This window comes from Acetobacter sp. P5B1 (genome assembly GCF_018811985.1).
GTDB lineage: Bacteria > Pseudomonadota > Alphaproteobacteria > Acetobacterales > Acetobacteraceae > Acetobacter > Acetobacter cerevisiae.
Genome location: NZ_JACRVS010000007.1, coordinates 114,665 through 171,229 on the forward strand (window position 1 = coordinate 114,665; position 56,565 = coordinate 171,229).

Sequence of the window (56,565 nt, forward strand, 5' to 3'; positions counted from 1 at the left end):
GACGATACCGCCACATTCCCCCGTCATCCTGCAAATTCTTCCCGCTCTGGAACAGGGCGGCGTCGAACGGGGCACGCTGGAAATGGCAGATGCCATCACGCAGGCAGGCGGCACTGCTCTGGTGATGAGCGCTGGCGGCAGGCTGGTCCCTTCGCTGGAACGGCTGGGGGCGCAACACCACACCCTGCCCCGCTGTGGGAGCAAAAACCCGCTCTCCATTCTGCGCAACGCCGGCACGCTGGCGCGCTTTATCCGGCAGAATAATGTGGCCCTCGTCCATGCCCGCTCGCGCGCCCCGGCATGGGTGGCACGTCTGGCCTGCAACCGCACCGGCACCCCTTTTGTCACCACATGGCATGGGGTACATGCCAACAATTTCCCCGGCAAAAAGCGCTATAACGCTGTTCTGGCATCTGGCGACCGGGTGATTGCCATCAGCCAGCATATCGGCCAGCGGCTGGCGCAGGAGTATCACGTCGGGCCGGACCGCCTGCGGGTCATTCCGCGTGGCGCTGACATCACTCAGTTCAGCCCGGATGCTGTCAGCGGGCAGCGCGTACACCGGCTGGCTGAAAGCTGGGACGTGCCCGCAGGCGTTCCGGTTATCCTCATGCCCGGCCGCCTGACAGAGTGGAAAGGCCAGCGTTTCCTGCTGGATGCTCTGGCACGCGTGAAGAAGACTGCCCCCATGACGCCCTGGGTCTGCGTGTTTGCGGGATCCTGTCCGCCCGGCCATGCCTATGGGGAAGCCCTTGTTGCCCATGCCCGCACGCTGGGCCTGACGGAACAGGTCCGGTTTGCCGGGCATTGTCAGGATATGCCGGCTGCCATGGCACTGGCCGCGCTGGTGATTATTCCTTCCCTCCGGCCAGAACCGTTTGGGCGCGTTGTGGTAGAAGCACAGGCCATGTCTCGCCCCGTAATCGTCACAGCCCATGGCGCGGCGCTGGAAACGGTCCAGCATGGCCTCACCGGCCTGAGCGTTCCCCCCGGTGATGTGCAGGCGCTAGCCGAGGCTATTGCCAGTATCCTGCACGCCCCGCCTGAGGCTCTCCACGCCATGGGAGAGGCCGCGCGCGCCACCGTGCTGGCTCACTACACGACCCACGCCATGCAGCAGGCAACCCTGAGCGTTTATGATGAGTTGCTGGGCACCAGCCTCCATAAAAATGAGGCCGCCCCCTTTCAGGACCAGTGCGTTGCAGGATAAGGGATGCGGCCTGCCCGCCCGCTTTTTCCGACACCGGCCCGCTATGGGGTGCCTGCCATGACCAGCTCTCCACTTCCCTCCGCCTCCCCGTCACCCGTGCTGACCAAAGTGCCGGAACGCATTGCCTTTATGGCCGCTCCGACCGAAGTCGCCAGACACGAGTTTGACCGCCTGACTCACCAGTATGGCAACTGCCATCCGGGAGAAGCTGATGTAGTTGTCTGCCTTGGAGGCGACGGCTTCATGCTGGAAACGCTGCGCGTGGTGCTGGAGCAAAATCTCACCGTGCCGGTTTACGGGATGAACTGCGGCTCCGTCGGGTTCCTGATGAACCCGATGCTGGAAGACAATCTGCCCAAACGCCTGACCACCACCCAGGCCGCCACCCTGCACCCGCTGCGCATGACGGCCCGCACCATGCGGGGGGACACGCATGAGGCTCTGGCCCTGAATGATGTCTTCCTGTTCCGCCAGACCCGTCAGGCCGCCAAAATCCGGGTGGATGTAGATGGGATGGTGCGCATGCCGGAGCTGATCTGCGATGGCGCATTGCTAGCCACCCCGGCAGGCTCTACCGCCTATAATCTGTCCGCCCATGGGCCAATTGTCCCGCTTTCGGGCAATCTGCTGCCGCTGACCCCCATCTGTCCGTTCCGCCCCCGGCGCTGGCGCGGCGCACTTCTGCCTTCTACGGCACAGGTGGGCTTTACCATTCTGGAAGCTGAAAAACGCCCGGTCGCGGCGGTGGCTGATTCGATTGAAATCCGCGATGTGGTCTCCGTGCATATTCATGAGGACCGCAATCTGGCCGTAACGGTGCTGTTTGACCCCGGCCAAACCCTGTCCGAACGCATTACCGCAGAGCAGTTTTCCGCCTGATGCCCTACATTCGCCCCGTTAGGCGCATAAAAGATCACTCTGAAGGGTGTTCTGCCATTTCACCCCGCCCCTCTTCTGGTTTAGTCTTGTCCGCAATGCACAACTCTCATCTCCGACCGCGCCGTCTGACAGGATTGTGCGCCCTCCTCCTGCTGCCGACCTCGCTCGCGCATGCGCAGGTTGTCACCAATACGCAGGCGCTGGATGAACTGGCGAGCAAGCACCCCGCCCCGGCTCATACCGCCCCGCATCCGGCTGCGCACAAGACAGCCCCCACACCCAAACGGGTTGCACCGAAGCCGGTCACACAACCACCGCTGACGCACCCCGTCACGCCCGCTCCCGCAACCTCAGGAACACCTGCGGCTGCCACGCAGAATGCGCCTGCCGCTACTACGGCTGCACCGCAAACCACACCAACTCCTGCTGCCAGCACCACAGCACCCGCAGGCAATGCCAAGCCGGCAACGCCCGCCCATCCACCTGTTCCGGCAACCATTCCGCTTGCACCGCCGCCGGTGCCCCAACTCACGCCGGCTCCGCCCGATGTGGAACTCCACCCGTTCCCCATGCCGGCACAGCCTGCCATTGACGAAAAAGCCATCGGCACTGTGTCCACCATTCCGGGAGGCGTTCAGGTTACCTTTGCCGCCGGGGCCGCTACGCTGAACCCCGAAACACATCAGGCTCTACTGGGTTTTGCGCAGTCGCTGGCTGACAAGCCGCATGTGCGCGCCCTGATTGATGCCTACAGCTCCGGCGCTGTGGATGATCCGTCCCTGCCCCGCCGCATGTCCCTCTCTCGCGGGCTGGCGGCACGCAGCGTGCTGATGAATAGCGGCATTCCCTCCACCCGCATTTATCTGCGCGTGATCGGCCTGCCCAAAACCCCCGCCGATCATGGTGGGCAGGATTATATCGATATTTACCAGTCAGACGCTGTACCCTGACGCCCTTCCTCTTCTAACCGGACCGGAACCAGATGACGCGCCCCACACAGTATCTTTTCAGAATGATCGGGTTTCTCGTGTGTGTGGCGCTCGTCGCTGCAACATTGTGGCGGCCACTGCGGGATGCCTTCTTCAGCAACCCGCTGCTTGATGGTCTGATTCTGGGGATTCTGGCCATCGGTATTCTGTGGAATGTCGTGATGGTCCGCCGCCTGTTGCCGGAAGTAGGCTGGGTGGACGCCATTCGTCAGTCCCGCACCGGTCTGGCTGCCCTGCCTCCGCCGCGTATGCTGGCCCCGCTGGCCACGGCCCTTGGCACCCGCCCGGACCAGCGCGGCAACCCTGCCGCCCTTTCCACCCCCGCCATGCAGGCCGTGCTGGATTCCATCTCCGGCCGACTGGATGAAGGGCGGGAAGTCTCCCGTTATCTTACGGGCCTGCTGATTTTTCTGGGTCTGCTGGGCACCTTCTACGGCCTGCTGCTGACTGTCGCCGCCATTGCGGACGTCATTGGCAACATGTCCGTCGGTGGTGGCGATCTGGACGCCATGTTCGGGCAGCTCAAAACCGGTCTGGCCAAGCCGCTGCATGGCATGAGCACGGCATTTTCCGGTTCTCTCTTCGGTCTGGCCAGTGCGCTGGTTCTGGGCTTTCTGGATCTGACCGCCGGACAGGCGCAAAACCGCTTCTTTAATGAGCTGGAAGAATGGCTGGCGGAACAGACCCGCTTTGGCGCGCCCTCCGGCTCTGGCGTGGAAAGCACAACCTCCGTCCCAGCCTATATTCAGGCCCTGCTGGAACAAACGGCGGAAAATCTGGAATCCCTGCAAAATCTGGTCCGCACCAGCGAGGCCCGGCGTGAGCGGGAAAGCGCTGTGCTGAGCAAGCTCTCCGACCGGCTGGAATCCACCGCAGGCCAGACAGAGGCTCTGCATAATATCGAACGCCTGCTGCAAACGCTGGTGCAGAACAATGAGGAAGGCCGCACCCGTATGACGACGGATCTGCGGAATGATCTGCGTCTGCTGGCCCGCACTATTGCTGCGACAGCCGAGACTGCGCCCTCCGACCGGAAAGCACCCTGAGCATGGCCCGCCGCCGCAGAAAGCTGCACGCCGGACTGGATGCGTGGCCCGGCTACGTGGATGCGCTTTCCACGTTGCTGATGGTCGTTATTTTTGTGCTGCTGGTGTTTGTCATGGGCCAGACCCTGCTCTCCGCAGCGCTAAACCGGCGTGAGCATGTGCTGGAAAAACTGGAAGGCCAGACGGCAGAACTCTCCCGCCAGCTTGATACGGAACACGCCCGCAACCATGCGCTGGAAGACAGCGTGACCGGCCTGCAAGCCCAGCATACCCATGATACGGAAGCCCTCTCGGCCCAGACCGCCGAGGCCGAAACCGCGCGCAATGCCGCACAGGCCGCCAGTGCCCTGAGCGTTGCCGACCAGACGCGGGTCACGCAGCTGAATGATGAACTGACAGACCTGAACGCCCGTCTGGCTGCTCTGGCGCAGGCGCTCGATGTCTCGCAGAAAACCGTGCAGAACAAGGACGCCACCATTGGCGATCTTTCTGCAAAACTGAATACCGCTCTGGCAGACAAAGTCGGCCAGCTCAGCCGCTACCGCTCCGAATTTTTTGGCCGCCTGCGGGACATCCTGCACAACCAGAAGGGCGTGCATGTGGTGGGCGACCGCTTTGTGTTCCAGAGCGAAGTGCTGTTCCCGGTGGGGAGTGCTGAGCTTTCTAAGGAAGGCCAGTCAGAAATCCATACGCTGGCCCAGACCCTTAAAAGCGTGACCAGCCATATCCCTGCCGATATTCCATGGATTTTGCGCGTGGATGGTCACGCAGACCGGCAGCCTATTCACACCGCCTTCCCCAGTAACTGGGAACTCTCCAGCGCCCGCGCCATTACGGTGGTTAAGCTGCTGGTCGCGGAAGGGATCAACCCGCACCATCTGGCCGCAACCGGCTTTGCCGACTATCAGCCGCTGGATACGGAAAGCAATGCTGCCGCCTACGCCCGCAACCGCCGGATTGAATTCCGTCTGACGGACCGCTGAGAACATTCCCTGCCGGGAGGCTTTGTGTCCCTTAACCCGGCAGTGTGAGGGTCTTGTCCCACACCAGCAGGATATGCCCATCCACTGGCTCAACCATGCGGGCCGAGCCGAAGCGTATCTGTGCCTGAGCAGCCTGCGCGGGGGTATCGCACAGAACAAAATTGCCGCCCTGCGTGTACCAGTCCCGTTTTGACAGGTAATGAAACGGCTTGATTTCGGCGCCAAATTCCACCGGCGCAATGCGCACCTGATTGGGTAGACTGTTACTCGCGGCACTCCAGTAGGACGCAAAACCCTGCGTCAGACCAAGACGGGCTAATTCCATATTGATGAGGAAGTTCCGATTTGTCTGCCAGATGTGCAAGGTTGGCGCAGGCACACTCAGCACCGCATAAACTGCCGCTCCTGCCAGCCCCATTGCCCGGCCAGCCGCAGGCAGAACCGTATGCCGTGCCAGCAGGAGCGCCATCATCACATATGGGAACACCAGATAGCGGGTGGAGGCATCATCAATCGCCAGCTGGCTGAACGTAAACGCCCCGACCATAATGCCGATGCACAGCAACGCGGCATAATCAAACAGATCCAGCTGCCGCGTTTTACTCCGCGCAACGCGCACAACACCCCACAGCGCCAGCAGCAACACGGTCAGATGGAGCAGTTCTTTCCCTGCGCCGTGCAGGGAAAACTCTTTTTCAAAAAAATACGCCCCGAAGAAGTGCAGAACCCCGGAAACCAGCACGGAGAGATTATACCAAACCCGCGCCTGCCCGGCGAAAGACATGGTCCACAATCCCGGCACATGAAAAGCGCCGTTATGTGCCAGCACGGCTTTCAGCACATGCGCCAGCCCCAGAGACGCCAGCATGCACAGCACCAGCCGCCCGTATTCCAGCCGGCGCTTTTGCACGCTCAGCAGAGCAGAAGCCCCCAGAACGGGGAGAACAAAGCAATATTTTACAATGTCATCACTGGCGAGGCACAGGACCAGTAGTGCGACAAAAAGCCCCCACACCGCCGGTTTCTCCTGCCTGATCTGCGCAAAAATCAGCAACCAGCAGACCAGAACCCCCACATAGGCACCCATATGGATGCAGGGGATCAGCATCACCTGCACACCAAAGGCCGTGGGGGCTGCAACCAGAGCCAGCCACCACCATGCCCCAGCCGGAGCCATGATCCGACAGAGCCGGAAAGCCAGCAGCACCATGGCGGCCAACAGCATGGCCGGCACCAGATAGTAAAAAGACAGATGCCAGCCTGCCAGACCCGCCAGTACAACGTATGGAAGCGTTTCTGTTGCATAGTAGGATTCAGCGGAAAGGTCCCAGCCATGCAGCAGACCATTCCCATGCAGAATGTCCTGCGCCTCCAGCACAGCGGAGGCACTGTCTGAATTAAGCGGCAGGGTGGCCGCCAGAGACATGTAAAAGCCGGACAGCACGACAAAAGCCTGCAGATAGCCAAGGCTCTTCTTGCTGATCTGTTTGAATAGTACAGACACTCTTGCTCTCTCAAACACTGGCTTTCCCCCAAACGCAGGGGCAATTTTTTCAAGCTTTAACCGCCAGCACTTTACCGCTGGAGGCGCTGCAATTTCTCATAGCGGGCAATCACACGCTTACGCCGCAAGCCGGACAACCGCTGGATCCAGAAAATCCCGTTCAGCTGATCAATCTCATGCTGGTGGCAGGCCGCCCGCAGGCCCTCCGCCTCCTCCACATGGGTCACGCCATCCAGATCCTGATACTGCACCCGCACTTTGGCGGCCCGCTCGATCAGATCCGTCACACCGGGCATGGAGACGCTGCCCTCTTCCTGCCGGACCGTTTCTTCCGACAGCCAGATGATGTCCGGGTTCACATAAATCTGGGGCTGCGGAGCATCGGGGAGTTCCAGCACCACCACACGCTGCGCCACGCCAATATGCGGGCCGGTCATGCCAATACCCGGTGCGGCCCGCATGCTGTCGAGAATATCCTGCGCCAGAGCGGACAGACCATCATCAAAAAGCGTCACAGGAGCGGCTACCTGCCGCAAACGCTGGTCCGGAAAGCGGACAATCGGGCAAATTGTCATAGCGAAGAGTTGTCAGACATGCGTCAGGAGATCAAGCAGTTGAGGAAACAGTTCGTGCCCCTCACGCCCCAGAAAATGCCCACCACCCGGCACTTCCAGCGTTGTGGTATGCAGAGACGCGGCAAGAGCCTGAGACAGGCGCGGGTCCACGATCTGATCATTGTCAGAAAAGACAGACGCCCGAAACGCACTCCGGCGCTGCAAGTCCTCATAATCCAGAGGGGTGTCCGTAAAGGCGTCCAGTTCTGGCAGCGTCTGAAGATGTTTGTCGAACCCGGAAACCAGAACATAACCTCCCACCGTCTCCCCTTTGGGGCGGGACATCAGATGACGCAGGAGGGTCACGCACCCAAGGCTGTGGCCAATCAAAACCGTCTGGTTGTTCAGGTGCGGCAGAAGCGTATGCAGAGCCTCGGCCCAGGCTTCAGGCTCCGGGGCCTGAGACGCTGGCAGAGCGGGCACAGAGACCGTAGCTCCGCGCTGTTCTAACTGCTTTTTAAGCCATGGGAACCAGTGCGCCTCAGGATTGGCCATATAGCCATGAACAATCACATACTGTCTTGAGGACAAATCAGGCATCTTCTGCTCCGGCCAGCGCGACGCTCAGCTCGCGGTTTTCATGGCCTCTTCGACGGTTTTCCGGGCTTCGGTAGCGAGTTCATCCACGCGCTCATTTTCCGGTACGCCGGAATGGCCCTTCACCCAATGCCATGAGACATCATGCTGTTTGGCCGCATCCAGCAAACGCCGCCACAAATCCATATTGGCAACCGGGTCACCCGAGGCATTCCGCCAGTTGCGCCGCACCCAGCCCGAATGCCAGCGCGTAATACCGTTGCGCACATATTCGCTGTCCGTATGCAGCCGCACTGTGCAAGGGCGCTTGAGGGCTTCCAGCGCTTCCGCCGCCGCCGTCAGTTCCATACGGTTATTGGTGGTGGCTTCTTCCCCACCGGAAAGCTCACGCTCTACACCTTTAAAGCGCAGCAGCACCCCCCAGCCACCGGGGCCGGGGTTGGGGCGGCATCCGCCATCTGTCCAGACTTCCACAACCTGCGGAGAAGGCTGCTCCGCCAACTGCTCGGCAGGGGCGCTCATTTCAGAATCCGTAGCCATCAACCGTCTCCGTTGCCAGATGGAAGCGCAGGCGCTTGAGGTAATCCAGCGGGTCTTTAGGGGTTACCAGCGCATCTGCCGGCGTGTTGATCCAGTCATACAGCCGCGTCAGCAGGAAGCGCATGGCCGCACCCCGGGCCAGAACCGGCAGCGCCTGCCGTTCTGCGGCACTCAGCGGGCGCACAGACTCATAGCCCTGCACCAACTGGCGGCCGAATGTGACGTTGAATGACCCATCGCCTTCAAAACACCAGGCATTGAGGCAGATGGCGATGTCATAGGCCAGAAAATCCGTGCAGGCGAAATAGAAATCAATCAGCCCGGAAACGGTTTTACGCAGGAAGAAAACATTATCGGGGAACAGATCCGCATGGATCTGCCCATGAGGGAGCGCAGGATTTGCACCCTGCCCCGGCCAGTACGGCAGAATATGCGTAAAGGCGGCGTCCAGTTCCGCCAGCAGACCCGGATGCACTGCCTCCGCTCCCGCCCGGCAAGAATCCAGCAGCGGCTGCCATGCATCCGGCCCCAGAGCGTTGGGGCGCACAGGTGTATAGCTCCGCCCGGCTTCATGCAGCTGAGCCAGCGCCTGCCCAAGCGGACGGCAATGCTCCTGCCGGATTTTACGCGGCCAGACACCGGGGAGAAACGTTGTAATGGCCGCAGGCCGCCCTGCGAGGGTGCCGAGCGTCTGCCCGGCTGTGCTGGCCACGGGCTGCGGGCAGGAGACACCCTGCCCCGCCAGATGCTGCATCAGACCCAGAAACCACGGGAGTTCCTGCGCATTCACCCGCTTTTCATACAGCGTGAGGATAAAATCCCCCTGCGTGGTGCGCAGCTGAAAATTGCTGTTTTCCACACCCTCGGCAATGCCGCGAAACGCCACCAGATTCCCAATGGCGTAATCGCTCAGAAAAGCCTCAAGGGCTTCATCGCTCACATCTGTATAAACGGCCATCCTTCTGCGCTGCCCTCAGCCCAGAGGAGCAGGCAGGCGGAAGATCACGCTTTCTTCCTTCACCGTGCGCTCATCAATGCACAGGGTGTAACGCTTGGCCATTTCGGCCACCATTTCCTGCACCAGTGCTTCCGGAGCAGAGGCACCCGCCGTAATGCCCAGCGTGTTCACGCCTTCCAGTACGGACCAGTCCAGCGCATCCAGACGCTGCACCAGCAGAGCGCGCGGTGCGCCGGAGCGCTCGGCCACTTCCCGCAGACGCTGGGAATTGGAGGAGTTGGGGGAGCCGATCACAATCACCAGATCGCATTCCGGCGCAATGGCCTTCACTGCTTCCTGACGGTTGGTAGTGGCGTAGCAAATATCCTCGCGCTTCGGCCCTTCAATCAACGGGAAGCGTTCGCGCAGGATGTCCACGATCTCAGCCGTATCATCTACGGAGAGCGTGGTCTGCGTGATAAAGGCCAGACGGGAGGGGTCAGCCGGCTGCACGGTACGGGCTTCTTCCGCATCGTTAATCAGCGTAACCGCACCGACGGGCAGCTGGCCCATGGTCCCCACCACTTCCGGATGCCCGGCATGGCCGATCATCAGGATATGGCGGCTTTCCGGCCCACCGCCGGCAAAATGACGCTCGGCCTCACGGTGCACTTTGGACACCAGCGGGCAGGTTGCATCCAGATACAGCAGGTTGCGGCGTTCCGCCTCAGCCGGGACCGTTTTGGGCACACCATGGGCAGAGAATACGACGTGGCCATCAGGCGGAACCTCATCCAGTTCCTCGACAAAAATGGCACCCTGCGCTTCCAGAGCTTCCACCACCGTACGGTTGTGGACAATTTCATGACGCACATAAACAGGTGCGCCGTAGCGACGGATGGCTTCTTCCACCACGCGGATTGCGCGGTCTACCCCGGCGCAGAACCCACGCGGACCAGCGAGAAGAACCTTAAGAGACTTGCCATGCGGGGCCTGTGCGGGCTCCTGTGTGGCGGCGGGAGTTTGATCGGGCATGGTGTTCCCCAAACTTGCGGCGGACGGTATAGAAAAAACAGCTATAAGAAGCATAAGTAAGGTAGGCTATGCCCGAAACCCTGAGCAGGTCGCGGTCACCGTGGCCATGGCCTACGCAAAGCGAGGTGGTGATGCAACCCGTTTTCCGGCATTGTGGCCAGCACAACCCTGCTTGATGTCTATGTTTTGCTCGTTTTTTATCTGTTCAACCCCCTCTAACCGATAATTCCGGATTTGCACATGTCCCAAGACCTTTCTCATCCACGCCGCCTGCTGCCCCGCTTTGCGGTGTCAGGTCTTGCGGCTCTTGGCCTGCTGACCACCCTTGGTGGCTGCGGGGATGAGGAAAATGCCTCCATTGCCTTTGCCCCCTCCTGCCCGCTCACACATATTCCGCCGGAAGCTGCGGATTACTATCTGTATGACGGTAAGACCGCGACCTTCCCGCATCTGATCACGCGGGCGAGCATCCTGAAATTACAGGGGGATTGTCTGGGCGCCGGGCCGAAGGATCTGAAAACCCGAATCGCTTTGCGTTTTGTAGTCAGCCACGGGCCGGCCGCCGCTGGCAGCACCGTCACGCTGCCCTGGTTTATTGCCGTGCTGCATGGGGACCGGATTGTGAACAAGCATGTGTTCAAACACACGTTCCAGTTCCCAGCCAACCTCTCCAGCATTACCAGCGACAGCAAGGTCGTGACGGTCGATCTGCCCATCCCGCCCAAGAACATAGACTCGGATTACCGGTTTGAAGTGGGCTTCCAGCTCACCAAAGAGCAGCTGGACTATAACGAAAAACATCTGAAAAAAGTTGACTATCAGGCTTACTAAAACCTGAGATAGCTGCCAGCCTGTCTAACACGTGCGCCGGTGCGGATGGCTGCCAGCCTGCCCTGCTGTCCCTCCAAGGGTAGACCGCAGAGCAGGCTTACAGGACTAACCCGAACAGAGCAGGTTAGCTGACAGGCGTTGCCGGGAAGCGCGCAGCCTCAACCGCTGCTTTCTGGCGAGCAGCCAAAGCGGCTTCATCAAAATCCTGCACGATCTCATGAAAGAGTTCGTACCAGTTCATCTTAACCTTCAGACGCATGAAGACAGAGCCCAGCCCCACGGCGGAACGGTCCACGAGCACAAATTCCCGCGGCAGGCGCACACCGCCCGTGCGTTGCAGGCCTTCATGCACTTTGGACAGGATTTCACGCCCCAGAGCGGGATTGTTGCCTTCCTGAATATACCGCACGCGGTTATCCATCAGCGGTTCATACAGGAACCCGGCCCACTCGTTCAGGACGTCGATCTTTTCCGGGGTCAGGTCCGTAAAGCCCCACGCGGCATAGGCTTGCGTGGCCAGTTCCTTATCCTTGGTCTGCAAGGCCCGGTAGAGGTCGATATTCCCCTTGATGAAGGACGGATTGAAAATCCGGATCGCCCCAAAGTCCAGCAGGTTCAGCCCGTAATCATCCCGCACAGTGAAATTCCCCATATGGGGGTCTCCATGCACCACGCCATACTGATACAGCGGCACATACCAGGCGCGGAACAGTGTGCGGGCAATCTTCTGCTTCTGCTCTTCCGTCAGGCCTGCCTGAATAACGGCGTTCAGGCCGCGCCCGTTGACCCATTCCATGGTCAGCAGGCGGCGCGTGCAGAGTTCATCAATCGGAGCCGGCACCGTCACTTCCGGACAGTCAGCCAGAGCAGTCCGATACAGCCGCATGTTGGCGGCTTCACGCAGATAATCGAGCTCTTCGCGCAGGCGCTCGGCAAGTTCTTCCACCACGTCATCCTGACGGATGGCGTTATCCAGCCGGTGGTAAACCCCAATGGCCATACGGAACTGGCGCAAATCGGCTTCCACCGCCGCATTCATGTCCGGATATTGCAGCTTGCACGCGACCTGCCGGCCATCAGCCAGCACGGCTTTATGCACCTGCCCGAGGCTTGCTGCTGCTGCGGCTTCCCGCCCGAAGGAGCGGAAATTCCGTTCCCAGCCAGCCCCCAGTTCCGCCGTCATGCGGCGGCGCACAAAATTCCAGCCCATAGGTGGGGCATTGGCCTGCAACTGGGCCAGCTCTTCCGCATATTCCTCCGGCAGCGCGCCGGGGATGGTGGAGAGGAGCTGAGCCGCCTTCATCAGCGGCCCTTTCAGACCACCGAGAATGGATTTCAGATCTTCCGCATGTGAGGCACCGCCTGAGCGAATCCCCATTTTGTGTCCGGCAAGGCGAGCAGCAATGCCACCCACGGTGCCGGTTGTCTGGACCATGCGGCGCAGCTCACCAAAAACGCCGCTATTGTCCAAGTCCCGTTCGGCCATGTTACGCCTGCTCCAGCTGATCGATAAAGCCGGAGATCACATCCAGCCCCTTGCGCCAGAAGCCCGGGTCGGACGCATCCAGCCCGAACGGTGCCAGCAGTTCCTTGTGGCGTTTGGTGCCACCGGCTTCCAGCATGGCAATATATTTATCCTGAAAGCCCGGTGCGCCCTCACTGAACACGCCATACAGCGCATTCACCAGACAATCGCCAAACGCGTAGGCGTAAACATAGAACGGCGAGTGAATGAAGTGCGGGATATACGCCCAGAAGACGTCATATTCGGGCGTGAAATTGAAGATCGGCCCGAGGCTTTCCGTCTGCACCTGCAACCAGATTTCGCCAATCCGCTCCGGCAGGAGCTCACCGGATTTACGTTCATCATGCACGCGGGTTTCAAACTCGTAGAACGCAATCTGGCGCACCACGGTATTGAGCATATCCTCTACCTTGCCAGCCAGCAGCGTACGCTTGCGGGCCGGATCGGTTTCTGCATCCAGCAAGGACTGGAAGGTCAACATTTCCCCAAACACGCTCGCCGTTTCCGCAAGCGTCAGTGGGGTATTGGACTGGAAATAGCCCTGCTTTGCCGCCAGAACCTGATGCACCCCATGGCCCAGCTCATGTGCCAGCGTCATCACGTCGCGCGTGCGGCCATGATAGTTCAGCAGGATAAACGGATGCGCAGACGGCACTGTGGGGTGCGCAAACGCGCCGGGAGACTTGCCAGGAGCAGGCGGCACATCAATCCACGGATGCGTCAGGAAGGTATTGATCACCTTACCCATACGCGGGTCAAAGCCATCATAGGCTTTCTGCACAATCTGTTTGGCTTCGTCCCACGGGATTTTGCGGTCTTCACAGCCGGGCAGTGGGGCGTTGCGGTCCCAATGCTCCAGCTTATCCAGCCCCATCCATTTCGCTTTGAGGGCGTAATAGCGATGCGCAAGGCGCGGATAATCTTCCCGCACGGCGGAGACCAGCGCATCCACCACTTCGTCCTCAACCATGTTGGACAGGTTGCGGGAGGATGTGGGGCGGGCGTAATGGCGCAGCCCGTCAGAAATCGCTTTATCTTTGGCCAGCGTGTTGGTGATGAGGGCGAACAGCCGCACATTCTCACCAAACACCTTACCAACGGCTTTCCCGGCCTTCTCACGCACAGAGCGATCCGAATCGGACAGGCGGTTCAGCGCATCACCAACCGGCATTTCCTTGCCATCCAGCGTGACGCGCAGGGCGGCAATCGTCTCATCAAACAGACGGCACCAGGACTGCGCACCCGTTACGGATTTTTCCAGCAGAACCTTCTCGACCTCATCAGAAAGCTGATGCGGGCGGAACAGGCGCGTATCATCCAGAAACGGCTTCCAGTGCGCCAGAGCCGGGTCCTGCATTTTCTGCGCCAGATCGGCATCATCCAGCCGGTTGAGTTCCAACGTAAAGAACAACAGATGCGTGGAAATATCCGTCAGTTTTTCACTAATAGACTGGCTGAAACGGCTAATTTCCGGATCGGACGAATTCGCGGCAAACAGCAGCGAGGCATAGGACCCGGCCTTGCCCAGTATCTCCTCAATCGCCTCACAGGTGCGGATGGCTTCCGCCACCTCAGCCCCGGACAGACCTGCCAGCTTGCCCTGATAACGGGAGGCAAACTCTTTGGCCTGCTGTTCAGCCTGAGCCAGATCCTGCTTAATCGCCGGATCTTCCATACTGTTATAGAGAGCCGAAAGGTCCCAGCGCGGAAGGGTGGAAGCCTCCTGCCCCGGCGCGGCACTGGTTGCGGCCACAGCCCCGGCTTCCGCAGCAAAGGCCGGAAGCTGAGACGAACGGTGAGAATGCGCTGTATGTTTCATAAGCGGCATCCTATCGCGCAATTTAGCATGAGGCGAGTACATGTGAACGCAATTGGGGTTCACATACGGCGCAGGTCAGGCTGCGCACTCAGCACGGCCCGAAAGACCTCCCTGCCTTACACGCTCATAAGGCAGAAACAGATCTTTCGGGACCATCCTCTTTGTCAGGCAAAAGCCTGATCAGGCAGATTTGGCCAGATCTTCTTCCGGCACACTAAAGCCGATGATACGGGCGTAGTCTTTCGGCACAATCTGCCAGAAGCGCGGCAGAACATCGTTCCATTTATGCAGCAGGTTTGTTGCATAAGGAGAACCGGTTTCTTCCACATGCCGCTCAACCAGACGCCGCAGTTCCTCCGCCCAGCGCTCATCCGTCACCCGTGTCCAGAACAGGGACTCCGGATTAACGCGCTTTTCAAAGGTGTTGGTATCATCCAGCACAAACGCCATGCCGCCGGTAAAGCCTGCACCGAAATTGTCGCCAATTTCGCCCAGCACAACCACGGTGCCGCCGGTCATATATTCACACGCGTTGGACCCGCAGCCTTCCACCACGGCCACAGCGCCGGAGTTACGCACCGCAAAGCGTTCACCCGCCTGCCCTGAGGCATAGAGTTCGCCCGCCGTCGCGCCATACAGCACCGTGTTGCCGATAATGGCGTTCTGGTTGCTGACAAGCCGGGAAGACGGAGAAGGCCGCACGGTGATGGTCGCGCCGGAAAGGCCTTTACCAACATAATCGTTGGCATCCCCCAGCACTTCCAGCTTCAGCCCCTGCACGGCAAACGCCCCCAGTGACTGCCCGGCAGACCCGCGCAGACGCACCGTGAGGTGGCCCGGTGCCAGCGTCGTCATGCCAAACTTCCGCACAATGAGAGAAGACATGCGGGTGCCAATGGCACGCTGCGTGTTCTGCACGTTGTAGTGCAGCTGCATTTTCTCACCGTGGTCGAACAGCGGTTTCGCATCGCTGATCATCTGCGCATCCAGCGTATCCGGCACCTCGTTCCGGCCTTCCAGCGTGCAATAGCGCGCAAACGGGCCGGGATCTGCCTGTGACAGCAGGGAGTTGAGGTCCAGATCATCCAGATAATCCGCGCCGCGAGACACCTGACGCAGCAGATCAGTCCGGCCGATCACTTCGTTCAGGCTGCGGAAGCCCAGAGACGCCAGAATATTACGCACATCTTCAGCAATGAAGGAGAACAGGTTGATGACTTTCTCCGGCGTGCCTTCAAATTTCTTGCGCATCGCCTCATCCTGCGAGCACACGCCCACCGGACAGGTGTTGGAGTGGCACTGGCGCACCATGATGCAGCCCATGGCCACAAGGCTGGCCGTGCCAATCCCGAATTCTTCCGCACCCAACATAGCGGCAATCACCACGTCACGTCCGGTTTTGATACCACCATCCGTGCGCAGCTTTACGCGATGCCGCAGGCGGTTGAGCATCAGCACCTGATGCGCTTCTGCCAAACCCAGTTCCCACGGCAGACCGGCATATTTCACGGAGGTCAGCGGACTGGCCCCTGTGCCACCGGAATGGCCGGAAATCAGAATGGCATCGGCTTTTGCCTTCGCCACACCCGCCGCGATGGTGCCAATGCCGGAACGGGCCACCAGCTTGACTGTCACCGTGGCATCCGGGTTGATCTGCTTCAGGTCATAAATCAGCTGAGCCAGATCTTCGATCGAGTAAATATCATGATGAGGCGGCGGAGAAATGAGAGTCACACCCGGCGTGGCATGACGCAGCTTAGCAATCAGCCCCGTGACCTTAAAGCCCGGTAGCTGCCCGCCTTCACCCGGCTTGGCACCCTGTGCGACCTTGATTTCCAGCTCACGGCAATCATTCAGATACTGTGCCGTAACACCAAAGCGACCAGACGCCACCTGCTTGATGGCGGAAGAGGCATTATCACCATTCGGACGCGGTTTTGCACGTTCCGGATCTTCCCCGCCCTCACCGGAATCAGATTTCGCCCCAATCCGGTTCATGGCGATGGAGAGCGTCTCATGCGCTTCCGGGCTGAGGGCCCCCAGAGAAATAGCCGGGGAGATCAGGCGTTTCCGCAACTGCGTAATGCTTTCCACTTCCTCTACCGGAATGGGCGTGCGCCCTTCCCGGAAGTCCAGAAGATCCCGCAGCGCCACCGGCGGCTGTGCCCGCACGGCGTCCGCATAACGCTTGTAGATGGTGAAGCTGTCACTCGCCACAGCGGTCTGGAGCATGTGGATCAGCGTGCCATCAAACGCATGCTGCTCGCCCTTGCGGCGCAGTTTGTAAAAACCGCCGACAGGGAGGGCAAGAGACGCAGAATCCCATGCTTCCTGATGGAAGGTCAGCACATTGCGGGCAATCCCGGGCAGACCAATACCGGAAATGCGGGACGGCATACCGGGGAAGAATTCCGCCGTCAGTGCGCGGGAGAGCCCCACCGCCTCAAAGTTACAACCACCACGGTAAGACGCCACGATCGAAATGCCCATTTTGGACATGATCTTGAGCAGGCCTTTATCCACGGCCTTCCGGTAACGCTCCATGCACTCACGCAGGGAGAGCTTACCAAACAGCCCGCGGCGATGCCGGTCCGCAATACATTCCTGCGCCAGATACGGGTTAACCGTGGTCGCACCGACCCCGATGGTCACTGCAATGGAATGCACATCCAGCGTGGTGGACGCCCGCACGTTCAGAGATGTGAAGGTGCGCAGGGAATTGCGGACAAGATGCGTATGAACTGCCGCTGTCGCCAGAATCATCGGGATATACGCCCGGTCCGGAGACTGGTTTTCATCCGTCAGGAACACATGCGTGCAACCACCACGCACGCTTTCCTCTGCCTCACGCCGGATGCGGGCAATGGCTTCACGCAGGCCAGCCTCGCCTTCCTTTGCGGGGAAGGAGCAGTCAATCAGGCAGCCGGAGGTGCCGCAGAAATTACGCAGCGCTTCATATTCACCCGATGTCAGAACCGGGCTGGGCAGTTGCAGCATTTCGCACTGCTCTGCGGACTGATCCAGAATATTCCCAAGATTTCCCAGACGTGTCGCAAGACTCATCACGCGGGATTCCCGCAGGGAATCAATTGGCGGGTTGGTCACCTGACTGAAGCCCTGCCGGAAATAATGTGACAGACCACGGAAACGCGGAGACAGCACCGCCAGAGGCGTATCATCACCCATGGAGCCAATGGCTTCTGTCCCGTTTTCCACCATCGGGTGCAGGATGGCTTCCAGCTCTTCCAGCGTGGTGCCCACAGCCAGCTGACGGCGACGCAGTTCATCACCCTGATAGAGAACCGGCTCTTTTACATCTGAGCGGACAATACAGCCAATTTTCTGAATACCACCGACCCATGAGGAGAAGTCCTGACGGGAGGCCAGCAGATCCAGCAGTTCTTCATTGCCGTAAAGACGTGCTTCCTGCAGATCGACACCGATCACATCGCCCGGGCCAAGCCGCCCGCGTTTGGCAACATTGCTTTCAGGCACACGTACCATGCCGGTTTCAGACCCGACAATCAGAAGATTATCGTCTGTTACCGTATAGCGCAGCGGGCGCAGGCCGGAGCGATCCAGACCGGCAATCACCCAGCGGCCATCCGTGGCACACAGGGCTGCCGGGCCGTCCCACGGTTCCATCACCGCATTGCAATAAGCAAACATATCGCGGTGAGACTGCTTCATCAGAGAATTCCCACCCACGCTGGCAGGAATCATCAGCGCCTTGGCCGCAGGCGCATCACGCCCGGCAAAGGTCAGCAGTTCAAATACGTTATCCAGCGTCGCTGTATCGGACCCACCAGCCTGTACCAGCGGTTTGATGTCCTGCATCCACGGGTCAAGATCCGGGTGAGACAGCCGCGTTTCGTGGCTTTTCATCCAGTTGATGTTGCCGGAAATGGTGTTGATTTCACCATTATGGGCCAGACGACGGAACGGCTGCGCCAGCTTCCATGTAGGGAAAGTGTTGGTGGAATAACGCTGATGATAAATGGCAAAGCGGCTGACAAAGCGCTCATCCAGCAGATCCGGATAGAACTCGGTCAGATGCTCGGCCAGGAACATGCCTTTGTAGATGATCGAGCGGCAGGACAGAGAGCAGATATACAGATCGACCTGCGCTGCAATTGCCGCTTTTTCAATCCGCCGACGGATAACGTACAGATCCCGCTCAAACGCCTCTTCTGCCGTACCCGGCAGGTTGCGGATCATGATCTGTTCAATTTCCGGGCGTGTCGCGTTGGCTTTTTCACCAATACAGGCCGTATCAATCGGCACCTGACGCCAGCCGTAAATGCCGTAGCCGAAGGCCAGAATTTCCGTCTCGATAATCTGGCGGCACTGTTCCTGCGCGACCAGATCCGTCTTGGGTAGAAACACCTGCCCGACGGCGATGATCGCACCCTCTACCGGCTGGTCACCCGTGCTGGTGATTGCATCCGCAAAGAAATTCTGCGGGATTTCCACATGGATACCGGCACCGTCACCCGTTTTTCCATCGGCATCCACCGCACCGCGATGCCAGATGGCTTTCAGGGCTGCAATACCGGCTTCCACCACGTCACGACGCTGCTTGCCGTCCAGGGCTGCAACCAGACCAACGCCACAGGAATCCCGTTCATCAGCCGGGTCATACAGGCCGTCCAGAGCGGCAACATTGTTGTCCCACGCTTCAAAAAACTCTTTGGCGCTTTCACCATGCGTGGTGTCAGGATGCTTCTGCATACCCATTATCCCTGCTCCGCTACGGCCTGCGCCGTTGCGTGTGTTTCAATCCATTGATGAATGCGTTCCGCCGCATCCCGACCATCGCGAATAGCCCACACCACCAGACTGGCCCCGCGCACAATATCACCTGCGGCAAACACACCCGGCAGAGTGGTCATGAAGCTATCATGCCCCACCTTGAGCGTGCCCCAGCGGGAAACAGCAAGGTCCGGCTGGCCCCACAGCTGCGGCAGCGGTTCCGGGTCAAATCCCAGAGCGGCAATCACCAGATCCGCGTCCAGCGTGAAGGAGCTGCCTTCCAGCGGTTCGACCGACTGGCGGCCCGTGGCGTCTGGGAGGCCCAGCTTCATGCGGGTGGCGCGTACGCCCGTCACATGGTCATCACCCAGAAACGCTTCCGGCGCGGACAGCCAGACAAATTCAACGCCTTCTTCTTCCGCGTTTTTCACTTCCCGCGCGGACCCCGGCATGTTGGCCTTGTCACGCCGATACAGACATTTAACGGATTTGGCCCCCTGACGAATGGCCGTGCGCACACAGTCCATCGCGGTATCGCCACCGCCCAGCACCACGACATTCTTGCCTTTGGCATCCAGTGCCTGCGCATCGTCCGGCAGTGTATCGCCCAGAGAACGACGGTTAGAGGCGGTCAGATAATCCAGAGCGCGTTCAATACCCGCCAGCCCGGCACCGGGGCCACCAATCTCACGGGATTTGTAAACGCCGGTGGCGATCAGAACGGCCTGATGGCGGCTGCGCAGTTCTGCAAAGGACAGATCACCCTCGCTGCTACCAACGCCCTGCCCCAGATGAAACGTCACGCCGCTTTCTTCCAGCAGAGCATGACGGCGCGCGACGATCTCTTTTTCCAGCTTAAAACCGGGGATACCGTAAACCATCAGGCCGCCCACGCGGTCATACCGGTCATACACATGCACCTGATAGCCTGAGGCCCGCAGGCGCTCAGCGGCAGCCAGCCCCGCAGGACCAGCGCCGACAATCCCGACGGATTCCGTCCGTTCCCGCACAGGGCGTGTGGGTTTGACCCAGTTATTCTCAAAGGCTGTGTCGGTAATATAGCGCTCGACCGCACCAATGGTAACGCTCTCAAACCCCGGCTCAATGACACAGTTGCCTTCACACAGACGGTCCTGCGGGCAGATGCGGCCACAAATTTCCGGGAATGTGTTGGTCGCGGAAGAGACCTCATAGGCTTCTTCCAGCCGCCCTTCCGCCGTCAGCATCAGCCAGTCGGGGATATTGTTTCCCAACGGGCAATGCACGGAACAGAACGGCACGCCACACTGAGAACACCGGCTGGCCTGCTCACCTGCCGCAGCGGGAGAGAACTCCTCATAAATCTCCGCAAAATCCGCCCGTCGCGCCTGCGCTGTGCGCTTATCAGGCTGCTTTTGAGCGACAGAGACAAATTTCAGCATGGGTGTGGTCATAAGGCGTTCCCCGGAGACGGGGCGCGCGTCAGACAGACCTCGCCCCAAACAAGCAGGACTGAGGTAGCGCCTTACGCGCCATTCTGAAAAGACAGCATTACTGCCCTTTCTTTATTTTTCCTGTTTTTGAAAGAGATTTAGCCTCAAAAACCATTTTATATAGGATTCATATCGGACCTTTTTGTCTCTAACACCTTATTCTACAAGGCGAACGCCTGAACGGCCACCACCCGCCCGATAACGGGTCAGATAAAACGGCACGATGGCCTCTATGCTCTGCGGAGTCAGCCCGAGCTTTTCAAAACCCGACTGACCGGGCGGCACAACATTGTCCTGAGAGAGCATCAGCAACTGGTCACGCGTCAGGATATGTCCCGGCAAACGCTCGAAAATCGCTGCCTGAATGCGCGCCAGAGCCGGCGGCACCACGTAAAGCGCACGAGAGCGCTGCGTGGTCCGCAAAACCCACTGATAAATCTGCTTCATGGTCAGGATATCCGGCCCGCCAAGTTCCCACACCTGCCCTGCCAGCGAGGGATCTTCCGCCAGTCGCGCCACAACCTGCGCCACATCCCCTACATACACAGGCTGAAGGCGCGCATTGGCACCATAAACAGGCAGAACCGGCAGATACCGCGCCAGCGTGGCGAACATATTAAAGAAGTGATCCTCCGGCCCGAAGATAACGGACGGCCTGACAATAGAAGCCTGCGGCATGGCGGCCCGGACAGCATCTTCCCCCGCAGCCCGACTCCGCCCGTAAGCAGACGGTGCTGAATGAGACGCCCCTAATGCGGACATCTGCACAAACGCTGGCACGCCAGCCTGTGCGGACAAACGCGCCACCCGGCCTGCTCCCTGAACATTCACGGCCTCAAGCCCCTGCCCGGATGCATCTCCCAGCACCGCGACCAGATTGATCACAACAGACGCGCCCTCGACCACACAGGATACTGAGGCATCATCCAACACCGAGGCATAGAAAGGCGCAATTTGCCCCAGCCTTCCCAAAACTCGCAGGGATGCGGCTTTATCCGGCCTGCGGCAGGCAATACGCACGGTGTATCCGGCTTCAGCCAGACGCTGGACAACATACCGCCCCACAAAGCCACCACCGCCAAACACTGTCGCAATCTTCTGCTCACTCATGGTGTTCTTTCCACTCCTGTCCGCTCTGGCCTGCCTTCTGGGATAGCCTGCGCATAGTCTACGCCTCTTTTTGGAACGTCCGGTGAGCACAAATAGTTCAGCATCCTCCCCGACCACCTGCCCCGCACCGAGAACACAGGCCACACACCATGAAAAACTGCTGTTTTTAGGGAATCTTGAGAGGCGACTGGACGCCAAATAACAAAAAGAAACAAATCCTGAGAAAAATGCATTTTTTCCGTTGACGAGGGTACGGGGCCAAGCTAAATACCCCTTCACCAGCCGGGGTAACCCGGTTGTCATCTGAGCCCAGATGGCGGAATTGGTAGACGCGCAGGTTTCAGGTATCTGTGGCCGCAAGGTCGTGGAAGTTCGAGTCTTCTTCTGGGCACCAAAAACCGTAGGAAACTGCGGCTAAGGGGGCGGTTTGGTGTAATATGGTGTAACAGCCTATTAGCCCCGCCCCCCTTAACTCCCCCTAAAAATAAACAGCATCATCTGTCTAGCACCTTAAATGCTTGTACCCCACCCCCAACCCGTACTATGCTCACGGGGCTGCGGCGGCGTGGATTGGACACGCGGGAGAGGGCTCTCCCTAAACGAGAACATGCGGCTCACCAGCCCAGAGCAAGCATGCTAGACGGATAAGGACCGGAAAGGCTCCGGGACGCCAAAGAGGTTATGCTCCGGTTCCGTCAGCGAAAGCCGGTATCAAGCCCGGCCTGCAGCGTATCTTGTAGGGTGTCGTCTAAATGCGAGGACATGCGGCTGGAGGCTGCAAAATGCCGGTTAAAATCCGGTCACACTACATGCCACACCGCTTTGCACTATGCATCGCGGAGACTGCGACAACTCAGGACGCAGGTAGACGGTGGAAGCCCGTCACTCTTTCTCTGTCGTCTAATCGGTAGGACAGCGGATTTTGATTCCGCCAATCTAGGTTCGAGCCCTAGCGGAGAAGCCAAGGCAGGCCTATTCTGCCATCGGCGCGATAACCAGCAACACTCAGTTATTGCGCCACTCGCGCCCTTTTCTCACACGCCAGCACCAGCGACCGACAAGCCGCATAAGGCCCCGCCAGCGTAGCACTCGGTCCGGTATATTCCACCTGAGCCACGCGCCCGGCCTGTAACCGCGCAACCATGTGGCACGTCCCGTGGCCGCCAATATCCAGCTCCAGAGACAACGGAGTCTTGATCGTCAGCGGCCCCTGCACCTGTTGATCCTGCCGCCATTCCAGCACCTCGCCATCCGGCAGGGCCTCCCGGTTGTCAGGCACCCCGGCGCAGGCGATCAGGTCCGCCCGGCCCATGCCGATCAGGTCATGTTTGGCACGGGTTGGGAGACTGGAGCAGGCGGAGAGCAGGATGGTGGCCAGAAGGCCGGCCTTACCCAAATGGGTCATTGCGCCGCCTCCCCTTATCAATCGCATACGCGAGGGCAAATGCCCCCGCGATGACGGCCAGCACTGCCGCCCCGATGTCGCCGTAGGCGGCCATCAGGAATCCTGAATGGCCTGATTGTCCGCGACGCATTTGGCATACATATCGGCAATCTGCTGGTCAGTGGGGCCATCAGAAGACAGGCTCGTCTCGACAGCCTGCTGGATCGTGGTCCATGCCTCGGCACCGTATTTTTCAACCAGGCCAATGACCATGGTTGAGGCGGAAACGATGGTGGAGATTTCTGTGGATGTCAGTGCCATGTCAGTTGGCTCCCGTGGTGGTGGTTGTGGTGGTGGTTGCACCGGTCTGGCCGGTAGCCAGCGCAGACTGAAGAGACGCCAGAGCACTTTCGGCTGTAGCGATTTCTGCATTGGTCAGGGTGTCGCCACTGGATACGGCGGTATCAAGCGCCGTCAGCGGGGCAAGCGCAGCATCTGATGCTGTCTTGATGTCGGCCTTGACCGTATCATTCGCCTTACCCGTGCTGAGGTATGCCTGGGCACCAGTGTCAGCCAGATGGTAGGCGCTCATGGTGTCGAGTGCGGCCTTGCGGAGCGTGACCTGATTGCCGCTGCACGCGGCCAGCAGAGGAAGCGCCGCGAGGGCAAGGATGGATTTCTTCATCATTTTTTGTCCTGAGAAATAATGGCAGTCTGGGCAACAGGCCCCTGAGACGCATTGACCCGCGCCCCGAGGTGGTTCACGGCCCAGCCGAAGTTAAGACCGATAGCGGAGACCAGTTTGTAAGGGAGCGTCCATTTGCTCCCGACCGGGGGCGCTGGAACCGCTGCGGCAATCCCGCCACAGACGATGATCACGCTGGCAACCACCGAACTCCACGGCTCCGGGATGGCAGAAAACAAAAGGGGCACCACCGCAGTGATGCCCCCGATCTTGGCCGCGTTGACCGCGACGGTCTTTTTGGTCTGTGGGTCAGCCACTGGCTGCTTCTCCTGTCGATGTGGCGGTGGCTGGCTGGCCATCCCAGACCAGCCATTCAGCATGCCGCCGCCGAGTCAGGCCCGGGGANGGAACCGCTGCGGCAATCCCGCCACAGACGATGATCACGCTGGCAACCACCGAACTCCACGGCTCCGGGATGGCAGAAAACAAAAGGGGCACCACCGCAGTGATGCCCCCGATCTTGGCCGCGTTGACCGCGACGGTCTTTTTGGTCTGTGGGTCAGCCACTGGCTGCTTCTCCTGTCGATGTGGCGGTGGCTGGCTGGCCATCCCAGACCAGCCATTCAGCATGCCGCCGCCGAGTCAGGCCCGGGGAGGTGATCATCTGGCCGTCTTTGTGCATGTGGTTCCACAGCAGGAGCTGGTTCCGGGCCATAGCCTCCTGACCTGCATTCAGCAGCCGCAACAGGGTGGACCCGGCCAGCGCCGACAACCCCAGATTAAAAGCAAAATCCAGCAGGGCCGCTTCCTGCCCGGTCGTCAGGCTAACATGCACACTCTTGCGGATCTCGGGCTGAAGCGCCCGGAGTGCCGCCAGCAGCAGGCTTTCTGCCTCTGCTGCCGTGATAGGCGCTGTGCGGCCACAGACGGCGGCCCCGTTGGCCAGCCACCGGCTGCCGTAGCCGATGGTCCAGTAACCGGCCGGGCACACGTAAGGCCGCAGGCACAGCCCCTCAAACCGACGAGCCAGACCAGCCGCGAGAACGATGGGGTCATTCATTCAGTTGTCCAGATACAAAAAAGGCCGCGTCTGGCGCGGGTCATGATTTTTCCGAGTTTCGAGGCGCAATCGCGTAGGCTGAGGCCTGCTGCTGTGTCGGCGGCNTGCGGCCACAGACGGCGGCCCCGTTGGCCAGCCACCGGCTGCCGTAGCCGATGGTCCAGTAACCGGCCGGGCACACGTAAGGCCGCAGGCACAGCCCCTCAAACCGACGAGCCAGACCAGCCGCGAGAACGATGGGGTCATTCATTCAGTTGTCCAGATACAAAAAAGGCCGCGTCTGGCGCGGGTCATGATTTTTCCGAGTTTCGAGGCGCAATCGCGTAGGCTGAGGCCTGCTGCTGTGTCGGCGGCAGTGGGGCGGGAGCGTGGCGGTGATGCAGGAAGCCGACATTCCCAAACAGGTAATCGTCCCATGTCTGGCTGGAGAGGATTGTGCCCCCCGCTGCGGCCGCAATCGTGCAGACAATCCCCGCAACCACTGACCGTGTGCGCCAGCGCCTCAGGTTTTCTTCGGCCAGCCGGTTCTGGTTTTCCTGCGCGCCCGTGAGCTTGGCTAGCTGGGTTACCAGATCAAAAACCCGCGTCTCCAGTCGGGCTATCCCCGCCGTGGTGGCTACAGTGCGGGCATTCTCCTCTGCCCGCATCGTCGCCAGATCTTTGCTGATTCCGTCCAGCTTCCCGTCAGTTGCATCCTGCCGCCGCTCAACAGCGGCAAGACGGACCTCGTGACCCCCAACGATTTCGCGCAGGTCATCATCAGCCGCGACGTTTCCGACGCTCTGTGTTTCTGTCATCAGTTTTCCGGTTATTATTTTAGACGCAGCGGTTAGAAATCGCCCAGCGCAACACGACGCCAATGATTATCTGCTGTGCATACATAGTGATAATTTGCATCCTCCAAGAAGACCTCCCAGTCCGGCGTGGACTGGAGGATGCCTGTGAGGTTGGTCATTTAGTTGCTCAGTGCTGTGCCATACTGCACGGGGAACCATCCGCATGTGCTGGCCGTGGGGCAGCGATACGTNCGCTCTGTGTTTCTGTCATCAGTTTTCCGGTTATTATTTTAGACGCAGCGGTTAGAAATCGCCCAGCGCAACACGACGCCAATGATTATCTGCTGTGCATACATAGTGATAATTTGCATCCTCCAAGAAGACCTCCCAGTCCGGCGTGGACTGGAGGATGCCTGTGAGGTTGGTCATTTAGTTGCTCAGTGCTGTGCCATACTGCACGGGGAACCATCCGCATGTGCTGGCCGTGGGGCAGCGATACGTGGCTTCGGCATGATCGTCGCCATCATAAACCTTCTGTCCTTCAACGGGTGATGGCAGGGCAAGAATAGCTGCCTTTGACATTATATTCAGATATACAGGGCCACGATAACCATTTGCCGCAACTATCGTGCCGTATGCGTGCATATTCCCATAATCATCCAGACTCCACGCAACTCCGCCATTAACGGTGTAGGACAGCGCGCCCGTGGATGTGCGTGATAACGTGTGACCAGAACCAAACCCCACCCCATTGATGGCTGACACTGTTCCCGGAACAGAGAAATTTCCGTAATCATCCAGAGCAGACGTTTGGGTGGTTCCTGCAATAGTAACGATTGATTTGTTGCTCGTCTGATACCCCCACGTATGCTGATTGCGACCGGCTACAGTCTTGTTGGCGGACAGGTCAATTTTCTGATCAGCAGCCATCCGCAAAACAGCCGCATTCCCAGTAATTTTTGCATTTGATGCATCAATCATTGCGCCGTAAATCGTGGCATCAGACCCGACCACGGAGCCGTATTGCACATTACCAGTTGCAAAGATCAGACCGCTGACGGTTTGGTTGAACAGTGAACCAAACGCCCATACGGCAGTGCCATCGGCGACATGGTTTGCGCCATACCAGCCAGATGCAGTAGTGCTGAGCTTAGTATCACTGACCTGATACGTCCCGACACCACCAGTGGTCCCGGTAATCTGGCTGGTAATAGTCAAATCCTCATTGACACCGGAAGCCGTGATATTCATTCCCACCGCAAGCGTTCCCTGAACGAGCGTTTTGACGGTCAGGACGCCACCGGAAATCGTGCCATTAAACTCAGCGGGAGCTGGGAAGGTTGGCTGTGTCGCGCCTGTTTTTCCTGATGTGTAGCAATACCAGACGTAATCCACACCGCCCACGGTCACTTTGATGGTGTTGAGTTTAGGGATAGCTCCCTGCGTCATCGTGAGGTTGGTCACCTGCGCATTTGCAGACCAGGCTGATTTAGGCGTAGGCCGAGAGCCAAACCACAAACCTACACGATGCGAAGGGACATTTGCCTGATACTGATCATCCCACGGAGCCACGTCATAACCGTTACTCAGAAGATCAGATTCATTCCACTGGGAAAATGCCTGCGGTAGACGGCCTGAATAATCTGTCGAATCCAGAATGAATGCCCAGTTGGAATTATTGCCCCAACGCTCCATATTGATATCAATACCGGTATCATAGGAGTTATCGGCATTCATACCGAAGCTCTCAACGTRGCTACTCAGCCCACCCGTGTTTCCCTTGGATATGGGGCTGCTGACCGCGTGAGCCATAAATGCAGAATATTGCTGCGTGTTGCCGGCATACACTCCATTGAAATTTGGATTGTCGTTCCAAAAATACGATGTGCCCGGAAACATGAACGAGCTGACGCCTGAATTTTGGGAATGGCGCGACATTTTGAAGACTGATCCAGATTGGATGGATAAGTCATTGTCGCCAGCCGCAGCAATGTAGGGGTTCCAGATATTTGACAGAAAATTCCATGTAATTTTCTTGTTAGGGTCAGGTGTGAGAATAGTTCCTGTCCACCTGCTATATTTTGGGATATCGACCACAGCGCCATCTGGAAGCGCATTATAGATCGTCTGGATTGTTTGCAGGTCAGATGCGGAATTATCCAGAACTGCGCCAAGGTCTGCCAGATTATAATGGTCCGCAGCGCGATCCGATACCGTGCGTTGTGTGGTGGTACCTGTGGCTGCTGCCTTGGCTGCACCGACTGCACCCGTTACCTGATTTGTGATATTGCCGTACTGGTCCGGCTGCACGTAGCCGTTTGGCTTGTTAGCGTCGGCCTGTTGCACGCTGCTGTCGGCCATACGCGCCGTCTGCTCAACGGTGCCGCTTGACCCGTCTGCATACACGCCCGGCAGTAGCGTTGCGATTGCAAGNATTATAATGGTCCGCAGCGCGATCCGATACCGTGCGTTGTGTGGTGGTACCTGTGGCTGCTGCCTTGGCTGCACCGACTGCACCCGTTACCTGATTTGTGATATTGCCGTACTGGTCCGGCTGCACGTAGCCGTTTGGCTTGTTAGCGTCGGCCTGTTGCACGCTGCTGTCGGCCATACGCGCCGTCTGCTCAACGGTGCCGCTTGACCCGTCTGCATACACGCCCGGCAGTAGCGTTGCGATTGCAAGGCCTCCCTGCGGCGCAAACGGCTGATACGAGGCGGCAGAAACAACGCCAGCCCCGAAGAAAAAAGCGCTTGCAGCAACAAGGATTTGTTTTGCGTTCATGTTATTTCCCTGTGGTCGGAGCGCCCGGCGTGACCGGTGCAGATGGCGTTGTTTTCTGGGGCTGGGGCTGCGCACTCAGCTTTTTGAACTCGGGCCGGTCATGGTTGGGGCCTGCGAGAGCTGATGCTGAAACCAGCGCGGAAAATGCAAAGGCTGTCAGGAGTTTTTTCATGATGCAGAACTCTTGAAAATATAGACTGCGCCGCCATTGTTGTACCATTCGTTATCTACGAGCCCGTCAGCAGTCTCTGGCAGGTCTCCTGTAACGATGATTTTCGATACATTTATTGTCAGCGTGTCAGTTTTTGGATCGTAACCAAAAATGCCCTTGCCGGAGAGCATCCCAAAGCCGTTCTGGTCCAACGGCATTACACCAGTCGGATTGCCTTTCTGCCCATTGATGGCTGTATTTGCGGCATTGGATGCGCCACTCGCTGCATTGCTGGCGTTCGTGGCGGCATCTTGCGCGGATTGAGCCGCTGTTTCGGCTGCGGTGACTTGTGTGCCAACTGCTCCAGTGACGCTGGAGACAATTTGCGCGCCTTGAGCGTCCACGTAGGATTTAGGGACGAGATGCTCAGGCTCTGTCGGTATGTAGGTTGCTGACAGTGCGCCGGTAACCGTATCGCCGTCTTTTGCTACCGCCCCTGTCCACACTTTGGACTGAGGAACAAACTGTCCCTGCCCGTTGAAGATGCCGAACACGAGGTCAGTTGGTGCGGGCTCGGTTGAAGGCAGCGACGTCAGAGGTGTGCCGCTGGCGGTCGTGTTGGTAGTTGACCCAGACATGGGCACTCCGATTTATGCGATGAGGTAAGGAAGACCGCCGGGGCCGGTTAGGATCGTGCCATCAGGCAGCTGGATCGCGTTGGGAGGCACTGGAATACCCCCATCCATCGACGGGGGCGGGGTTGGCTCTGTAGCGTCTGTTTCGGACGTAATCGCCAACTCAATCCGTGGCGCAAGCCGCCTGCCTTGCTGGGTCACGACGTAGACGACAATCTGCTCCGTGATCCCGGGCGTGCCGCCACCAAGCATGATGCACGCCAACCCCTGAACTACACTGGACCACAGCACCGCAAGTTGCGACGGCAGATCTGATGCTGTTGGAATCTCAACCCGCTCTATGCCCGCCAGATAGTCACCCGTCTGGGAGAGGATCGCGGATAGATCGAGCGAGAAATCAAAGTGATCCGCGCTAGATTTTGGAGCCCAGGAGAGCGTGACAATCTCCGGCACAAGCCTCCGTGCCCGCAGGTTTGCCGGGGCTGAAATCGGGATTATGCGGGAGGCTGCCGGCTGCCAGATTGGTGAGGGGATGGGTGCGGTCATGTCAGTATTCAATCAAGACGAGGCCGTTCGCCCCGTAGCCGCCAGTAGCGTTAATGCCACCACCGCCGCCTCCGCCTGGATAACTGCCAGAACTCCCATCAACAGACCCGGCGCTTCCAGCTACGCCGGAAAATGCGATGCTCCCGCCACAGGGCGATCCACCTCCAATTCCGGCCTGATAGGTGGAATAATCTCCCATTTTAAACAGAATGGCGTTTGTGCCGCCGCCGCCAGCAAGAGCTATCCCATTCGCCACTCCTGCCGCTGGTCGGTTGGAGTTGGACTGTCCATATGTACCACTCCCTTCGCCGCCCTGAGTGCCGCCCCGCGCTGCTATGCCTGCAACGGTACTGTCTCCACCCACAGTTCCCGCCTCCCCGGATACAGAGGACGGCACACCACCAGCGCCCACGCCAACCCAGAGCGACTGCCCCGGAGATACAGCAAGGGACACCTCGACATATTGCCCTCCATTTCCGCCAGCGCCTGCGCCGTTGTTAACGCCAAGCCCCCCTGCTCCGCCCGCCCCCCAGAATTTTGCGAAAATATTGGTGACGCCAGCTGGAATGATCCAGTTTTGCGACTGGGTAAAGCTAATGATGTTACGCCGCCCGGACTGCACCAGCGAGGCCCACGCGGCCCCTGATACGCCGGGGGTAGTGACGTTATCGTCTGACGTAGAGACCCAAAATGTGCCGACCGCTGATCCCGCAACGACAGCACCAGACGGATAGCCGCCAATAGACTGCGCAAAACCGCTATCGAACTGTCCAAAAAAACCCGTTTGCACAGCGCGCAACGCCCGAGAAAATAGGTTGAGAAACCCATTCATATCGGCCCCGTTCGGCGGGACGCCACCAGCAGACCGGGCAACAAACGTCTCCGGCGGGAAGCCGAGCGCGATTGATGCCTCTCCGTTTCCCGCCGTGGTCTGCGTAGACGGAATTGCGCTCACATTCCCGGATGACGCCGCAGACGCAATCAGAGTGGCAAACAATCCCCGGTCATCAGTGCTTTTCATCAGGTATCGCTTTTGATCTGGTAGGAGACCCCGACGCCTGCGGGGCGCGGCAGGACGCCGCTGTTCTGGATGATAGAGACCTGCACAGCCGTCGGGATAAAATCGAAAACGTAGGTCATGGTCATGTCGCCGTTATCTTCAACCCACGCATCGCCCTGCCCGGCGAACAGCGTCATGAGAATGGCGTTGATACTGGTGATGGACCCGTCTGTGATATTCGCCATCGCCTTGGCGTTGATCAGCTGGCGGAAGGCGTCATCGGAAAGACGAAAATTGCTGGTGGCAGACGAGCCGGAGTAAAATGGGGCATTATCAAACCCCTCTTCCGTCAGGTCGTTGGCCTCGGAAAATCCGAAATATTTATCTGATGAGATTGTCAGAACGCGGCTTACGCCGACAATCCTGCCCCATACGTCCAGCCCATACCCCTGAGCGGTGCTGAGGTTCCAGACGCGCTCATACCAGAGGTCAATCAGGGCCGCCGGGTCAAACGCCTGATTCCACCCCTCAAGGATCGTCAGCAGGCGGGAAGAATTGGCGTATTGAGACAGGACCGTTTTTGCATAGTCCTGCATATCATGTCACCGTAACAACAATGTTGGATGCGTCGAGTGTAGGGATCTGGTCGATTTGCATCTGTACCGTGAACCCGGCCGGATCGGCTGCGGTCCCTATCGTGATTTCGATGATCTGCACCCATGTCCCGAGCGCCGCCACTGCTGAGTAATAGCGACTTGCGAAGAGCTTCCCACCGATGCGGGCCCGGCTGCCTCCATCCTGACCATTGAACGCCGCCAGAATAGCGGCCTGGATCTCCGTTGCCGCCGTAGACGGCACTGCGCTGGAGCTTTGCAGGTTCACGGATATATAGACCGGCGTTGGGGTGGCGCGCGTAAACTGGACTGTGTAGCTCGGCGCAGTGCTGTAGCCGCTGTTGGCATCCGTCACAGTGACGGATGTTGTGCCCGTATATCCGCAGCCCGGCGGCTTCTTGCGCAGGATGGCCTGAGCAACATCCTCGTCCGTGCCACCGTTGACGCAAACGAATAGGCTGTGGGCAGCGATAGACACACCACCAGCCGTGATTGCCGCGCCGGTGCTGTTGTCGGTCACATAGGCATCGGTAACGCCCGATACGGCCTGCACGGTTCCGGAAATCGCATCGAGAGAGCCGATAGCGTTTGCCGCAACACTTTCCTGACGGCGCTGCTCGAAAGCGATCCGCCCTTCCTGATCCGACCCGGTGACACCCGCAGCCGGGTTGGTGACGGATGAGAGGCCCGTCACTGACTGGTAGACGCTGACGGTATTAACCGGGCAGTCAATTGCACCGGTCGTCGTGCAGGAAAACGTGCCCGTGGCCGCGCCTGTCGCGTTGAGCGTAATCGGGCCGTCTGCCGCGTATTTGTTGCCGGAGCTGTCCTGTATCAGTGTGCCTTCTAGGACGACGGTGCCGGGAGAGCCGGTGCAGACAACCGAGACGACGGTTGCTGTGGCTCCGCGCCGCTCCAGAAAGTAAAGCTCCCCGATGGCGTCCTGCATCTGACCAGAGGCCCGCGCCGGGTCCACGCCGTCAAACACGGCCATCATCTGATCGTAGGCATCGCCCAGAATGGCCGTGAGTGTCGTGGCAAGCTGGCCCTGTGGTGTAGACAGGTCCGAGTTCAGCGCGTTGCCAAACGCTGCGTTGAGATCGGCCAGCGCGCCCGTCAGAATATCCGCCTCTGCCGGGGCGACGAACCCGGCATCCGTCAGGGATGGCGCGGGAACAGATGTGATGCCCGCGCTGTTAGAACCCGACATTTTGCGTTGTTCCGTCGCTAAGAGAGAGGAAGATGGTGCCTGAGAGCTGCCGTTGGGCGCTGATGTCTGTGATCACGCATTTTGCGGCTGTGACGTTCGGGACGGTCAGCGCGGCCTGTTCGGCCTGCGTGCGGAATACCCCAGCCGACTGCGACCGTCCGAGGATCAGGCGCAAATACGGAAGCCCCTTGCTGGTATCGTAATAGCACTCACCAGCAAAAACACGGATTGCGGACGCCACGTCCTGCACGGTGGAATATGGCTCCAACGCCACGGCGATGTTGCCGGATGCGTCCAGAACCAGATCCCACGTTGTCCGGTCGAGGAGGAGCGTGGAGGCCATGGTGCCAAACAAAAAAAGCCGCCCCGAAGGACGGCCAGATACAGAAATTTGCAGGATGAAGGGAATATTGCACATCCCGCATGCGGGTACAAGACTATTCTGGCAGCCCGGTTTCTCCGCCGCCAGTCTGCACACCGGGGTGCCTGTGCTGCTCCAGACTAATGTCCCCGGCCTTCACGTCGCCCGTTGCTGTCACGCTGCCCGACACGTTAACCGCGCAGTTAATGTCGCACTCGGCAGCGTCAACGATGAATTTTCCGGCGGTTTTTACGTGGAAGTCGCCGTTGATCCAGCCGCAGTATTCCTCTGGGGTGGCGTTTAGGTAGCCGCCGAGGTAGACCGCATCCGCTAGATCAAACTGCCGGAATGACCCCGGCGCAGAGGGCTTGCGATTGATTTTAACGTTTGAAATATCGCGGGCGCAGACGATAGCAATTCCGATATCACCGACTGCCGGGTCGCAGATGAAGGCCCGCTTGCCGCCTTGTAGCCGCGCATAAGGTGCGCCGTGTATGAGGCCGTGGGGCATTGTGCGCCCTGCCCCGTCCTGCTGGTGGACCATCGGCAGGATATCGACAAATCCAGCCGGGTTCAGGCCGGTACCGTTCACCGCCTTTACCTCGACCAGCGCCGGACCGCCGCCCATGCTCAAAATGCGTCGGATTGCCGAATTCAGTGCGTTAAAATTACTCGCGCTGTCCGAGGCTTTTTTTGTCCCTGTGTATTTATCGGCCAAAGGTCGCCACCCTTCCTGCAAATTCAGGCCGCTGCGCCTCCAGCATGGTAAACCACGGGCCGCCCGGAGTTTCTGTTTGCAGATCATGCTCGATCTTCTGCACAACCCACAAGCCATTGGAGGGCGGATACATGGAGGCAGCGCCCGCCACTTCCCGTAATTGCCCGTAATTATTGACCCATGCCGCTGGCGAGTATTCGCTTTGCAGCTTGATGGTGTCCCGGAAATTGATGCCAGGGTTAAATAGCGTCTGCACCAGCACACCGCCCTGACTGTAATTCGGATAGCCGACCATCCCCGTATCAGCAGAAACAAGGATGGCGGTATCAGACGCAGCAACATCCTTTGGCCAGATTGAGAGGGTGTCCATGCCGATATGATATTCAATACCGACGGACCGAGCGCATGCGTCAATCTGCTGCATCGCTGATCCGGGATAATTGACGCCGCCCGTCATAACGGCATCAACACCATGATTGGTAAATTCGAGCCCAACCTTGCCTGCAATTGCCTGCATGATGTCGGAAATCTTTGCCCCAGCGGCGAAGGACGTCGGTTCGATTGGCATCGCGGCTGGAATCGAGGTGGATAACGCTGTGACCTGAAATGCGACGTTCGGCGCGCCTCCGTAATCAACAAATGCCTCGACAATTCCACCCGTGAAAATGATTGGGCGTGTGGCCCCCGCATCTCCCGCACGCACAGTGATAGTGTTTGATGACTGATCAATCACACTGGCCTGCGCCACAGACAGGCGGTTCATGGTGCTGAGCTTCATGCCCTCGATCCGGACGGAGCACATCATGCCTGTTTCAAGGCCAGTGCTGAGAACCTGACAGCTTACGCGATGGTCCATGAGGGTGATGGTTTCCGGGCTTCCGGAAAATCCGCCCTGCCTGATATCAAAATCGATATCAATTTTCTTTTGCGTGAAACTACCCGGCATTTTTTCCTGCCTCGTAGATCAGGATGTAGCGACTGCCAAAGCCGGTATAATCGGGGTCTTGCGTGCCCTGCGTGTCAAAAAAGCAAAGATCGCCCGGCATCCCGAGGTATGCGCGCCTGACAATCCACGTGCGGTCCTGACAGATGATGCCTGCAAGGATCTGTGTACCGTTTAGAGACACGTCCATATAGACACCGTTGGTACGCTGCTGGATTGTGAGCGTGACAGCATTGCCTGATAGCGGAACATTGATCTGTTGATAGGCCACGGCGCTGATGGGGATAGTGACGGTCGCCATCAGAATGCATCCAGCGGGTTGATGGCATTTTCCTGATCTGGAGTCAGGCTTTGCGTCTGCACATTGCCTCCCGTGACCATGGATTGGCCAGACGCTTCCTGCGCCGTTGCTGCACCGGCCTTTGCCGTCATTCGTATTTCTTGCAGATAGATCCTCGCATACAGCATGGAAACGCCTCTGTGCGCCTCCCGCTCCAGAGAGTAGCCAAGGATGTTCACATTGGAATATGTGGCCTCGGGCGTTGCCACGGCATACAGATCAAGGCTGGAGGAAAGCTGCCCGAGAGCCGCCGTGAACAGGGCCTTTGTCTGCGCGGCAGAGGACGGAGACGACGACAGCCCCATTGAGGACAGGAGGTCAGAAAAGATGCTGGCCGACCCATACTCGAAGCTGCTGCCGTCACACACCATCTCCACCTCATAGCGGCCTGGTATGCGACTCTTGTTATAGCTGAGAAACGAGCCGTTTTCCTGCGGGGCATCAGACGTCTGATACATGCTCTGGATACCAACCGCCCTTACGTGGCCCGAGGTCAGCACAGGCTGATTGCTGGCGGTAAAAATCCCCCACTGACTGGCCGCATTGGTGATGGTATATTCATCCAGCGCGGTCGCGAGGATGGTCGATGCTGAGGCCGCAATCCCTGTGGAGACAGACTGCCCCAGCAGTGCAGGCACGCCAGCAGCTACAGGGATATCCCAGACCGATTGTAAAGGGATGGCATCAAGGGGCATGCGGGGAGGCTCTCATGTTTTGTGGGTATGTACAAGGAAAAGGCGACCCGAAGGCCGCCTTCTTGTGTCAGGCCAGAGCCTTCTGGTCCGCATGGGGCGCGCTATGAGCGAGGGAGAGCGCTTTGCTCTCCGGGTTGTGGCTGAGAGGCTAGCCGACAAAGCAGAAGGTGCTTCCTGACTCCTCAACCCCACCCCGTACGGGCATGCTTCTCCTCATGGAGGATTCGCATGAGTGACAAAGATAAGAAGCCAACGCCACAGCCAGTCAGTCAGCCAAGTCGACTGGAAAATGTCATGAGCAAAAAGCCTTCCGCGATGGCTTTTGACAGTGCGCCAAAGAGTCTACGCACTCCTGCCGCACCCAATCAGCCAAGCCCCAAACGCAAATAAAGCCGCGGCGGCTGGGGTTGCGCATCCAACAATCCACGCCAGCCGCATGGTTTTCTGGTCCTTGGTGATGGCTGTATCGTTCGCTGTGTCCACTTCTTCTGCGAACTCAGAAAAAGCTCGGTAAAACCCCAACTCCGTTTTCTCGTCTCCTTCCCGCATGATTCCATCAAATCGCGCAGGCGGCTGCAAAAGGATCTGCGCCTTGGTGGAATACAGAACCTTTGCACACAGCACTGATGTTGCGAAAAAACCAAAGGCAGCCACAGACGCCGCGCTCTTACATTTCCCTTGCATGGCAGCAGCAACGGAGGCTGTGGTCAGCGTAATCGCCCAACCCAGTAGAGAGGTCGCCCGAGCTTTCGTTCTATTTAATGCTTCCTCTTTCGCTTTGTGCGCAGCCTCTGCCTGTCTGGCGCGCTCTTTGGCATAAAACAGATCAAAGTCTTGCCCCTCAGACATGCACTCTCTCCTTCATTCCGCGGTGATGGTAGTACACTTGACTGGGAAGTACCATAAGAGTTTCCCCCGCCGCCCTGTACGGCTATCGTCTCCCGGATTGTAACGGGAGGCGGATTTGAAACGATTTCTATTTTTGGCGGCTGTTCTGGTCGCACCCAGTGTGGCTTGGGCTCAGGAATACAAGCCAGATTTTAACTGTTCAGTTGACCATTCCAAAGACAGCATAGCCACAATGCTTTGCCAGAATAGTGATGCGGCCAAGCATGAACTTATTTTTGATCAGACGTATTACGCACTACGGCAATTAGTGGGGCAATCTGGGTGGAAATACCTCAAACAAGAAGCTATCACCGACGATGCTGTATTGAAGCAATGCGTCGCTTCAATTGATCCCCAGAACCCTCAATTGCTGCCACCCGCTGATCCTGCGTGTTATATTTCACAAATGGATGCGTTAACTGAAAAATACCGCCATCGCTTATCTGGCTCTGCCCTTGAGGAAGCTAAGCGCCCCATTAATGAGCATATTGCGCTGCAAGCAAGACTGATAGCGATGGGATATCTGCCGGCATCAGCAACTGCGGACGGCGTTTATGGCGAAGCAACGCGCCAAGCAATACAGACATGGCAGCGTGTATCCCGCAGGCCGCAGGTTGACGGGTTTATATCTGAAGCTGATGCCAATGCTCTTCTGTCCGGGAGTGGTCAATCCGCACCGCAGGAGCAAGAGAGCTACTCTCCCGTAAATCCGTCCGGCGCTGGAACCGCTTATAATACGCAGCAATCTTCTGCCGCGCAGCCCAGCACCAAAGAGGATGATTTGATATTGATCGTCGATGAAGGGAGGCAGGAATATGAAAATGGCCAGAATGACTTCCAAAAAGGAGCTGCCCGCCCAAGACGCGCAAGCAAAATATGCAGCTTAATACGCTCCCCGCAAATCAATAACTGGGTTGGGACTGTAGAGGAATTATCTTCCAATTCGAGTGGATATGGAGTTTTGAAAATCAGGATATCTCCCCACGCAACCGTTGGAACAAGCAACAACTCTTTTTCAGACTCTTTGGGAGAACAGAGAACTTTAATCGCGCCTTCTGATCCTGTTTTCTCTCAAGTATCCAACTTGCGGGACGGGCAACGAGTTATTTTTAGCGGAAGATTCAGCACCTCTCAAGACGACTGCCTTGATGAGACCAGCGTCACCCAATCGGGCTCAATGGAAGATCCTGATTTTGAGATGAGGTTTACAAATGTTACACCAGCCGACTAATTTATTCTGTATGCACATCTTCTGCTGCGCGTCTTAAACCAACCCCATATTAGTCTGCCACGCCTGCATGCGAGGATCATTGAAGGCCGCTTTGACGGCCTTCGTGATCTGCTTCGGGTCTCCGCCGGGAACGTGAAGTGTCATGTTGTTGGTGACGTTGTTTGTGGTGCCACCGCTTGTCGGAGTGGACAGCGCAGCCCCCACAACGCTTTTTTGCGAAGCCAGGTATTCCGCCAAGGCCCCTCGCTTCTCGACCTCGCCGTCCTGATCTTTTGGTCGCTCGAAATATCGAGAGACAATGGCCCCGGCCATACCTGCGTCAGTAGCTTTTCTGAGATAATCTCCGGCCTGTTTCTCGGTGTGTGATAGCTCCCAGTTCGCAAAATCCATCTGCTCTTTGGTCGCTGCGTCCCGATCCTTAACGGACTGCATGGTGTGCCCGTAGCGCGCAGCATATTGCGCCTGACGGTCTCCATGCCACTGGAAAAGGCCGTATGCGCCGCCGTTATCCCCCACAGAAAACGGGTCAAGCTTGCTCTCAGACATGGCATTGGATAGCAGGCCCATTGCCTGCTCCCTACTCCACCCCATGCCTACGGACATATTGGCAATCTTGATCATGTCAGCAGGGGATGCGGCGCTGATAGCCTTGCGCGCATTCTGCTCCGCGTAAGAGCGGCCCATCCCTACTTTCGATGCAAGATTGTCCAAGAATGACGCGCCCGGCACATTGCTATCCATCCAGCCGCCGATGTTGTCGTTCGGGTCTGCTGCCTCAAGCCCCTTGTGAGCAGCATACCCTACTCCCGCGGCCGCAATAAGCTTGGAAATTCCGCCTAACCCCGCACCGCTGGCTGCGGCCAAAAGTTGCACATTTCGTAAAACGGCAAGGAATTTTGAGCCCACCCACAGCGCAAATAGCAACTCAACGGCTTTTGCCCATCCCCCGACAAACTGAGCCGCGCCATCTGCGCTCTGACCAAAAGACTTTATTTCCTGGCCGACTTTATTCCAGTCAATCGCCTTGATGTAATCCCACCAAGCCTTAATCTCTAGGCCAATCTTCTCCCAATTTACGCTCTTGATAGACGCCGTTAGCTGATCTGCGCCCGTCTTAATGTTTGCCAACCATGCGTCAGAGTTTGAGCGTACGAAACCGCTGAATAGGTCCATCAGTTCACGCACTTCTGGGCTTAGATCGGTCATAATCGATCGCCCAAACGCTTCTGACTGTGCAGTTAATAGCGTCCAAGATTCTAGGAGTTTTGCAGACTCTGTGGTGTCTTTTTCCGTCGGTGCATACTTCTGGAGCGATGCATAAAGCTTCTGGATATGCTCCGGCCCCTGCTCCAGCAGGTTGATGAACCCCTGAGAGAACCCGGCCTGAGAACCAAGAGCCGAGAACAACTGCGGACCAAGACGCTGCGCTGCGCGGGCAAGGTCCGGCATCAGGCCGTTCATGTCGCGCAACTGGCCGTTCGCGCCTTCCAGCCGCACGCCCATCTGGCCGAACGTCATGCCCAGATTGCGCCTGCCATCGATGGTCTGGAACTGAGACACCAGAGAGCCGAGGGAGCCGGACACATCCTCAGCAGAGCCACCGGCGGCCTGAGCCGCCTTCTGCCAAGCCGTCAGGCTGTTGACTGACACACCCAAATTGCGGGCCATGTTCCCGGCGGCCACGTTGGCGCTGGTCGTGTCGCTGATGAACGCTTTGAGCGTCTTGCCTGCGGTCAGGACGGCAAAGAATGCCAGAGCCTTGCGCTCCAGAGAATGGAACGCATCACCCGCCGTATTGGCCGCTGTGGCAACGCCATCACCCATCTTCGCGGCGCTGGTATGAACGCGCTTAAACGCCCCCTCAGCCTGCTTCTGCCCCTTCACGACGGCTTTCGCGTCCAGCCCCAGAGAGACGACGAGGGAATCAATCATGGTGGGCATGCGTACTGCTTTCGGGAGAGTTGATTACGCCAGACTCTGCTGGGCATGACAGGATTTGTGCAGACGAAACATTAGGGAGTGTATCAATGAGCGAGTTAGGGAACCTGCAATTCAGCCCGAAATGCCCGAAGTGCGGCGGAGACCTTGGCGTCGAAGTCAGGGATGGAGAGCCTGGGGGAGATGACAAGGTTGTCTGTCAGGCCTGCGGCTTTGTCGCCGGGACGCGCAACGAGGTTTCGGAAAAATTCATCGCTGAGAATAGACCCGAAATCGAGAAGGCGGCGGCTGATAAGATCAGAGAAGCTCTCAGAAAAGCCCTCAGGAAATGAAACAGACACTGTGAGTTCAACTGTCTTCGATTTTTCAGACATCACGTTTACCTATTAAACCGTTTTACGACAGCAATCTCCAGCAGGTCCTCAAAGCCCTCGCTGTCATAGACTGTCTGGAGATCGTGGAGGCTGGCGACGCCCTCGCTGATTACGAGGGCGATGCGCTCACTGATGTTTCTGCATCGGGCGACGGGTCGTTGTTGTCCATTTGCAGCAGCAGGGTGAGCAGGGAGAACAACTGGCCGACGCCCTTGAAAAAATCCATGTGCATGGCGAAGGCTTCCTTCTGGAGCCAGCCCACTGTGGGGATTTCCTCAATCTGGTTTGTGCTGGCCGCCAGCTTGAATGGCATGGTGACAGCCGGATTAGCCGGGTCCGGCACGTAGGCCACGCACTCGAGGAGCTGATCAATCAGCGTGTCCATGGTTGCGGGCTCCATGCTGCCGAAGATGCCGATGCCAGCCGCAGCAACCGCCGCAAGGCCGCCACCCTCAGTCAGGCCGGGGATCGCGCCACCCCCTTTAATGGCCGCCTGCACTGCATGCCGCCCCCACTTGTCGCCCAAATAGGCGGACATGCGGGTAAGGACGAACATTTTGCCCTTGTCAGCGCCCTCATGCGGGACAGTGACGGTTTTCTGCTTCAGCGCCATCAGATTGCAGCCGGGATGACCCGCTCCCAACGCACCTCAAATGGCCGGGCCTCCAGCACGCGGCCGGCCGAGGGGATCTGCACGATGGAGCGCAAATAGCCGCGAACCATTGTGTATTTCTTGCCGACCGCTGGGAGTTGGATAACGGCACCCAGACGATAGGTATTCCTCACCTGATCCTGCGCCGTGACGATAGTATCAAAAATACTCGCCTCGTCGCTGCTGGCCTGCAGGCTGATGGTCTGGCTCACCGCATTGGCAACCCAGCCCACGTTCAGATAGCCGTCAACGGACATGGATTCCTCGGCCAGCTCCCGTGCCTCAGTCTCAAACATGCGGTCAGCGGAGAAGTTTTTCAGCGTAAACGGCGCATTGAGTAGCCCCGGCACCGTGATCGTATAGATCGCGTTGGCGGCTGTAATATTGTAATCGGACATTGTTACTGCACCTCAACACTGTTCAGGCTGATGGACTGCACGGAACCAGCATCCGTGTAGAAGAACATCCCGTTAATTGCCGTTCGCTGCTCGCGTGTAGCGGCGGCCGCAGCAGATGCGCCCGGGATCAAATAGTACCCCTGCGCCTGGAGTGTTCCTGCGATCGTTTTCCCAGCCATGGAATTGACCTGAGAAACTTCATCGCTCGATAGGGTTATCCCAACGTCAATCGCGCCAAATGAGAGCGCCTGCTCAATCGTGGGCTGGAGAGCTGCTTCGACAATGGTATCCCCAACGGAATCCATAGGAACGCGTGTGCTTGAGAACATATCTGCCAGCGCCTCTTTGAATGAGGCATTCATCCATATCTGGTTAATGTAAGCATCAGCCCACAGATATTTTCCGGATACTTGGCCATTCACCATCCAATTGAAGGTGCTTTCATAGGGCTTATACGAGCCGTAGAAATTATAGCCGTTCGCAAGGAGATTTTCAGCCTGCGCATCGGTGATGCTGGACGCAACAATAGTTGAAAATGTGCGGAACATCAGGCTTGTTCTGCCATTGGTGCGCGCCGGATTGATACAACCGGCCCACGATAGGGCAGCGGCGCACCGAAGTGTCCCATTTCCATCGGTGTTATCAAAACAGGTAATGCCGTCCGTCCCGGCCGCCAGAACGGTCGCGCCAAATGTACTCGTCGCGTCTGCGGTTAGGATGGTCGTATCGTTGTCTTGGATAACTGCCCAATAGCGCTTGGGATTTGCCGCCATCCACGCTGCAACCGCCGTCTTGGCTGTAGCATTAGGTTCCTGCGCGAACATGAATGGTGCCCAATCCGATGTCGCGCTGGCGGCGTCAGACAGATACGTTCCGTAATCAGCGTCCACGGGGGATGCGGGAAGTTGGTAAAAATACAGCTTGGCTGGAGTGTCCTGCGCATCGGTGTAGCCAGCGAAATAGACTGCGGCAATCTGGGCCTCCACAGAGGATGAGCCGCAAGCCGTGGCCACACTGGAGGCCGACGTAAATGAGGTCAGGCCAGCCGCAAGGCTTGTGTTTGTAGAAAGCACCAGGCCGGTGAGGATGTTGACATTCCCCGTAGGGGAAATCACCCCCGGCACCACCTTAATGATGCTACTGATTGAGAGGGTCATGAGTTTGCCTTGTCTAGGGTTTCAGCTTCAATCAGCGCAATCTGGGCTGACGTTGCGAACTGCTGAGGAATGCGGGTTGTGATATTGGCCTGTAAAATCAGGTCCACACTCCAGCAATCCTCGTAGTTTTTCTCGGCATTAATAAACCCGAGCTGCCGAATGTCTGATGTATGCAGCGGGGCTATGGGCAGGCCGGACGCTGCCAGAGCATCCGCCGCGCTCATATCTCGCCAGAGCATTAGGACAGATTGGATCAGGTTGCCTGACCCCTGCCCGAACGCGGATATCTGCATGGAAATGCGCGTCTGTTCGACCACCACGCGCTCAGTTTCCGTGTAGGTCCATCCGTTGGTGGCGATACGCTCCCGGCCAATGATGGTCATGAGCATGAACGGGCCAATGGGCGCGGCCACGTCATTTAGCTGCCCCTGCCGGATTGTGATGAAGAAAGGCAGGATCGACGTGATCCACGCCTTAACCGCCGTGTAAATATCCTTCTCGGACGGGGTTACGAGCAGCCCGGGGGCGGTGATATCTGGCGGGTTACTGCTACCTTGCACCATTCAGCGTCTCCCCATTCCTCAAGGGACTGGGTCACCTTCCAGTAGGAATTGTAAAACTTTATAAAATCGCCACCATATTGCAGAGGGCGGTTCAGAGCCTTGATGCCGCCCCGGATATAAACGGCGCGCATATCGCCCTGCTGGTTCAGGTTTTCGACCTGCTGCAAGTCCTGCGAGGTCATGGCCTGAACCTCAATCCAGATACGGCACTCGATGTATTTGGGAATGACCTCGCCAGACGGCGTATCCTCCACACCATCGCTGGCATACAGATCAGCCGGAATGCACGGATTGACCGCGCCGGTCATGCGGCCTGCTATGCCGAAGAGGTTGAGTGGCATTTATTTGACCTCGTAGGACACGGAATCTCTCATGTGTCCTGTATCAACAAGGGGGGCATCAAATCCCTTCTTCCTGATGGTGCTGGGAGCATTGCCGCCGGCCTCACCGAAGGCCTTAATCTCCGCCTTCATCTGGTCTGCGATTTTTTCACCAACAATGTTGAGGGCGTTGTGCGCGTTGTACCCACTCGCCTTGAGTGCCGCCCCCATCTCCGCGCCCCATTCATCTTTATTGTGAGCTATAGTGTCTCGCATAAAAGGACGCGCAGGAATGGTGATTACATGCGCAGGAACAGTGTGCGTGGTGGCGAAGTTTGACTTGCTGCGCCTGACGAATTTCCCCTTCTTGTTGAAGGTTCCATCCTTCCTGATGGAGCGGTAAATTTCCGTCTGATGCTCCGGCACTTCAACAGTGCCGCCAAACTCCTGAACCGCAGCGATATACGCAACAGGCGTTCCATCGGGATAGGTTGCGTCCTCAAAGAACCCGACCTGCAATTCCGTCTGGCCGCCCACTTTATCCAAAAGCGTTGCGAGTGAGCGGCGTACGGTATCCAGTTTAAAGAGCTTCACGGCCATATGCGGGGTCTTTGCGGAAAGCCGGGAACATACCGGGCCTGACGCAGGAAGCGCGTTGCGGCCCAGAAGGATGCCCCCGGCTGGGTTTGGTTGAACCACGCGGCACGCTCCGAGGTTGTTCCGTAATCTGTGCCAATGGAGACGCTGCCCCGTGTGGCGGTGGAGACGCGCCCCACAAGTCCACCCGTGCCACCCTGGTCCTCTGGGAGGTTCAGGAGCGCGAGGTGCGCCACTAACAGCCCCAGCAGAAGCCCCCGCTTAACGAGGTTCTGCACGGGGCTGCACGGCGTGTTGCTCAGGTAAAGCGTGGCCTCGTCAAAATATGACTGCGCCAACGCCTGATTGACGCTCTGAGCAAGTGCCGGATACCGGGCCGACCACGCCGCATAATCAAACGTGACAACGCCCGTGGTCGTGCCAGACATCAGGCGTCTTCCTTGTCAAACGGCTTCACGCCGGGGAGCTTGTCTTTGTCCAGACCTTCAAGGCCGGTTAGCTCAGTGCGAAGCTCAGAAAGCCGCGCCACAGCGTCAGACTCTTTCGGCATGGCGAAGATCAGCCCCTTCTTGAGGGGCATGTAGTTCGCATTCTGCTTCGTCCATGCGTCCCAGAAATCGGCTGACACCTCGGTGCGGCCACCCATGCCGAGCATGATGTTTTCCCGCTTGTGGTAGCGCGGATCGCGCCGGGCACCCGCGAGACGGATACTCTCCTTGGGTGCTGGAGGCGTCATGATCGGCTGCGTGGCCTGTGCCCGCGCAGCAAGAACACCATCGTCGTAGAGGTCCAGCACGAGGCCAGACGGCATACGACAAATAACGGTCACGGTTGCGCCGCTTCTGGAAGATGTTGCTAGTGCCATGTTTTCAGATCCCCGTCATTGTCGCGCAGGCGATGGGGTAGAACCAGATAGTTCCCCACGTGCCCTGTGATTTTTTCTGCCGGAAGTTGGAGGAGTAGCGCTCAACCGCATGCGCGCGCATCTTTTCGGTGAATGCGGTCGTGACAGTCTCCTGCCCGTCAATTTCATCCACAAAAAGCTGCATCATAGAGACCATGTTGTTGCCACCACTTAGATCGGCACCGGCCTCTGGGAGTGTTTTGATTGTGAGGTTTGGCAGGTTCTTTTTCAGCAGGTCGCTGAGAGAGACCTGATACATGTTGGTGTAGAGCAGGCACTGCTGGCGGTCGGTCGGGATCACCGCAGTCATCGGCGTTTCCAACGTCAGATTGCCACCCATCTGCACGTTGAGTTTCTGAAAGGCTTTCAGAAAATCATTGTAAACCTGAATGGGGTCGAACGTATCGAGCCAGGTATTACCAGCAGCCGCAGCGCCCGCCGGGGTGGTTTTAGGCACCGGGGTAATGGCAGCGGGCAGGTTGGGGTCATTCAGCGCACCATACAACTCCAGACCGGAGATCCCGAACAGGGAAATCAGGTTCTGGTTCTTGTTCAGGACGGAAACGCTGGCCTCGTTCTTCTGGTTCACCCAGTCGATCTTTGCCGCACCCATGCGCTCCACCTCGCGCTCGCCCCACTTGGTCCACGTCTGATAGTGGAAGGACTGGCGCTGCGGCCAGTTGGCGTTGGCGTCCGTGTCTCCGGCCTGACTGTAATCGTCATAGGAGGCGGCGTAGCCAGACAGTTCCACCATCGGGAACTGAGCCGTATCCGTGACCCAATCGCCCTTCTTGGCGCTGCCGTAAATCTCTTCGGCTTTCGTCGGCGTAATAATTGCCTTGATGATCTTCGGATCGGTGTAGGTCGTGAAGATCGCCGGAATGCCGCTATTCGGGGCCGTAACCGGCAGGCCTGCGGGCAGCGCGTCCTGCCCCATTTCGGAGATATAGCCGCGCACGCCGTCCATGACGATGCCCCAGTCCTGCGCAAGGCGGGGGGCATCCTTTCGGAACATCATGTTCATGTTTCAGTGTTTCCTTACGCAGCCGCAACCGGGCCGGTGATGATGATGGGAGAGCCTGCGGCGTTGCCCTGAGAGACTTTCCATGCGGTTTCGATAGAGCCCGCAATGGTTGCGCCCGCGGAACCGGTGCTGATGCTTCCGTCCGTGGTAGACGCAAAGACAGACTGACCGATGGTGGCCGGGGTGCTGGATGCGCTCCAGATATCGCCGCCCTCAGCAAGTTGCGCCATAAAGCCCTCAGGGAGCGTCATGGTGCTTTCCTGCAAGTAAGCTGTGGTCAGCCCCTGCTGGTCGGAATAGACGAAGCCATTGGGTGCGCCTGTCGGCACTGCCTGCGGGGTGATGGTGACTGTGGGAGCCGTTGTGTAGCCACTCCCTGCGCTCACGACATTGATTGCCGTGACAGCTCCACCGCTCACAACAGCGACCGCCGTGGCTCCGGTCCCGCCGCCGCCAGTCAGACTGACGATGGGAGCGACGGAATAACCCGTGCCGCCTGCCGACACAGTGACGGAAGACACTGCGCCATCGGTGATTGCCGCCGTTGCGGTGGCCCCCGACCCGGCCTCGGCAGTGGGGGCTGAATTGGTCAGTGTAACGCCGTCAGCGCCAACCCAAGCAAAGCGGGCAATCAGCAGGCCACCAACGCCAGCGCGAAAGCCGTTCGGGCCCGGAATAACGGTGCGCCGGGGGTTCTGGCTGGCCCATCGGCCCGGAAAGCCTGCGGCCCAGTTATAATTTACAGAACTCTGAAAAGGCATATCTGCCCCCTTACAGTTTGCGAGGCGCGGTCACGCCATGCAGGACGCCGCCCTCAGAGGCGGAATCAGTAGCAATCAGCGTGGTGCGGTTGGGTTCGGAAACAATGCCGCGCTGCTGGTCAACCAGCGCACGCAGGCCAGCGGTGTTCACACCATCAAGGCCGGTGATGCCACGCTCTTTAAGAGCGTAACGCATGATCTCGTCCGCGCTATCGAGGCCGTAAACTTCCCCGACCAGCGGAGCGACAAGGCGTTTTGCGTCCTCGGCTGCGCGGGTGCGGGTGCGTTCAGCTTTCAGGGCGCTGTCAACAGCAAGGGAGATGGCGCGGTCCTGCGCTTTCTCATCTTCCTCTTTGTTCTTCTTGCGTTCTTCCTCAGCTTCATCTTCGGCCTTTTTCTTAGCCTCAGCCTCAGCGGCTTCGTCAGCGGCCTTCCTCTCTGCCGCTTCCTTTTCGGCCTTCTCACGGGCCTCTTTTTCTTCCGGCGTTTCGTCCTCAGCGCCGTCCGTCTCGTCGTCATCCATGCACTTCTTCACGTCTTCTTCAGACGCATCCATGGCAAGGCGACCGGATTTCAGAGCGGCTGCAACCTTAGCCGCCGCTGACATGGGCTTACGTGCAGCCATGCTCTTTTCCTTCATTGGGGTGGGTGCGCTGTCGCCAATAATGGCGGTCTGCACACGGGGGGTTTCAACGAGCGCAAGATGGTTGAAGCGGATATCCACCATCTTGAGCGTGTAGGGCTGGCCGTCTACCTCGCCAACCTCAGGGATGGCCCGGTACGCGTATCCCGCTGAGACACACCGCTTCGAGCCGTCCTGAATGGATTTGATCGCGTTGCCGTCCCAGATTGACAGCTCGCCGATCAAGTCGGGGGCCTCAAACCTGGCATTGCTGACAGAGCCGACCGTGATCTGTTTGGGGTGATCCTCGGCATTGATCGGCTGGTGAATGTCGAGGATGGGCTTGCCGTTGATCGTCTCAGCAGCGGCACTGAGCGCATCGGCATCGCGGTAGAGCTGATAGATTTTATCAGGCTCAAGCCCCAGAGCTTCCGCCCCCGGAATTTCGCGCCCATAGTAGGGGGACACCACGGCGGCGCTGAGGATGCAGCGCTCAACAAACAGGTGCCCGTCCACATCTATGCGCCGCACGGAGCGGTCGAGCGCGAGAACGTCAGTCATCATCAAACCCCGGAATAATCACAGACGATACACACCGGCAGTTGCATAACTCGCCGGGGTGTATCCATTTTTCGTCAATGTAAGCGCCCTGATCCAGTCGGTACCGCAGCTTTTCGCGCCCTGCTTTGAGGTGGCTTGGCCGGGGCACTTTCCCGGCGCTGGAATGGACCCAAATCGCCTCCTTGAGACCAAGCTCCATCTGCCGCACGCGGTTTATGGTGGCGGTGGCCTTATTGTTCTGGTCTCGGGCGATGAACGCAGCCCGACGCTTGCTGATGCCGTATTGCTTCTGGAGCGTTTCCGAAAGGCTGTGCAGGTCGCGCCCGTTCATCACGGACAGATTGACCGCCGTGTTAATCCCCTTCAGGTGATCCTCAGACATGCCCTTGATCAGACTGACATTCTCAGAAATCGCCTGCTCGACCATATTCTTGACAAGAGCGGTCGGCTTGAACTTGACGGTAAACCCGTGCCGCTTCAGTTCGGACATAAACGCAGTCTGAGAGTGCTTTTGCGCACCCGCCACGGCCCGCTCTGCCATCTCCTGCGCCAGATCATCAAACCTGTTGCGCCAGCGCCGGGTGATCGCGTCCATCGCTTTGCGCAGGAGCGCTAGGGGTGAGGCATCGGCCCCGATCACCGGCTCTACAGGGCGATACGCAGCCTCGACCTCGGCCACAACCTCACGGTGCATCCGGCGCAACAGCTTGACCATCGCGCCATAATACTGCGCCTCAACGCCCGCACTGGCCCGCACAGGGGCAATGCGCTTGCCCTGCGCAGACTGACAGCGAAGTTGAGCCACTATTCCTCACTCTCTTCGCCACGCGTCAGCAACCCCTCAAGCCCCGCGCCGTCCTCTTCCGGGTCTGGCGGGTCAGGCGGCGGCCCTGAGATACTCACGTTTCGATAGATGCTATGTGGGTCAGACGCATTGCGCTGACGACACTCTGCCGGGGCCATGATGCCCGCCTGCACGTTCACCGCGTCTGTGTCTGTCTTGATCTTCTCGACCTCAGCGGCTTCTTTCTCAGAAAGCTGCCACAGGTGGACAAATTCGAAGTCAAGATCCGGATCGACCTGCCCCCACAGATTAAGCTGGATCAGCTCGAAAATGGTGCGCACGGTCTGGGCGACGTTCGCTTCCTGAAAGGCGGCAATCTCGTCGTAGAAGACGCGAATTTCACCCTCAGATGATGCGTTCAGGCCCTGTGGCTGGATGCCGAATAGCTTCACCAGAGGTATGCCGGGGATACCAGCCATGAACTCCTGAGACTGCGCCTGCATCTCTGACAGGCCAGTCAAGGGCGCGGCCTTGATATCAAAGTCCTCGTTATCTTTATCGAGGACAAACGTGCCGTTGTTGCTCTGCCATGCGTTCATGGCGGAAACGCGGCCCGTTATGCTGTCCACTTCGATATCGCCATAACTCATGCAGCCATCAGCCTGCATGTTGCCGGTCATGTCTGTTTTCAGGATCTTGGTGGCATAGTTGCTCACCATGTCCGAAACAGACTGGCGCGTCCGGAGGAAGTTGTGGACGTACGCCTCAAGCTGCTGCGTGAGAGACAGGCCGCCGAAATTGAACGCAGGCTTGAGAATGTCCGGCACTTCAAACGGCACGACCGTCAGCAGACGGCTGGCATGCACCTGCACGCCCTGCACCCACCACGTTGTGGGCTTGAAATAGTCTGGCCTGAGCGGGTTGTCGGCGTTGTAATTGTTCGGATTCGTCCACATCGGCTCGACGTTTTCGATCCGACGCAGGGAGCCTTTCCTTACCCCATTCGCACTCACAACCAGCGGCTTCATCTGCGCCTCTGACGTGAGGGCGGCACCGTTCACGTCAATCCAGATATGGCCAAGGCCAAATCCAAGCCCGTGGATGATCTGACGCCGGACGACCTCACGCACTCGCAGGCGCTTGAACTCCGCTTCTACGGCACGGATTTTGTCGGCCACCGTATCGTCTTCGTCGTCCTCAGTATCCACGGACCGGAAGCGTATCCACTCGCGGGTGCATTCCTTGGCCAGCGTCTCTACCGGCTTACGGAACTCAGCCCGCAGCATCATTGCTGACAGGTCCGCGTAGCCTTTAAAATTCAGGCCATCTGCAATGAAACTGCTGACGATGCTGTAGTTCGCCTGCGTGAACTCCGTCAGCGCACTATCAAGGGCAATTTGAGCGTTATCGCCACGCACCCCTTTGGGCGGCACATAGGGCGCAAACACCCGCTGTGCCGTTTCGAACAGGTCACGCGCTTCTGGCGCATTGAAGCGAGGAAGGCGTGGTTTTTTCTTCGTCACTGGCTCAATGCGCCGTACCGGCTGCTCAGCCCTGGGCGTTCGCTTGAACCAGTTTCTCATTGTCGGGCTATTCTCTGCACGGTCTGCTGGGTGAATTTCGGCATGCGGCGACGGTTCTGGATCACGCCATCAAGAGCGTACCGCAGTGCGTCGATGTAGTGGTTCCACGCGTCAGCAATGACGGGCAGAATATCCTCGGTTTTCTTGTCCACCTTGTAGGAATACTTGCGAAATTCCTCTGCAATTCTCTTGCAGCGCGGGTGGACGACGATCTTTTTGAAGGCCTTGAGCCGGGCAACGCCGTCCTCGACACTGCCCGGCCATTTCTCGGCAGCACTGATCTTGAAGCCAAAACGGTTCGCCAAGAAGCTGATCGTTTCAGGCCGCGCGCCATCCGCTTTCCAAGGCCAGCGATACGCGCCGGGAATCTCCTCAAGCAGGGCTGGCGTGTCATCCAGTTCCACACCAACGCCGCCCGCCTCATAGTCAATGAACAGGCACTCGTCCTGAATGAAGCACCGAACCGCAGCGGTTGGGTCTTTTGCAAAGCCCCAGTCAACGCCGTAATAGAACCGGGCATCTTCTGGAGAGCGAAAGTCCTCTACAGTGACCCGGTTCCGGAAGATGATGGCGTCCGAAATGGTGACGTAATCACCCTCCCAGATATGCCCGTATTCGTCTGGCCGTGCCCTCAGATCCTCGACACGCTCGGTTGGGAGCGTGCCGTCATTGAACCACGGGTTATCGGACCAGTTAGCCCGAACCGCTATCAGGTCAGCGCGGTCAGAGCCGGGGCCACGAAAGAAGTCATCAATCGGGTCTTCCGGTCTGGCAGGGTTCCAACTTGCCCATATTTCCGAGCCTGCCTTACGCATGGTAGGCCGCAGCATGCGCCACGAATATGCGCTGATAGACTGCGCCTCCTCGATCCACGCGCGGTCAAATCCCTCAAGAGACTTGATGCTGTCCGCAGTGTGATTCTGCATGCCCTGAAAGATAATCAGGCCATCGCCGGGCGTCTTGATGAGCTGGTCCTGCACATCGAACAGGCGGTTCAGGCCAAACTTGTTGATCTTATCCACGATCAACTGCTTCGATGAACGCTCGATGGATTTCTGCACCTCACGGATACAGACCGTCCGATGGCCCGGTGTGCTGAGGTGTTCCTCAACAATGTTCTCACCGAAGAAGTGAGACTTTCCCGAACCTCGACCGCCGTATGCACCCTTGTACCGACTTGGAGCCAGAAGCGGCTCAAAGACGCGCGCTGTCGGTATATCGAGGGCTGTCATTTACTCAGATTTATTGGGGTCCACGATGATGCGACGGACGGCAGTGAATTTGATCGGCCCACCGCCCTCGCCTGTATGTTCCTGGGTGATCTTGTCGCCATAGACTTTGGGGGCGCGTTTGGACATGACCCACTTGAGGGCGTCAACTTGCAGGCGGCGCGCGTTGGCATCTTCGGGACTGGCGGAACGGGCCGCTTGAAGTAGCTCGTCTTCCAGTGCCTCTGCCCCGACCGCGCGCGCGTGCGCGTATTGTGTCACTCGCTCCTGGTCAGCTCTGATAAATTTCCTTAACCCGGACCAGCATGGCATGCCCGGCTCATCGCATAACTGGCGAAGCGTCAAACCATCTTCCAGCTTCGAGAGAATTTCTTCCCACACTGAAGCAATATCCACACGGACTATTTTAAGGTCTGGCTTTTTCCGTCCGGCCATCCCTCAAACTCCACCTATCCTCAAACCCACGCAACCCGCGCTCCCGATTAACCATGCGATCAACCCGATCCATGCAGCCCGCCGATACCTCACCAACAACCTGCAAATCATGATTGCGGACGACATGCGGCCAGCACCGAATGCGCAGGGAAGTCGTTAGCCCACCCATCAGACAATCCAGCCAATCAAGCGGCATGTCTGCCCGGTGCCACAAGTCATCCGGATGGATAATCTTACAGACCAGAGCCTTCCTCTTCCGAACCGCCACGCACACGGCACGATATCGCGCAAACTGCACGACGTGACCGCGTTGGAGGGGCATCAGGATTTCCGGGCAAAGAAAAAGCCGCTCTGTGGCGGCTTGGCAGGCGTAAGTATTCGACTGTGATTAAGCTGATACCAAATCCGCATGCGGGGTACAAGTTTTTTCTTTGGACCGATTTAAGGCTCGATAATATTCCGACAACTGCTCCAGGATGAGGCTACACTGAGCAGATAGTTTCCCTCTGGCCACAGTCGTGTTCAGTTTGGGAAAAAGAGCCTCTCCCATCGCCCGAAATGAAAGCTCATCCACCAACATCATCCGCAGCCGCTGATGCGCACAAACGCCCAGAGCCTGCCGCACATCAACAATCCGCCCACACGCAGTGGCTCGCACGACCTGCCACGAGACTGCATCATGCCGTGTGGTAGTGTCTGCCACATGGTCTGGGGCGAACTCCCGGTAGTCGTGATACCCAAACGCATAATCGCGATACCAGCGGTCAGCAGCGTTGGCCGCGTCCTGCGTGATATCGCCCGCGTTCAGCAGGGCCTGCACGGTGGTCAGAACACGCTTTGGCGTCTTGCCAGACCAGTCGGACCGGCGCTCTCTTTCCGGCGTCGGCCCCATATCCTGAGCCTGCCGGATTTCGTGGCGCGGACGCCTGATAGCTTTTTTCATATCACCCACCCACAAAAACCAAGATCAAAACACAGACCACCCAGCCAAGAATAACCAGAGCAGGCGGCGCTTTATCGCAGTGCACAACCCGCCTCCACTCTCCGCATTTGCGCCATAAGGTTGCGCGCTGCCCGGCGGTCACCCGGCGTCGCTGAGCCAAACAGAAAAGCGCCGCTGTCATGCCGCCATTCGTGATCTGCGCGACCCATCCACGCTTTTTGACGGTTGCAAGGATCTGTTTGACGTGGCGGCTGGGCATGCTCATTTCCTCGCCGCCTCCACCGCCACCCTCTGCGCCTCAGTCAACGGCACCCCGTGCTTCACCTGAGTAGCCGCACAAGCCACCTCCCAATTCCGGGGCGGCGCGTAGATGCTGGCGTTGTTGGGGTGGCGGCAGTCGGTGGGTTCACTGGTCATCAGCAATGGCCTCAACTCCTTCAACGTAGAGCGGCAAGTCAGGACGTCGTGTAGGCGCGAACTTTTTGCCATCCACGGTGAGGTTGCCGCGCAACTTTATTGGAACTCCGTCAATGCTCACCCATCGCGTTACGGTTCCATCAGGGTGCGCTCTGTGTTCGTGGGGCAGGAGCATTTTTGCATTCATGAATTTTTGAATTAATGAACGCATAAATAATCATCCCCATCGCCAAAAGTACAGGCCTTTCTGTACTCCCCGCTCTATTCTAGGTGTTTTATTTCGGCCCCCTGAACCAGTCAGCTTCAAGCGGCAGGATCTCCTCATCCATCAGGCCGGGCTCTGGCTCGTGGATGGTCACGCTCCCTGCGACCGGCGCCAGAGGTTTAAACGGGTCCTGCCATTCGTCCCAAGGCACCTCTTCCCGCTCATTAGTTCCAACTTTCTCGAACATACCCCTAAATCCCCCTACATTGCCCTCTGATGATTTCCGGCTCCCACGTATGCTCCGATTGGTTCCGGGCCGCTGTGGCGGGCGCTGTGGCTGTTTTTCGGCATGATCTCCATTCCCACGCGGCATGTACAGAGAAAAGGGATGGAATTCTGGTCATTCCTTGGTGTCTCATTTTTTATTGGGGTTTCGTCAGTTTTGGCAGGTTTCTGAATGTCAAAACCTACCCACCTAACCTACTGATTTATATATATAATATAGTTATTATAGTTTTTATTATTATATACATACTATTTCTGAAAATGCGCGAGCACGCACGTGTAGTGTCAAAACTGACGAAACCTATTTTTGTGATTTTTTTGGCGGTTTACCGCCATTTTTTGCGGCAGGTTTCGTCAAAGCCAAAACCTGCCAAAACTGACAGAACTATTCTGCGATTTTGTAAACCACAGACGGGCGACCACCCTTAGCGCCAGATGCCTTCTGTTCTGCCACAATCCAGCCGCCCTCTACAAGAGCAGAAAGCGCCTCGTCGCGCTCCTTGACGGAAATTTTCATGCCCAGCGCACGCATTACCTGCCGCGCCGTCACCTCGCCCGAGCGCCGGATGGCATTCAGCACGTCCTTCATGCGGGCCTGCCCCTGGTTCTCGCTGGCATACCGCTCCGCGCCTGTCCGCATGGCATCAAAACAATGGAGGGCCAGCTCTCCGGCCCATTCCATATCCTTGCCGGAGATGACCGGGCGTTCCTGCTCTCGTGATATGGCGCTGATGAGTGCCAGCTTGAGAGCATTTTCCACAATGCGCCCGGCCAAGGACGTGATGTATGTCCCCTCATTCTGCCGCAACAACGTCTCCTGCTTGGTCTGGATTTCCTTGAGCGACTTGACCGCCTGCAGGCTGCTCTGCACGGTGTATGGTGCTGCGGCCTCGGTGGCCATCAGCAGGTTTTCGATGTTGCCTGGCGCGTGCGCAGTGGATCCGGCTGCGATGCGTTTGACGGCATCGACTAGACTGTCGGGAATATCTTCAAGTGGAGCATCGACCATGGCCGGATAATTTTCTTCCGGCACGAACACCAGGAACCGCCCCATCAGGCCGTCCGAAAGACTAGCCCCAGCCACCGCGTCCCAGAACTGCGCAGGCGTGCTAGTACCGTAGATGCAGGCCACGGGGTTGCAAAGGTCCTCGCGTTTACGGCCCTTTTCGGACTGGTCAGCATATTCGGTGCCCAGCATGATGCCGGATGATGACGTGTAGAGGGCCTTAAGCTTCTGAGCTATCTGCTGCTTGTGCGCGCTGGCCTTAGTGCCAAGTACACCCCGCAGGAAGTCGCCGCATTCATCCACCAGATACACGCGGGAAGGGTGAAGCATCAGGCTGGTATGCAGCGCCGTTCCGGATGCAATGTCTTCGCCGCCCAGATACGACATCAGGCCAGCCTTCTGGAGCAGAAGCTTGATAACCTTGCGGGCGTGGTCTTTGCCGCCTGCGCTGTCGATGATGGTGGCCACGTAAATATTTGACCAGAGATCCGTTTGCGTACGGTACCGTCGACCGGCCAGCGCCCCCACCAGCGCGATGCCAGCGGCCAGTGCCGCAAAGGGCTGCGGCCGCCGGGCTGTGCGGGTGGTATAGTCCACAAACTCCCGCAAGAACCCGTCTACCTGCATGATCCGGTCCGGGATCAGGGAGCCAACCTGACGCTCCGGTAAATTGGTGCGCTCGGGCCGAATGGTGCTGAGGATAGGGGTCCAATCCGTGCCATCATCCACGGGGTCCAGGTGGTCAACCTGCCGCGGCCGCCGCAAGCCGTCCGCGAATGAGTTCTCCAGCGTTCGTTCGGCGGCCCGAAAATCCCGGCACCGGTCCCGAATATCAAACAGCGCACCGCGCAACTCGGCAATGGCGATCCCTTCATCCAGCTCATCAGCGCCAACCAGGCCGCCAATCGAATACGCCGCCTTGTTTAAGATCCCGTGCTTCTGTCCGTCTGCCGCACTTCGGATGGCTGCACATTCGCGGGCCAGTGCCTCCAACCCGTAAGCGGTTCCCCCATCAAGTCGCCTCTGGGCATCAACATGCTGCACCGATGTTGCCGGCGCGGGCTTGCGCGTTAATTCCTCCAGCAAAAATTCCGGCAACTCTGCCGGTTCCAGATCATTGAATTCATAATACCCGTCTGACGGCGGGATCAGCACATAGCCTCCCTCCCCGCGGGTATCGACATTTGGGTGCAGCTTGGACTGTGTGTTGCGCAGTTCCACGTCCGGCATCCGGTACCAAAGGTGATAGCCGCCCGACTGCGTTTTAACGCACTTGGTCCCATTATGCAGGTTCAGGCCGACCATCCAGTCCTGCGCGTGGGGCCCGTCCTTGGTATCAATGTCGATCACAAAAATTCCGGATGCCCGGCCTGTCGGCATCCCGATGCGTGCGCCTGGGCAGGCTCGAAACATGGCCTTGACGCGCTCTTCGTCAGTCGAGGCATCTTTGAACCCATGCTCAGTCAAGGGGCGCTTGTTCTTGCCACATGGAAAAATCGGATACGGAATGCCGAATTCCGTGATCAGTTCTTCGTACGGTTCCCGCACGCGCACTTTGGACCAGTCGATAAAATCAAGATTACCCACGGGAAGGAACTCCAACTTTTTTGATTTCATGCAAATCCCACGTCATGGCGATTTTGAGGCTGTAGGTGTCGAGGAAGGCCGCAAAAAAGCTTCGGGCTTCAGCCTCGGTAAATTCTGCAAAGTCTGTTTTCTTATAGACTTCCAGCCAGTCCAGTGCGGATTGGAGTCCTGCATCAAATGCAGTTTGAGTAACGTCGCTCATACGGACACACTCCCGTCTTCATAAAACTGCCTGCGCACTTCGAAATGCTTGCCAGTTTTCAGGATTTCAATTTCGACAGGCTTGCGAAGCTGTTCTGTCTTCTGCAGCCCTTCATCCAGTGTGTAGGGTGCCGGCTGCCCGGCCAGATTAGGCGCACGGGCTTTTGCCCACCATTCCACGGCCTTCTGCCGGGCATAGCCAGTGTGGTCGATGCAG

At 58.2% G+C, this 56,565-nt stretch carries 63 protein-coding genes and 2 tRNA genes (2 of these 65 only partly in view); 10 read left to right on the forward strand and 55 right to left on the reverse strand.

The features are described from left to right. From KP703_RS06345 to KP703_RS06365, 5 genes are all read left to right on the forward strand, one after another. On the forward strand, nt 1-1,210 hold the 3' portion of the coding sequence (locus KP703_RS06345; protein ID WP_215754171.1) for a glycosyltransferase family 4 protein. 2 nt of this gene lie to the left of the window's left edge; only the last 1,210 of its 1,212 coding nucleotides appear in the window; only part of the start codon is in view: it crosses the left edge, with 1 base visible at nt 1; the stop codon is at nt 1,208-1,210. Between the two features lie 57 nt (nt 1,211-1,267). Next, entirely contained in the window at nt 1,268-2,089 is an 822-nt protein-coding gene (locus KP703_RS06350) for an NAD kinase (RefSeq protein WP_215754298.1), read from the forward strand. 134 nt (nt 2,090-2,223) lie between these two features. After that, on the forward strand, nt 2,224-3,039 hold the full coding sequence (locus KP703_RS06355) for an OmpA family protein (RefSeq protein WP_215754172.1): 816 nt from the start codon (nt 2,224-2,226) through the stop codon (nt 3,037-3,039). Nucleotides 3,040-3,071: 32 nt separating this feature from the next. Next, nucleotides 3,072-4,124, forward strand: coding sequence for a flagellar motor protein MotA (locus tag KP703_RS06360; RefSeq protein WP_215754173.1), 1,053 nt, complete (start codon nt 3,072-3,074; stop codon nt 4,122-4,124). 2 nt (nt 4,125-4,126) lie between these two features. Then, nucleotides 4,127-5,107: a peptidoglycan -binding protein gene (locus tag KP703_RS06365; RefSeq protein ID WP_062141443.1), complete on the forward strand. Its 981-nt coding sequence runs from the start codon at nt 4,127-4,129 to the stop codon at nt 5,105-5,107. 31 nt (nt 5,108-5,138) lie between these two features. Here KP703_RS06365 and KP703_RS06370 read toward each other — a convergent pair whose 3' ends face one another. The 6 genes from KP703_RS06370 to ispH all read right to left on the reverse strand — a co-directional run bounded on the left by KP703_RS06370 (nt 5,139) and on the right by ispH (nt 10,274). Continuing rightward, nucleotides 5,139-6,611: a hypothetical protein gene (locus tag KP703_RS06370; protein WP_215754174.1), complete on the reverse strand. Its 1,473-nt coding sequence runs from the start codon at nt 6,609-6,611 to the stop codon at nt 5,139-5,141. A gap of 71 nt (nt 6,612-6,682) precedes the next feature. Continuing rightward, on the reverse strand, nt 6,683-7,186 hold the full coding sequence (locus KP703_RS06375; RefSeq protein WP_215754175.1) for a peptide deformylase: 504 nt from the start codon (nt 7,184-7,186) through the stop codon (nt 6,683-6,685). A 12-nt stretch (nt 7,187-7,198) separates the two neighbouring features. Beyond that, entirely contained in the window at nt 7,199-7,765 is a 567-nt protein-coding gene (locus KP703_RS06380; protein ID WP_215754176.1) for an alpha/beta hydrolase, read from the reverse strand. A 24-nt stretch (nt 7,766-7,789) separates the two neighbouring features. Next, the gene (gene rnhA, locus KP703_RS06385) at nt 7,790-8,302 is read right to left on the reverse strand and encodes a ribonuclease HI (protein ID WP_215754177.1); all 513 of its coding nucleotides are present in this window, start codon (nt 8,300-8,302) and stop codon (nt 7,790-7,792) included. After that, a complete protein-coding gene (locus KP703_RS06390; RefSeq protein ID WP_215754178.1) occupies nt 8,286-9,260 on the reverse strand; it encodes a homoserine kinase in 975 nt (324 codons plus the stop codon). Before KP703_RS06390 ends, rnhA begins: the two co-directional genes overlap by 17 nt. 15 nt (nt 9,261-9,275) lie before the next feature. Next, nucleotides 9,276-10,274: a 4-hydroxy-3-methylbut-2-enyl diphosphate reductase gene (gene ispH, locus KP703_RS06395; protein ID WP_043553687.1), complete on the reverse strand. Its 999-nt coding sequence runs from the start codon at nt 10,272-10,274 to the stop codon at nt 9,276-9,278. 240 nt (nt 10,275-10,514) lie between these two features. Between ispH and KP703_RS06400 the strand changes: the two genes are divergently transcribed. After that, nucleotides 10,515-11,105, forward strand: a complete 591-nt coding sequence (locus tag KP703_RS06400) for a hypothetical protein (RefSeq protein WP_062250949.1) — start codon at nt 10,515-10,517, stop codon at nt 11,103-11,105. A gap of 124 nt (nt 11,106-11,229) precedes the next feature. Here the strand turns inward: KP703_RS06400 and KP703_RS06405 are convergent, their stop codons facing one another. The 5 genes from KP703_RS06405 to KP703_RS06425 all read right to left on the reverse strand — a co-directional run bounded on the left by KP703_RS06405 (nt 11,230) and on the right by KP703_RS06425 (nt 21,783). Continuing rightward, on the reverse strand, nt 11,230-12,591 hold the full coding sequence (locus KP703_RS06405; RefSeq protein WP_062250950.1) for an AarF/ABC1/UbiB kinase family protein: 1,362 nt from the start codon (nt 12,589-12,591) through the stop codon (nt 11,230-11,232). 1 nt (nt 12,592) lies between these two features. After that, a complete protein-coding gene (locus KP703_RS06410) occupies nt 12,593-14,458 on the reverse strand; it encodes a M3 family oligoendopeptidase (protein WP_252353881.1) in 1,866 nt (621 codons plus the stop codon). A gap of 171 nt (nt 14,459-14,629) precedes the next feature. Further along, on the reverse strand, nt 14,630-19,186 hold the full coding sequence (gltB, locus tag KP703_RS06415; RefSeq protein WP_215754180.1) for a glutamate synthase large subunit: 4,557 nt from the start codon (nt 19,184-19,186) through the stop codon (nt 14,630-14,632). Next, on the reverse strand, nt 19,186-20,634 hold the full coding sequence (locus tag KP703_RS06420) for an NAD(P)-dependent oxidoreductase (protein WP_215754181.1): 1,449 nt from the start codon (nt 20,632-20,634) through the stop codon (nt 19,186-19,188). The genes gltB and KP703_RS06420 overlap by 1 nt, the downstream gene beginning before the upstream one ends. Nucleotides 20,635-20,829: 195 nt before the next feature. Continuing rightward, a complete protein-coding gene (locus KP703_RS06425; RefSeq protein WP_215754182.1) occupies nt 20,830-21,783 on the reverse strand; it encodes a complex I NDUFA9 subunit family protein in 954 nt (317 codons plus the stop codon). A gap of 307 nt (nt 21,784-22,090) precedes the next feature. Here KP703_RS06425 and KP703_RS06430 point away from each other — a divergent pair. Next, a tRNA-Leu gene (locus KP703_RS06430) sits at nt 22,091-22,177 on the forward strand. 495 nt (nt 22,178-22,672) lie between these two features. After that, nucleotides 22,673-22,747, forward strand: a tRNA-Gln gene (locus tag KP703_RS06435). A 45-nt stretch (nt 22,748-22,792) separates the two neighbouring features. Here the strand turns inward: KP703_RS06435 and KP703_RS06440 are convergent. The 20 genes from KP703_RS06440 to KP703_RS06535 all read right to left on the reverse strand — a co-directional run bounded on the left by KP703_RS06440 (nt 22,793) and on the right by KP703_RS06535 (nt 36,532). Next, nucleotides 22,793-23,188: a hypothetical protein gene (locus tag KP703_RS06440; RefSeq protein ID WP_215754183.1), complete on the reverse strand. Its 396-nt coding sequence runs from the start codon at nt 23,186-23,188 to the stop codon at nt 22,793-22,795. A 93-nt stretch (nt 23,189-23,281) separates the two neighbouring features. Beyond that, on the reverse strand, nt 23,282-23,488 hold the full coding sequence (locus tag KP703_RS06445) for a hypothetical protein (protein WP_252353882.1): 207 nt from the start codon (nt 23,486-23,488) through the stop codon (nt 23,282-23,284). Between the two features lies 1 nt (nt 23,489). Beyond that, nucleotides 23,490-23,855, reverse strand: coding sequence for a hypothetical protein (locus KP703_RS06450; RefSeq protein ID WP_215754184.1), 366 nt, complete (start codon nt 23,853-23,855; stop codon nt 23,490-23,492). Beyond that, entirely contained in the window at nt 23,852-24,169 is a 318-nt protein-coding gene (locus KP703_RS06455) for a hypothetical protein (protein WP_215754185.1), read from the reverse strand. The genes KP703_RS06450 and KP703_RS06455 overlap by 4 nt, the downstream gene beginning before the upstream one ends. Before the next feature lie 242 nt (nt 24,170-24,411). After that, nucleotides 24,412-24,912, reverse strand: coding sequence for a lysozyme (locus KP703_RS06460; protein WP_215754186.1), 501 nt, complete (start codon nt 24,910-24,912; stop codon nt 24,412-24,414). A gap of 40 nt (nt 24,913-24,952) precedes the next feature. Further along, nucleotides 24,953-25,162, reverse strand: coding sequence for a glycoside hydrolase family protein (locus KP703_RS15905; RefSeq protein WP_373687447.1), 210 nt, complete (start codon nt 25,160-25,162; stop codon nt 24,953-24,955). 40 nt (nt 25,163-25,202) lie between these two features. Further along, the gene (locus KP703_RS06470; protein ID WP_215754187.1) at nt 25,203-25,709 is read right to left on the reverse strand and encodes a hypothetical protein; all 507 of its coding nucleotides are present in this window, start codon (nt 25,707-25,709) and stop codon (nt 25,203-25,205) included. 408 nt (nt 25,710-26,117) lie between these two features. Further along, nucleotides 26,118-28,049: a hypothetical protein gene (locus KP703_RS06475; RefSeq protein ID WP_215754188.1), complete on the reverse strand. Its 1,932-nt coding sequence runs from the start codon at nt 28,047-28,049 to the stop codon at nt 26,118-26,120. Between the two features lie 422 nt (nt 28,050-28,471). Continuing rightward, a complete protein-coding gene (locus tag KP703_RS06480) occupies nt 28,472-28,642 on the reverse strand; it encodes a hypothetical protein (protein WP_215754189.1) in 171 nt (56 codons plus the stop codon). Continuing rightward, on the reverse strand, nt 28,639-29,259 hold the full coding sequence (locus tag KP703_RS06485) for a hypothetical protein (RefSeq protein WP_215754190.1): 621 nt from the start codon (nt 29,257-29,259) through the stop codon (nt 28,639-28,641). Before KP703_RS06485 ends, KP703_RS06480 begins: the two co-directional genes overlap by 4 nt. 12 nt (nt 29,260-29,271) lie before the next feature. Beyond that, nucleotides 29,272-29,802, reverse strand: a complete 531-nt coding sequence (locus KP703_RS06490; protein WP_215754191.1) for a hypothetical protein — start codon at nt 29,800-29,802, stop codon at nt 29,272-29,274. Nucleotide 29,803: 1 nt separating this feature from the next. Beyond that, nucleotides 29,804-30,823, reverse strand: a complete 1,020-nt coding sequence (locus KP703_RS06495) for a hypothetical protein (protein WP_215754192.1) — start codon at nt 30,821-30,823, stop codon at nt 29,804-29,806. Beyond that, nucleotides 30,823-31,398, reverse strand: a complete 576-nt coding sequence (locus tag KP703_RS06500) for a DUF2612 domain-containing protein (RefSeq protein ID WP_215754193.1) — start codon at nt 31,396-31,398, stop codon at nt 30,823-30,825. Before KP703_RS06500 ends, KP703_RS06495 begins: the two co-directional genes overlap by 1 nt. A gap of 1 nt (nt 31,399) precedes the next feature. Continuing rightward, on the reverse strand, nt 31,400-32,626 hold the full coding sequence (locus KP703_RS06505; protein WP_215754194.1) for a baseplate J/gp47 family protein: 1,227 nt from the start codon (nt 32,624-32,626) through the stop codon (nt 31,400-31,402). Further along, on the reverse strand, nt 32,613-32,969 hold the full coding sequence (locus KP703_RS06510) for a hypothetical protein (RefSeq protein ID WP_215754195.1): 357 nt from the start codon (nt 32,967-32,969) through the stop codon (nt 32,613-32,615). Before KP703_RS06510 ends, KP703_RS06505 begins: the two co-directional genes overlap by 14 nt. A 94-nt stretch (nt 32,970-33,063) precedes the next feature. Continuing rightward, entirely contained in the window at nt 33,064-33,705 is a 642-nt protein-coding gene (locus KP703_RS06515) for a baseplate assembly protein (RefSeq protein WP_252353883.1), read from the reverse strand. Beyond that, nucleotides 33,695-34,651, reverse strand: a complete 957-nt coding sequence (locus KP703_RS06520; RefSeq protein ID WP_215754196.1) for a baseplate hub protein — start codon at nt 34,649-34,651, stop codon at nt 33,695-33,697. The genes KP703_RS06515 and KP703_RS06520 overlap by 11 nt, the downstream gene beginning before the upstream one ends. After that, nucleotides 34,641-34,949, reverse strand: coding sequence for a phage baseplate plug protein (locus tag KP703_RS06525; RefSeq protein WP_215754197.1), 309 nt, complete (start codon nt 34,947-34,949; stop codon nt 34,641-34,643). The genes KP703_RS06520 and KP703_RS06525 overlap by 11 nt, the downstream gene beginning before the upstream one ends. Then, entirely contained in the window at nt 34,949-35,683 is a 735-nt protein-coding gene (locus KP703_RS06530) for a hypothetical protein (RefSeq protein WP_215754198.1), read from the reverse strand. Before KP703_RS06530 ends, KP703_RS06525 begins: the two co-directional genes overlap by 1 nt. A 342-nt stretch (nt 35,684-36,025) precedes the next feature. Further along, a complete protein-coding gene (locus KP703_RS06535; protein WP_215754199.1) occupies nt 36,026-36,532 on the reverse strand; it encodes a hypothetical protein in 507 nt (168 codons plus the stop codon). 115 nt (nt 36,533-36,647) lie between these two features. Here KP703_RS06535 and KP703_RS06540 point away from each other — a divergent pair, with 115 nt between their 5' ends. Then, complete coding sequence (locus tag KP703_RS06540) at nt 36,648-37,802, forward strand: peptidoglycan-binding protein (RefSeq protein ID WP_252353884.1); 1,155 nt, start codon at nt 36,648-36,650, stop codon at nt 37,800-37,802. Nucleotides 37,803-37,835: 33 nt separating this feature from the next. Here the strand turns inward: KP703_RS06540 and KP703_RS06545 are convergent, their stop codons facing one another. Then, nucleotides 37,836-39,743, reverse strand: coding sequence for a phage tail tip lysozyme (locus tag KP703_RS06545; protein WP_215754200.1), 1,908 nt, complete (start codon nt 39,741-39,743; stop codon nt 37,836-37,838). 86 nt (nt 39,744-39,829) lie between these two features. Between KP703_RS06545 and KP703_RS06550 the strand changes: the two genes are divergently transcribed. Further along, nucleotides 39,830-40,072 (forward strand): hypothetical protein, encoded by a 243-nt coding sequence (locus KP703_RS06550; protein WP_215754201.1) that lies wholly within the window; start codon nt 39,830-39,832, stop codon nt 40,070-40,072. A gap of 151 nt (nt 40,073-40,223) precedes the next feature. Here KP703_RS06550 and KP703_RS06555 read toward each other — a convergent pair whose 3' ends face one another. The 23 genes from KP703_RS06555 to KP703_RS06665 form a co-directional block, all read right to left on the reverse strand. Then, complete coding sequence (locus KP703_RS06555; RefSeq protein ID WP_215754202.1) at nt 40,224-40,727, reverse strand: hypothetical protein; 504 nt, start codon at nt 40,725-40,727, stop codon at nt 40,224-40,226. Further along, nucleotides 40,727-41,164 (reverse strand): phage tail fiber protein, encoded by a 438-nt coding sequence (locus KP703_RS06560; protein ID WP_215754203.1) that lies wholly within the window; start codon nt 41,162-41,164, stop codon nt 40,727-40,729. The genes KP703_RS06555 and KP703_RS06560 overlap by 1 nt, the downstream gene beginning before the upstream one ends. Before the next feature lie 2 nt (nt 41,165-41,166). After that, nucleotides 41,167-42,321: a DUF3383 family protein gene (locus KP703_RS06565; RefSeq protein WP_215754204.1), complete on the reverse strand. Its 1,155-nt coding sequence runs from the start codon at nt 42,319-42,321 to the stop codon at nt 41,167-41,169. Further along, nucleotides 42,318-42,884: an LIC_12616 family protein gene (locus tag KP703_RS06570; RefSeq protein ID WP_215754205.1), complete on the reverse strand. Its 567-nt coding sequence runs from the start codon at nt 42,882-42,884 to the stop codon at nt 42,318-42,320. Before KP703_RS06570 ends, KP703_RS06565 begins: the two co-directional genes overlap by 4 nt. Next, nucleotides 42,830-43,225: a hypothetical protein gene (locus KP703_RS06575; protein WP_215754206.1), complete on the reverse strand. Its 396-nt coding sequence runs from the start codon at nt 43,223-43,225 to the stop codon at nt 42,830-42,832. The genes KP703_RS06570 and KP703_RS06575 overlap by 55 nt, the downstream gene beginning before the upstream one ends. Beyond that, nucleotides 43,226-43,798, reverse strand: coding sequence for a hypothetical protein (locus KP703_RS06580; protein ID WP_215754207.1), 573 nt, complete (start codon nt 43,796-43,798; stop codon nt 43,226-43,228). Continuing rightward, entirely contained in the window at nt 43,795-44,229 is a 435-nt protein-coding gene (locus tag KP703_RS06585) for a DUF4054 domain-containing protein (protein ID WP_215754208.1), read from the reverse strand. Before KP703_RS06585 ends, KP703_RS06580 begins: the two co-directional genes overlap by 4 nt. Beyond that, the gene (locus KP703_RS06590) at nt 44,229-44,666 is read right to left on the reverse strand and encodes a hypothetical protein (protein WP_215754209.1); all 438 of its coding nucleotides are present in this window, start codon (nt 44,664-44,666) and stop codon (nt 44,229-44,231) included. Before KP703_RS06590 ends, KP703_RS06585 begins: the two co-directional genes overlap by 1 nt. A gap of 4 nt (nt 44,667-44,670) precedes the next feature. Continuing rightward, nucleotides 44,671-45,729, reverse strand: coding sequence for a DUF2184 domain-containing protein (locus KP703_RS06595; protein WP_215754210.1), 1,059 nt, complete (start codon nt 45,727-45,729; stop codon nt 44,671-44,673). A 14-nt stretch (nt 45,730-45,743) separates the two neighbouring features. Beyond that, entirely contained in the window at nt 45,744-46,490 is a 747-nt protein-coding gene (locus KP703_RS06600; protein WP_215754211.1) for a hypothetical protein, read from the reverse strand. Between the two features lie 10 nt (nt 46,491-46,500). Further along, entirely contained in the window at nt 46,501-47,676 is a 1,176-nt protein-coding gene (locus tag KP703_RS06605) for a DUF2213 domain-containing protein (protein WP_215754212.1), read from the reverse strand. Continuing rightward, nucleotides 47,666-48,478 carry a phage minor head protein gene (locus tag KP703_RS15840; protein ID WP_215754213.1) on the reverse strand — a complete coding sequence of 271 codons (813 nt, stop codon included), beginning with the start codon at nt 48,476-48,478 and terminating at the stop codon, nt 47,666-47,668. The genes KP703_RS06605 and KP703_RS15840 overlap by 11 nt, the downstream gene beginning before the upstream one ends. After that, the gene (locus tag KP703_RS06615) at nt 48,478-49,980 is read right to left on the reverse strand and encodes a DUF1073 domain-containing protein (protein ID WP_215754214.1); all 1,503 of its coding nucleotides are present in this window, start codon (nt 49,978-49,980) and stop codon (nt 48,478-48,480) included. The genes KP703_RS15840 and KP703_RS06615 overlap by 1 nt, the downstream gene beginning before the upstream one ends. Nucleotides 49,981-50,036: 56 nt before the next feature. Then, nucleotides 50,037-51,272, reverse strand: a complete 1,236-nt coding sequence (locus KP703_RS06620; protein ID WP_215754215.1) for a PBSX family phage terminase large subunit — start codon at nt 51,270-51,272, stop codon at nt 50,037-50,039. After that, on the reverse strand, nt 51,273-51,704 hold the full coding sequence (locus KP703_RS06625) for a hypothetical protein (protein ID WP_215754216.1): 432 nt from the start codon (nt 51,702-51,704) through the stop codon (nt 51,273-51,275). It abuts the gene before it with no gap. Further along, on the reverse strand, nt 51,676-52,026 hold the full coding sequence (locus KP703_RS06630) for a hypothetical protein (RefSeq protein ID WP_215754217.1): 351 nt from the start codon (nt 52,024-52,026) through the stop codon (nt 51,676-51,678). Before KP703_RS06630 ends, KP703_RS06625 begins: the two co-directional genes overlap by 29 nt. 66 nt (nt 52,027-52,092) lie before the next feature. Beyond that, nucleotides 52,093-52,647, reverse strand: coding sequence for a hypothetical protein (locus tag KP703_RS06635; RefSeq protein ID WP_215754218.1), 555 nt, complete (start codon nt 52,645-52,647; stop codon nt 52,093-52,095). 1 nt (nt 52,648) lies between these two features. Beyond that, a complete protein-coding gene (locus tag KP703_RS06640; protein WP_215754219.1) occupies nt 52,649-52,912 on the reverse strand; it encodes a hypothetical protein in 264 nt (87 codons plus the stop codon). 141 nt (nt 52,913-53,053) lie between these two features. Continuing rightward, entirely contained in the window at nt 53,054-53,275 is a 222-nt protein-coding gene (locus KP703_RS06645) for a hypothetical protein (RefSeq protein ID WP_215754220.1), read from the reverse strand. Between the two features lie 64 nt (nt 53,276-53,339). After that, on the reverse strand, nt 53,340-53,516 hold the full coding sequence (locus KP703_RS06650; RefSeq protein ID WP_215754221.1) for a hypothetical protein: 177 nt from the start codon (nt 53,514-53,516) through the stop codon (nt 53,340-53,342). Between the two features lie 423 nt (nt 53,517-53,939). After that, nucleotides 53,940-56,147: a bifunctional DNA primase/polymerase gene (locus KP703_RS06655; protein WP_215754222.1), complete on the reverse strand. Its 2,208-nt coding sequence runs from the start codon at nt 56,145-56,147 to the stop codon at nt 53,940-53,942. Then, a complete protein-coding gene (locus KP703_RS06660; protein ID WP_215754223.1) occupies nt 56,140-56,349 on the reverse strand; it encodes a hypothetical protein in 210 nt (69 codons plus the stop codon). The genes KP703_RS06655 and KP703_RS06660 overlap by 8 nt, the downstream gene beginning before the upstream one ends. Then, nucleotides 56,346-56,565, reverse strand: partial view of a DEAD/DEAH box helicase gene (locus KP703_RS06665; protein WP_215754224.1) — the 3' portion only. 1,412 nt of this gene lie beyond the right edge of the window; only the last 220 of its 1,632 coding nucleotides appear in the window; its start codon lies beyond the right edge, outside the window; it ends in the stop codon at nt 56,346-56,348. The genes KP703_RS06660 and KP703_RS06665 overlap by 4 nt, the downstream gene beginning before the upstream one ends.

Bases quoted from the DNA above. Each gene is read 5' to 3' on its own strand.
- KP703_RS06350 (WP_215754298.1), top strand. From the start codon at position 1,268: ATGACCAGCTCTCCACTTCCCTCCGCCTCCCCGTCACCCGTGCTGACC.
- KP703_RS06360 (WP_215754173.1), top strand. From the start codon at position 3,072: ATGACGCGCCCCACACAGTATCTTTTCAGAATGATCGGGTTTCTCGTG.
- KP703_RS06365 (WP_062141443.1), top strand. From the start codon at position 4,127: ATGGCCCGCCGCCGCAGAAAGCTGCACGCCGGACTGGATGCGTGGCCC.
- KP703_RS06375 (WP_215754175.1), bottom strand. From the start codon at position 7,186: ATGACAATTTGCCCGATTGTCCGCTTTCCGGACCAGCGTTTGCGGCAG.
- KP703_RS06380 (WP_215754176.1), bottom strand. From the start codon at position 7,765: ATGCCTGATTTGTCCTCAAGACAGTATGTGATTGTTCATGGCTATATG.
- rnhA (WP_215754177.1), bottom strand. From the start codon at position 8,302: ATGGCTACGGATTCTGAAATGAGCGCCCCTGCCGAGCAGTTGGCGGAG.
- KP703_RS06390 (WP_215754178.1), bottom strand. From the start codon at position 9,260: ATGGCCGTTTATACAGATGTGAGCGATGAAGCCCTTGAGGCTTTTCTG.
- ispH (WP_043553687.1), bottom strand. From the start codon at position 10,274: ATGCCCGATCAAACTCCCGCCGCCACACAGGAGCCCGCACAGGCCCCG.
- KP703_RS06400 (WP_062250949.1), top strand. From the start codon at position 10,515: ATGTCCCAAGACCTTTCTCATCCACGCCGCCTGCTGCCCCGCTTTGCG.
- KP703_RS06405 (WP_062250950.1), bottom strand. From the start codon at position 12,591: ATGGCCGAACGGGACTTGGACAATAGCGGCGTTTTTGGTGAGCTGCGC.
- KP703_RS06410 (WP_252353881.1), bottom strand. From the start codon at position 14,458: ATGCCGCTTATGAAACATACAGCGCATTCTCACCGTTCGTCTCAGCTT.
- gltB (WP_215754180.1), bottom strand. From the start codon at position 19,186: ATGGGTATGCAGAAGCATCCTGACACCACGCATGGTGAAAGCGCCAAA.
- KP703_RS06420 (WP_215754181.1), bottom strand. From the start codon at position 20,634: ATGACCACACCCATGCTGAAATTTGTCTCTGTCGCTCAAAAGCAGCCT.
- KP703_RS06425 (WP_215754182.1), bottom strand. From the start codon at position 21,783: ATGAGTGAGCAGAAGATTGCGACAGTGTTTGGCGGTGGTGGCTTTGTG.
- KP703_RS06440 (WP_215754183.1), bottom strand. From the start codon at position 23,188: ATGACCCATTTGGGTAAGGCCGGCCTTCTGGCCACCATCCTGCTCTCC.
- KP703_RS06445 (WP_252353882.1), bottom strand. From the start codon at position 23,488: ATGGCACTGACATCCACAGAAATCTCCACCATCGTTTCCGCCTCAACC.
- KP703_RS06450 (WP_215754184.1), bottom strand. From the start codon at position 23,855: ATGATGAAGAAATCCATCCTTGCCCTCGCGGCGCTTCCTCTGCTGGCC.
- KP703_RS06460 (WP_215754186.1), bottom strand. From the start codon at position 24,912: ATGAATGACCCCATCGTTCTCGCGGCTGGTCTGGCTCGTCGGTTTGAG.
- KP703_RS06470 (WP_215754187.1), bottom strand. From the start codon at position 25,709: ATGACAGAAACACAGAGCGTCGGAAACGTCGCGGCTGATGATGACCTG.
- KP703_RS06480 (WP_215754189.1), bottom strand. From the start codon at position 28,642: ATGAAAAAACTCCTGACAGCCTTTGCATTTTCCGCGCTGGTTTCAGCA.
- KP703_RS06485 (WP_215754190.1), bottom strand. From the start codon at position 29,259: ATGTCTGGGTCAACTACCAACACGACCGCCAGCGGCACACCTCTGACG.
- KP703_RS06490 (WP_215754191.1), bottom strand. From the start codon at position 29,802: ATGACCGCACCCATCCCCTCACCAATCTGGCAGCCGGCAGCCTCCCGC.
- KP703_RS06495 (WP_215754192.1), bottom strand. From the start codon at position 30,823: ATGAAAAGCACTGATGACCGGGGATTGTTTGCCACTCTGATTGCGTCT.
- KP703_RS06500 (WP_215754193.1), bottom strand. From the start codon at position 31,398: ATGCAGGACTATGCAAAAACGGTCCTGTCTCAATACGCCAATTCTTCC.
- KP703_RS06505 (WP_215754194.1), bottom strand. From the start codon at position 32,626: ATGTCGGGTTCTAACAGCGCGGGCATCACATCTGTTCCCGCGCCATCC.
- KP703_RS06510 (WP_215754195.1), bottom strand. From the start codon at position 32,969: ATGGCCTCCACGCTCCTCCTCGACCGGACAACGTGGGATCTGGTTCTG.
- KP703_RS06520 (WP_215754196.1), bottom strand. From the start codon at position 34,651: ATGCCGGGTAGTTTCACGCAAAAGAAAATTGATATCGATTTTGATATC.
- KP703_RS06525 (WP_215754197.1), bottom strand. From the start codon at position 34,949: ATGGCGACCGTCACTATCCCCATCAGCGCCGTGGCCTATCAACAGATC.
- KP703_RS06530 (WP_215754198.1), bottom strand. From the start codon at position 35,683: ATGCCCCTTGATGCCATCCCTTTACAATCGGTCTGGGATATCCCTGTA.
- KP703_RS06535 (WP_215754199.1), bottom strand. From the start codon at position 36,532: ATGTCTGAGGGGCAAGACTTTGATCTGTTTTATGCCAAAGAGCGCGCC.
- KP703_RS06545 (WP_215754200.1), bottom strand. From the start codon at position 39,743: ATGCCCACCATGATTGATTCCCTCGTCGTCTCTCTGGGGCTGGACGCG.
- KP703_RS06550 (WP_215754201.1), top strand. From the start codon at position 39,830: ATGAGCGAGTTAGGGAACCTGCAATTCAGCCCGAAATGCCCGAAGTGC.
- KP703_RS06555 (WP_215754202.1), bottom strand. From the start codon at position 40,727: ATGGCGCTGAAGCAGAAAACCGTCACTGTCCCGCATGAGGGCGCTGAC.
- KP703_RS06560 (WP_215754203.1), bottom strand. From the start codon at position 41,164: ATGTCCGATTACAATATTACAGCCGCCAACGCGATCTATACGATCACG.
- KP703_RS06565 (WP_215754204.1), bottom strand. From the start codon at position 42,321: ATGACCCTCTCAATCAGTAGCATCATTAAGGTGGTGCCGGGGGTGATT.
- KP703_RS06570 (WP_215754205.1), bottom strand. From the start codon at position 42,884: ATGGTGCAAGGTAGCAGTAACCCGCCAGATATCACCGCCCCCGGGCTG.
- KP703_RS06575 (WP_215754206.1), bottom strand. From the start codon at position 43,225: ATGCCACTCAACCTCTTCGGCATAGCAGGCCGCATGACCGGCGCGGTC.
- KP703_RS06585 (WP_215754208.1), bottom strand. From the start codon at position 44,229: ATGTCTGGCACGACCACGGGCGTTGTCACGTTTGATTATGCGGCGTGG.
- KP703_RS06590 (WP_215754209.1), bottom strand. From the start codon at position 44,666: ATGGCACTAGCAACATCTTCCAGAAGCGGCGCAACCGTGACCGTTATT.
- KP703_RS06595 (WP_215754210.1), bottom strand. From the start codon at position 45,729: ATGAACATGATGTTCCGAAAGGATGCCCCCCGCCTTGCGCAGGACTGG.
- KP703_RS06600 (WP_215754211.1), bottom strand. From the start codon at position 46,490: ATGCCTTTTCAGAGTTCTGTAAATTATAACTGGGCCGCAGGCTTTCCG.
- KP703_RS06605 (WP_215754212.1), bottom strand. From the start codon at position 47,676: ATGATGACTGACGTTCTCGCGCTCGACCGCTCCGTGCGGCGCATAGAT.
- KP703_RS06620 (WP_215754215.1), bottom strand. From the start codon at position 51,272: ATGACAGCCCTCGATATACCGACAGCGCGCGTCTTTGAGCCGCTTCTG.
- KP703_RS06625 (WP_215754216.1), bottom strand. From the start codon at position 51,704: ATGGCCGGACGGAAAAAGCCAGACCTTAAAATAGTCCGTGTGGATATT.
- KP703_RS06630 (WP_215754217.1), bottom strand. From the start codon at position 52,026: ATGCCCCTCCAACGCGGTCACGTCGTGCAGTTTGCGCGATATCGTGCC.
- KP703_RS06635 (WP_215754218.1), bottom strand. From the start codon at position 52,647: ATGAAAAAAGCTATCAGGCGTCCGCGCCACGAAATCCGGCAGGCTCAG.
- KP703_RS06640 (WP_215754219.1), bottom strand. From the start codon at position 52,912: ATGAGCATGCCCAGCCGCCACGTCAAACAGATCCTTGCAACCGTCAAA.
- KP703_RS06645 (WP_215754220.1), bottom strand. From the start codon at position 53,275: ATGCGTTCATTAATTCAAAAATTCATGAATGCAAAAATGCTCCTGCCC.
- KP703_RS06650 (WP_215754221.1), bottom strand. From the start codon at position 53,516: ATGTTCGAGAAAGTTGGAACTAATGAGCGGGAAGAGGTGCCTTGGGAC.
- KP703_RS06660 (WP_215754223.1), bottom strand. From the start codon at position 56,349: ATGAGCGACGTTACTCAAACTGCATTTGATGCAGGACTCCAATCCGCA.